Source organism: Patescibacteria group bacterium, assembly GCA_041650995.1.
Lineage (GTDB): Bacteria > Patescibacteriota > Patescibacteriia > XYB2-FULL-38-15 > XYB2-FULL-38-15 > JAHIRI01.
On record JBAZJZ010000004.1, the window covers coordinates 1 to 54,453 of the forward strand.

46 protein-coding genes, 4 tRNA genes and 1 rRNA gene are annotated in these 54,453 nt (G+C 42.2%); 34 read left to right on the top strand and 17 right to left on the bottom strand.

Going from position 1 to position 54,453, the window contains the following annotated elements:
• The 5 genes from WC445_04440 to WC445_04460 form a co-directional block, all read right to left on the bottom strand.
• Nucleotides 1–1,534: ribosomal RNA gene (locus tag WC445_04440) — 23S ribosomal RNA — on the bottom strand; the annotation flags it as partial.
• 400 nt (nucleotides 1,535–1,934) lie between these two features.
• Complete coding sequence (locus WC445_04445) at nucleotides 1,935–3,962, bottom strand: adenylate/guanylate cyclase domain-containing protein (protein MFA5129172.1); 2,028 nt, start codon at nucleotides 3,960–3,962, stop codon at nucleotides 1,935–1,937.
• A 45-nt stretch (nucleotides 3,963–4,007) separates the two neighbouring features.
• The gene (locus tag WC445_04450) at nucleotides 4,008–5,618 is read right to left on the bottom strand and encodes a FecR domain-containing protein (GenBank protein ID MFA5129173.1); all 1,611 of its coding nucleotides are present in this window, start codon (nucleotides 5,616–5,618) and stop codon (nucleotides 4,008–4,010) included.
• 107 nt (nucleotides 5,619–5,725) lie between these two features.
• Nucleotides 5,726–6,115, bottom strand: coding sequence for a hypothetical protein (locus WC445_04455; GenBank protein MFA5129174.1), 390 nt, complete (start codon nucleotides 6,113–6,115; stop codon nucleotides 5,726–5,728).
• A 119-nt stretch (nucleotides 6,116–6,234) separates the two neighbouring features.
• A tRNA-Leu gene (locus WC445_04460) sits at nucleotides 6,235–6,318 on the bottom strand.
• A gap of 90 nt (nucleotides 6,319–6,408) precedes the next feature.
• Here WC445_04460 and WC445_04465 point away from each other — a divergent pair.
• The 4 genes from WC445_04465 (at nucleotide 6,409) to WC445_04480 (ending at nucleotide 10,720) form a co-directional block, all read left to right on the top strand.
• Complete coding sequence (locus tag WC445_04465) at nucleotides 6,409–7,884, top strand: lamin tail domain-containing protein (GenBank protein ID MFA5129175.1); 1,476 nt, start codon at nucleotides 6,409–6,411, stop codon at nucleotides 7,882–7,884.
• 40 nt (nucleotides 7,885–7,924) lie between these two features.
• On the top strand, nucleotides 7,925–9,988 hold the full coding sequence (locus WC445_04470) for a lamin tail domain-containing protein (GenBank protein ID MFA5129176.1): 2,064 nt from the start codon (nucleotides 7,925–7,927) through the stop codon (nucleotides 9,986–9,988).
• A gap of 59 nt (nucleotides 9,989–10,047) precedes the next feature.
• Nucleotides 10,048–10,119, top strand: a tRNA-Gly gene (locus WC445_04475).
• Nucleotides 10,120–10,159: 40 nt separating this feature from the next.
• Nucleotides 10,160–10,720, top strand: a complete 561-nt coding sequence (locus WC445_04480) for a hypothetical protein (GenBank protein ID MFA5129177.1) — start codon at nucleotides 10,160–10,162, stop codon at nucleotides 10,718–10,720.
• Nucleotides 10,721–10,823: 103 nt separating this feature from the next.
• Here WC445_04480 and WC445_04485 read toward each other — a convergent pair whose 3' ends face one another.
• From WC445_04485 to WC445_04495, 3 genes are all read right to left on the bottom strand, one after another.
• Nucleotides 10,824–11,456 (bottom strand): class F sortase, encoded by a 633-nt coding sequence (locus WC445_04485; GenBank protein MFA5129178.1) that lies wholly within the window; start codon nucleotides 11,454–11,456, stop codon nucleotides 10,824–10,826.
• 70 nt (nucleotides 11,457–11,526) lie between these two features.
• Nucleotides 11,527–13,389, bottom strand: coding sequence for an ice-binding family protein (locus tag WC445_04490; GenBank protein ID MFA5129179.1), 1,863 nt, complete (start codon nucleotides 13,387–13,389; stop codon nucleotides 11,527–11,529).
• A gap of 74 nt (nucleotides 13,390–13,463) precedes the next feature.
• Nucleotides 13,464–13,604: a lmo0937 family membrane protein gene (locus tag WC445_04495; GenBank protein ID MFA5129180.1), complete on the bottom strand. Its 141-nt coding sequence runs from the start codon at nucleotides 13,602–13,604 to the stop codon at nucleotides 13,464–13,466.
• 276 nt (nucleotides 13,605–13,880) lie between these two features.
• Between WC445_04495 and polX the strand changes: the two genes are divergently transcribed.
• The 4 genes from polX (at nucleotide 13,881) to WC445_04515 (ending at nucleotide 17,721) form a co-directional block, all read left to right on the top strand.
• Nucleotides 13,881–15,629, top strand: coding sequence for a DNA polymerase/3'-5' exonuclease PolX (gene polX / locus WC445_04500; GenBank protein MFA5129181.1), 1,749 nt, complete (start codon nucleotides 13,881–13,883; stop codon nucleotides 15,627–15,629).
• 22 nt (nucleotides 15,630–15,651) lie between these two features.
• Nucleotides 15,652–15,737, top strand: a tRNA-Leu gene (locus WC445_04505).
• Between the two features lie 160 nt (nucleotides 15,738–15,897).
• The gene (ruvB, locus tag WC445_04510) at nucleotides 15,898–16,920 is read left to right on the top strand and encodes a Holliday junction branch migration DNA helicase RuvB (protein ID MFA5129182.1); all 1,023 of its coding nucleotides are present in this window, start codon (nucleotides 15,898–15,900) and stop codon (nucleotides 16,918–16,920) included.
• A gap of 234 nt (nucleotides 16,921–17,154) precedes the next feature.
• Nucleotides 17,155–17,721, top strand: coding sequence for a PH domain-containing protein (locus tag WC445_04515; protein MFA5129183.1), 567 nt, complete (start codon nucleotides 17,155–17,157; stop codon nucleotides 17,719–17,721).
• Between the two features lie 61 nt (nucleotides 17,722–17,782).
• Here the strand turns inward: WC445_04515 and WC445_04520 are convergent, their stop codons facing one another.
• Nucleotides 17,783–19,612: a SpoIID/LytB domain-containing protein gene (locus WC445_04520; protein MFA5129184.1), complete on the bottom strand. Its 1,830-nt coding sequence runs from the start codon at nucleotides 19,610–19,612 to the stop codon at nucleotides 17,783–17,785.
• A 185-nt stretch (nucleotides 19,613–19,797) separates the two neighbouring features.
• Between WC445_04520 and WC445_04525 the strand changes: the two genes are divergently transcribed.
• From WC445_04525 to typA, 11 genes are all read left to right on the top strand, one after another.
• A complete protein-coding gene (locus WC445_04525) occupies nucleotides 19,798–21,216 on the top strand; it encodes a flippase (GenBank protein ID MFA5129185.1) in 1,419 nt (472 codons plus the stop codon).
• Nucleotides 21,216–22,523 (top strand): O-antigen ligase family protein, encoded by a 1,308-nt coding sequence (locus tag WC445_04530; protein ID MFA5129186.1) that lies wholly within the window; start codon nucleotides 21,216–21,218, stop codon nucleotides 22,521–22,523. Before WC445_04525 ends, WC445_04530 begins: the two co-directional genes overlap by 1 nt.
• 123 nt (nucleotides 22,524–22,646) lie before the next feature.
• A complete protein-coding gene (locus WC445_04535) occupies nucleotides 22,647–23,351 on the top strand; it encodes a hypothetical protein (GenBank protein ID MFA5129187.1) in 705 nt (234 codons plus the stop codon).
• Between the two features lie 296 nt (nucleotides 23,352–23,647).
• Nucleotides 23,648–23,734: transfer RNA gene (locus WC445_04540), tRNA-Ser, on the top strand.
• Nucleotides 23,735–23,760: 26 nt separating this feature from the next.
• Nucleotides 23,761–24,381: an MFS transporter gene (locus tag WC445_04545; protein ID MFA5129188.1), complete on the top strand. Its 621-nt coding sequence runs from the start codon at nucleotides 23,761–23,763 to the stop codon at nucleotides 24,379–24,381.
• Between the two features lie 131 nt (nucleotides 24,382–24,512).
• The gene (locus WC445_04550; GenBank protein ID MFA5129189.1) at nucleotides 24,513–25,529 is read left to right on the top strand and encodes an aminoglycoside phosphotransferase family protein; all 1,017 of its coding nucleotides are present in this window, start codon (nucleotides 24,513–24,515) and stop codon (nucleotides 25,527–25,529) included.
• A gap of 10 nt (nucleotides 25,530–25,539) precedes the next feature.
• Nucleotides 25,540–26,418, top strand: coding sequence for a PHP domain-containing protein (locus WC445_04555; protein ID MFA5129190.1), 879 nt, complete (start codon nucleotides 25,540–25,542; stop codon nucleotides 26,416–26,418).
• A 9-nt stretch (nucleotides 26,419–26,427) separates the two neighbouring features.
• Nucleotides 26,428–27,111, top strand: a complete 684-nt coding sequence (locus WC445_04560) for a nucleotidyltransferase domain-containing protein (GenBank protein ID MFA5129191.1) — start codon at nucleotides 26,428–26,430, stop codon at nucleotides 27,109–27,111.
• Between the two features lie 8 nt (nucleotides 27,112–27,119).
• Nucleotides 27,120–28,271, top strand: coding sequence for a glycosyltransferase family 4 protein (locus tag WC445_04565; GenBank protein MFA5129192.1), 1,152 nt, complete (start codon nucleotides 27,120–27,122; stop codon nucleotides 28,269–28,271).
• A gap of 54 nt (nucleotides 28,272–28,325) precedes the next feature.
• The gene (locus WC445_04570; GenBank protein MFA5129193.1) at nucleotides 28,326–29,264 is read left to right on the top strand and encodes a UDP-glucuronic acid decarboxylase family protein; all 939 of its coding nucleotides are present in this window, start codon (nucleotides 28,326–28,328) and stop codon (nucleotides 29,262–29,264) included.
• Between the two features lie 127 nt (nucleotides 29,265–29,391).
• Entirely contained in the window at nucleotides 29,392–31,206 is a 1,815-nt protein-coding gene (typA, locus tag WC445_04575) for a translational GTPase TypA (GenBank protein ID MFA5129194.1), read from the top strand.
• A 58-nt stretch (nucleotides 31,207–31,264) separates the two neighbouring features.
• On the opposite strand, the gene WC445_04580 is transcribed toward typA, so the two are convergent.
• Nucleotides 31,265–31,627, bottom strand: coding sequence for a hypothetical protein (locus WC445_04580; protein MFA5129195.1), 363 nt, complete (start codon nucleotides 31,625–31,627; stop codon nucleotides 31,265–31,267).
• Nucleotides 31,628–31,656: 29 nt separating this feature from the next.
• On the bottom strand, nucleotides 31,657–32,271 hold the full coding sequence (locus WC445_04585) for a hypothetical protein (GenBank protein ID MFA5129196.1): 615 nt from the start codon (nucleotides 32,269–32,271) through the stop codon (nucleotides 31,657–31,659).
• 174 nt (nucleotides 32,272–32,445) lie between these two features.
• On the opposite strand from WC445_04585, the gene WC445_04590 reads away from it, so the two are divergent.
• The 12 genes from WC445_04590 (at nucleotide 32,446) to WC445_04645 (ending at nucleotide 40,036) form a co-directional block, all read left to right on the top strand.
• Entirely contained in the window at nucleotides 32,446–33,318 is an 873-nt protein-coding gene (locus WC445_04590) for a UTP--glucose-1-phosphate uridylyltransferase (protein ID MFA5129197.1), read from the top strand.
• A gap of 94 nt (nucleotides 33,319–33,412) precedes the next feature.
• Nucleotides 33,413–34,804: an extracellular solute-binding protein gene (locus WC445_04595; protein MFA5129198.1), complete on the top strand. Its 1,392-nt coding sequence runs from the start codon at nucleotides 33,413–33,415 to the stop codon at nucleotides 34,802–34,804.
• 26 nt (nucleotides 34,805–34,830) lie between these two features.
• On the top strand, nucleotides 34,831–35,199 hold the full coding sequence (locus tag WC445_04600; GenBank protein ID MFA5129199.1) for a four helix bundle protein: 369 nt from the start codon (nucleotides 34,831–34,833) through the stop codon (nucleotides 35,197–35,199).
• A 30-nt stretch (nucleotides 35,200–35,229) separates the two neighbouring features.
• The gene (locus WC445_04605; protein MFA5129200.1) at nucleotides 35,230–35,658 is read left to right on the top strand and encodes a pilin; all 429 of its coding nucleotides are present in this window, start codon (nucleotides 35,230–35,232) and stop codon (nucleotides 35,656–35,658) included.
• A 48-nt stretch (nucleotides 35,659–35,706) separates the two neighbouring features.
• Complete coding sequence (locus tag WC445_04610; protein MFA5129201.1) at nucleotides 35,707–36,408, top strand: pilin; 702 nt, start codon at nucleotides 35,707–35,709, stop codon at nucleotides 36,406–36,408.
• Nucleotide 36,409: 1 nt separating this feature from the next.
• Nucleotides 36,410–37,054, top strand: coding sequence for a pilin (locus WC445_04615; GenBank protein ID MFA5129202.1), 645 nt, complete (start codon nucleotides 36,410–36,412; stop codon nucleotides 37,052–37,054).
• Nucleotides 37,055–37,056: 2 nt separating this feature from the next.
• A complete protein-coding gene (locus tag WC445_04620; protein ID MFA5129203.1) occupies nucleotides 37,057–37,728 on the top strand; it encodes a pilin in 672 nt (223 codons plus the stop codon).
• 45 nt (nucleotides 37,729–37,773) lie between these two features.
• Nucleotides 37,774–38,142, top strand: coding sequence for a hypothetical protein (locus tag WC445_04625; GenBank protein ID MFA5129204.1), 369 nt, complete (start codon nucleotides 37,774–37,776; stop codon nucleotides 38,140–38,142).
• Between the two features lie 54 nt (nucleotides 38,143–38,196).
• A complete protein-coding gene (locus WC445_04630; GenBank protein ID MFA5129205.1) occupies nucleotides 38,197–38,619 on the top strand; it encodes a hypothetical protein in 423 nt (140 codons plus the stop codon).
• Between the two features lie 78 nt (nucleotides 38,620–38,697).
• Nucleotides 38,698–39,189, top strand: a complete 492-nt coding sequence (locus WC445_04635; protein ID MFA5129206.1) for a pilin — start codon at nucleotides 38,698–38,700, stop codon at nucleotides 39,187–39,189.
• Between the two features lie 17 nt (nucleotides 39,190–39,206).
• Nucleotides 39,207–39,620, top strand: a complete 414-nt coding sequence (locus WC445_04640; GenBank protein MFA5129207.1) for a pilin — start codon at nucleotides 39,207–39,209, stop codon at nucleotides 39,618–39,620.
• A gap of 11 nt (nucleotides 39,621–39,631) precedes the next feature.
• Complete coding sequence (locus tag WC445_04645) at nucleotides 39,632–40,036, top strand: hypothetical protein (protein MFA5129208.1); 405 nt, start codon at nucleotides 39,632–39,634, stop codon at nucleotides 40,034–40,036.
• A 108-nt stretch (nucleotides 40,037–40,144) separates the two neighbouring features.
• Here the strand turns inward: WC445_04645 and WC445_04650 are convergent, their stop codons facing one another.
• Complete coding sequence (locus tag WC445_04650) at nucleotides 40,145–40,678, bottom strand: hypothetical protein (protein ID MFA5129209.1); 534 nt, start codon at nucleotides 40,676–40,678, stop codon at nucleotides 40,145–40,147.
• Between the two features lie 914 nt (nucleotides 40,679–41,592).
• Here WC445_04650 and WC445_04655 point away from each other — a divergent pair.
• Genes WC445_04655 through WC445_04665 form a run of 3 tightly spaced genes read left to right on the top strand, consistent with a single transcriptional unit; the run spans nucleotide 41,593 to nucleotide 49,624 of the window.
• Entirely contained in the window at nucleotides 41,593–44,949 is a 3,357-nt protein-coding gene (locus WC445_04655; protein MFA5129210.1) for a DNA-directed RNA polymerase subunit beta, read from the top strand.
• A 23-nt stretch (nucleotides 44,950–44,972) separates the two neighbouring features.
• Nucleotides 44,973–48,875 (top strand): DNA-directed RNA polymerase subunit beta', encoded by a 3,903-nt coding sequence (rpoC, locus tag WC445_04660; protein ID MFA5129211.1) that lies wholly within the window; start codon nucleotides 44,973–44,975, stop codon nucleotides 48,873–48,875.
• A 17-nt stretch (nucleotides 48,876–48,892) separates the two neighbouring features.
• Nucleotides 48,893–49,624: a YebC/PmpR family DNA-binding transcriptional regulator gene (locus WC445_04665; GenBank protein MFA5129212.1), complete on the top strand. Its 732-nt coding sequence runs from the start codon at nucleotides 48,893–48,895 to the stop codon at nucleotides 49,622–49,624.
• Between the two features lie 103 nt (nucleotides 49,625–49,727).
• On the opposite strand, the gene WC445_04670 is transcribed toward WC445_04665, so the two are convergent.
• From WC445_04670 to WC445_04690, 5 genes are all read right to left on the bottom strand, one after another.
• Nucleotides 49,728–49,922, bottom strand: coding sequence for a YwbE family protein (locus WC445_04670; protein ID MFA5129213.1), 195 nt, complete (start codon nucleotides 49,920–49,922; stop codon nucleotides 49,728–49,730).
• 8 nt (nucleotides 49,923–49,930) lie between these two features.
• Nucleotides 49,931–50,137: a hypothetical protein gene (locus WC445_04675; protein ID MFA5129214.1), complete on the bottom strand. Its 207-nt coding sequence runs from the start codon at nucleotides 50,135–50,137 to the stop codon at nucleotides 49,931–49,933.
• Nucleotides 50,138–50,161: 24 nt separating this feature from the next.
• Nucleotides 50,162–50,581: a hypothetical protein gene (locus WC445_04680; GenBank protein ID MFA5129215.1), complete on the bottom strand. Its 420-nt coding sequence runs from the start codon at nucleotides 50,579–50,581 to the stop codon at nucleotides 50,162–50,164.
• Nucleotides 50,582–50,786: 205 nt separating this feature from the next.
• The gene (locus WC445_04685; GenBank protein MFA5129216.1) at nucleotides 50,787–51,947 is read right to left on the bottom strand and encodes an MFS transporter; all 1,161 of its coding nucleotides are present in this window, start codon (nucleotides 51,945–51,947) and stop codon (nucleotides 50,787–50,789) included.
• A gap of 148 nt (nucleotides 51,948–52,095) precedes the next feature.
• Nucleotides 52,096–54,453: penicillin-binding transpeptidase domain-containing protein (locus tag WC445_04690; protein MFA5129217.1), on the bottom strand; the 2,358-nt coding region annotated here is incomplete at its 5' end.

The window sequence follows — 54,453 nt, forward strand, 5'->3', positions numbered from 1 at the left end:
AACCCTGGGTCGATTTGCGTTGCCCAGGAAACCTTAGACTATCGGTGCTCTGAGTTTTCATCAGAGTTTTTGTTACTTATGCCAACATTCTCACTTCTCGAGCCTCCACCGCTCCTTACGGATGCGACTTCAGCGACTCGAGAAAGCTCCCCTACCGATCCCGCATTGCTGCGGGATCCCGTGCCTTCGGTACCGAATTTAGTCCCGATTATTTTCGACGCAGAAAAACTCGACTAGTGAGCTGTTACGCTTTCTTTAAAGGATGGCTGCTTCTAAGCCAACCTCCTAGTTGTTTGAGTCTTTCCACCACCTTTAACACTTAATTCGGATTTAGGGACCTTAGGCGACGATCTGGGCTGTTTCCCTTTTGACTAGTGAAGCTTAGCCCTCACAGTCTGACTCCCGGACTAAAAATATAGTATTCGGAGTTTGATTGGTGCAATCGACTTTCGCCGAATTGAACCATTCAGTGCTCTACCCCTATATTGTATATCCGAGGCTAGCCCTACAGCTATTTCGGGGAGAACCAGCTATTACCGAGTTCGATTGGAATTTCACCTCTAGCCACAACTCATCCCCATGTGTTGCACAGCATGTGGGTTCGGGCCTCCAGTCAGATTTCTCTGACCTTCACCCTGGTCATGGCTAGCTCACCCGGTTTCGGGTCTCGTGTGCGCGACAAACGCCCTATTAAGGCTCGCTTTCACTTCGGCTTCCTCTCCATGGGAGATTAACCAAGCCACGCACAGCAAACTCGTTGGCTCATTCTTCAATAGGAACGCTGCAACCCTTGCGGGCCGCAACTCCTTGTAAGCGTATGGTTTCAGGTACTTTTCATCGGCCTAACCGGCCTACTTTTCACCTTTCCCTCACGGTACTAGTTCACTATCGATCACTAAAAAATATTTAGTCTTGGCACATAGTCGTGCCGGATTCCCACGGGATTTCACGAGGCCCGTGGTACTTAAGTCAATCACCGCAAGATTACAGCTCCTTTTGAGTACAGGACTTTCACCTTCTCTGGTCCCTGTTTCCACAGGAGTTCTTCTAGGAAAGCTGTCCCGATTGCTCGGGCTTTTCCCTTGCCTGTCTTATATTGGGAAGACAACGCGACTGACTCGCGTATCCCTGTTAGCAACGGCCCACACCTTTAATTAGCAGCGGCCGGATCGTCTTGCGACTCACCGACCATCCGCTAAAACACTAACAAGGTTTTTGACTCTTCCCCGTTCGCTCGCCACTACTTGGGGAATGGAAACACACAAATATCTCTGCGAAAACTCGCAAAGATATTTGTATGTAACTTTTTTTCTTTTCCTCCGGTTACTGAGATGTTTCACTTCACCGGGTTGCCTTCGCTATCCTATGAATTTAGATAGCGATGATCCGATCTTCAATCGGACCGGGTTGCCCCATTCGGAGATCTCCGGATCAAAGGTTGCTTGCCACCTCCCCGAAGCTTATCGCAGGCTACTACGTCCTTCATCGTTTTTTAGTGTCTAGGCATCCACCATACGCCCTTATATCTAACCACAAGAATTGTTAAAACATACATTTCACAATTCTCGTTTATTTTTTTGGTTCTCTTTTTTATGTTGGGTTTTTAAGATGCTCTTTTATTCAATTGTTAATGAACAATTTTTTTCTGTTTCTCGCCTCTCGTGTTTTTGACACCAGAAGCGGGAGCAAAAAATAATTTTTAATTTTTGGGAAAAGGACTAAAAAACCGCTCTTTCGAGCGGCGCGCAAAAGACCAAAAAAATAGGTTAGCCGCTCGGGAACTTAAAAGTTAAAACTCTCTGTAACATATTTTGTTTATTTTGAGAGAAAATTCTTAGATCGGTCTCGGGATAAAATGTGGATAACTAACCTCTATTTTCTTTTCCATAACCATATTTTAAACTACTCAGAAAAAGCTGTCAAGGGCTTTTTACTTATTTAAATTTCAAGTGATAAACTCCGTCAAAATCGGCCGGCGGCGAGGTGATAAATTCATCTAGTCTTTCCTTTAAAACTTTGCTTGGCCCGTCGTCCGGATTGTCCGCCAGAATTTCCTCAAAAACTTTCTTGGCCGCAAGCCAGTCCTTTTTCAAATATAGTTCGAATCCTTGTTCAAATTTTTCTATCAACTTCGCATAACCCTCTTTCTCTTCGGCAAAACCTAGAACTTCATAAATTTTTACGCCCTGCATTTTTCCCTTGACGGCCACGCAGTCAATCTGCCGCAAAACAAATTCGCCGCCTACTACCGCGGCAGTCGTTTCGGAAACGATAATCCCTGCTCCGTAAAATTTTGTCAGGCCTTCTAAGCGCGAGGCGAGATTAACATTGTCGCCGATTACCGTATAATCAAATCTTTCGTGCGACCCGATATTGCCGACCACTGCTTCTCCCGTGTTTAACCCGATGCCAATTTTAATTTCCGGATAATTTAATTTTTTCCATTCATTGTTGCGCTTTTTAAGTTCGCGCGACATCAAAAGCGCTGTTCGCACCGCGGCTTCGGCATGGTTTTCCATAGGCAACGGTGCGCCCCAAAACGCCATGATTGCGTCGCCAATAAATTTATCCACCACGCCGCGATTATCCAAAACAATTTCTGCCATGGCAGTCAAATATTTATTTAAAAGACCAACCAAACTTTGCGCGCCCATTTTTTCCGAGACCGAAGTGAAGCCACGGATATCGGAAAAAAGAATTGTTAAATTTTTTGTCTCGCCGCCGAGTTTAACTTTTTCCGGGTGGGCTAAAATTTCATTCACAACATCTTTGGCAACATAAAGAGAAAAATATTTTTTTAACTTTCTTTTTTCTTCTCTGATTAGAAGATAACGCAAAATTACGCCAAAACCATAAACAAAAATTAAAACGAGAAGCGGATAAAAAATCGGCAAAATTGTCCCTTCGGAAAAAAATACGGCGGCGGCGACAAGATAGGCTGTAAAATAGACAAAAAATAAAGGCAGGGCAAAACGCAATTTAAAATATGAAACAGAAAATGCCGCGACCGCTGCAAGCGCCAAAATAATTAAAAAAATATTTTTAGGATCGCTCTCTTCTCGCAGTGTTTTATTTTGTAAAATCGATTCCACCACATTAGCATGAATCTCCACTCCGGAAACCGGCCGACCGCCCGAAGAGGATGTGAAATATTCGTCGTGTAGATCAGCCGCCTCGGAACCGACTAAAACAATTTTATCTCTAAATTGTTCCAAGCTCCCGTCACCCCGAAGGACATCAACAAAAGAATATTTTCTGAAAGTATTAGCTGGGCCGAAGAAGAAAATTCTCGCGAGACCAAAATTGTCCAACGGATAAATGCTGCCATCCAAAATAATCTCTTGATTAAACTTTTCCGGAATTTCAATTTTTATTTTTTCAGCAGTCTCTAAAATTTTTAGCGCGAACGATGGCGATAAATTTTCTCCGAGCTGAATCAAAAACGGCGCGCGGCGAACCGTGCCGTCCATATCAGCAATAAAAAGTGAGTGGCCAACCTCATGATTCTCTCTAATTTCCGGTAGAGGCAAAAGTGTTTCACGAAAGGCTGGAAACTGGCCAGACCCTAGAGAGATCGACCCCTCAAAAGGAAAAACTAAATTTTCATGCGACGCTATATTTCTAAAAAATTCTTCATCACCAATCCCTTTTTCGGCGAAAGTCACATCATACCCAATTACCGCCGCTCCGGCCGCTTCCAATTTTTTTATAAGATTGCCGTGAAATTCGCGCGGCCACGGCCAGACGCCTAATTCTTGAATGGAGCGGTTATCTATGCTCACGACGACGACTTCGTCGGAAATCGGCTCGCGTAAAAATAGCCTGTCAGTCATTTCCAAATCTATCCAATTTAAAATCTGCCAGTGAAAAAGAGCAAAAACAATCGTGGTCGAAGCAAAAATTAGCCCCACGGCCAAAATTAATTTACCCCAAACCGGATTTTCTAAAAAAAATTTTCTCATTATAAATGGCGAAGCTCCGAAAGATCGGAGCTTTATTTTTATTTTTTATTGCATGGCCCCCAAACTCGTGACCTGAATATTAATCGTCGCCTCAAAAGTCTCTTCCTCGGATGAATAAACTCCTCTGATAATTGCCGTACCGACTGAACCACTAGAATAAAACATCCCGGCGCTCACATAACCCATCAAACCTCCGGTCACTGATTGATTAACCGACCAAGAAACATCGCCGGTAACATCTCTCCTGCTTCCATCGCTCCAGACTGTTTCAGCCACGAGTTTACTTGAACTTTGGGCTGGAATAGAAGTTGGTATGGCAGAAATTTGTAAACTTGTAATTGTCGGAGCTGGCGGAGGCGGCGGACAATCGGCATCGCAAACCCCCGAACCCTCGCCCAATTCGCAAACGCCGTCGCCACAAACTGGACCCTGAGGTTGGTTGGTATTTGAGTTTGTGTTAACGTTTGTATTTGTATTAATATTTTGCGATTCACTGTTCGTATTTACCGAACCCAATGGTTCAATAATAATTTCTTCCAGCTTTGGTAAAAGGACTGGCGAAAGTTCTAATTTTTGTTTAATAAACTCTAGTTGTCTGGGCAAAAGTGTTTGGTCCAAATATTCCTTGACTGCCTCTCTGTCGATTCCATTTTTTAAAACCTGAACTTGTGTTTTCAAAAAATCTCGATCGTAATAGTCGGCCCGACGGATTGTGGGCGCAATATCTCTGATATTAGAAATACTTTTAAAAGTTTGAAGCGCCCGGACTTTTTCACCCTCCGCTAAAAGCAATCTCGCTGCCAAAAATCTTCTAGCTTCAAAATTTTTTATTTTTTCGGCCCGTGCCGACTTATCAAAAGTTAAAAACGCCGCTGTTCGTTCGCCCAGTCTTTTGGCCGGATAAAATCTTGACCCAGGCAGCGGCCCAATCTGCCGCAAAATATTTTCTTTTTTCTCTTTTATAAATTCTCGAAACTTTTCATCGCGGGAAAAATTATTTTTAAACCATTCGCTTGCCCGACGCGCTTCAGTGATTTCAAAAATTTTCGCTTGCCCTAAATTTTTTATCTGACGTAAATCAACTGATAATTCTTCACCCGCTTTCAAAATTTGTCCCGCCTCATTTTCACCTGCCACAGTAAGAGTCACTGAATTTTCCGTCACGGCCATATTAACATCTCCTTCTGTGCTGGACATATTAAAAATTGTTCCGCGAACCGTTGCCACCACTCCGCCGGATTCAACTTCAAAATACGCGTCAGGGTGCAACAATTCCAAAAGCCGGTTCCAAATTTGCCCCTTTTTTAAATTCAATTTTATTTTTGTGAAAAATGGCGTTTCGGAATCTATAAAACTTTCTTCAATCACGACTTCGGAATTCTTGTCGAGCGACACTTCGTTCGTATCAAACAAAATTATCCGGGCCAAACCAGTTTCGTCGGTCCGCACCGTATCACCAGCTTTTAATTCCGTCTCCGCAATTGCTTCCTTGAAATCCTCGTCAGCAGATTTTATAAAAACTCCCGACTCTTCTGGCACGACCACAATTTTTAATGCGCCAAATTCCAAGGGCTTCGCGTAAACCTGGGCCGCCCAATAAGACAACGCCCCAAAAACCAAAATTAAAATGACCAAAACGAGAAGAATTTTTTTCATATATTTGTTTATTTAACAACGAAAAAGAACAGTCCAATTTTACCAAAATTAAAGGGTTTTGGCAATAAAAAAGCGGGCTGCCATTTCTGGTTCCCGCTCTAAGCCTCCTAGACCTCGGACCCAGGAAAAGCCCTGAGTCCGATGAGTATGATGAAGAACGCGGCGATCATCCCCCCGACTGAACCGTGAACCATCCACCATACGCCGCCGAAATATGCGCCAATGAAAAAGAGCAAAATACTCCCGACGAGAGTCAGGAGACCGACATCCCATGCAACCCTGTACCAGTCGTCGTATCTTCGTCGACTGACCTTCCAGATGATCGTTACCGCAACGCCACCGAGCGTGACGACTCCAGTAGCGACGCAATAAGGCAGACTCATCCCCATGAAGAGCGTGACGACTGCAGCCAAAAAGCCGCCGCCCAAACATGTGAACACCCAGCGGGAGACGATCCAGACGAGCTTCGTGTCGATTTCCTTTTCCCAAGCCCTCATCTCTTACCCTCCTCTTCCCCCATTAATCAAAAATATTAATATCATTTTTATTAAAAGTCAAGATAAAATAAAAACAGAAATTTTTAGTTTCTATTTTTTAAAATTTTATATTTTTTAAATGCCCGGGGTGGGAGTTGAACCCACAATCTCTTGCGAGAACCAGCTCCTAAGGCTGGCGCGTATGCCAATTCCGCCACCCGGGCAAAGATAATTTTGTGTTAGTAAAATAATTTGCTAAAATTAAACCGTAGTATCATTTTAATTTATTTTTAACAAAAAATCAAGGAGGGGCTATGAAGACGAAATTATTTCGTTCTTTCGTAATTTTAATTATCGCGCTGGGGGGATTTTTTATTTTCGGAAAAAATTCTTTGGCGACCACGGCGGATCATTTGGTAATTAGTGAAGTACAAATATCTGGCGCAACTGTTGATGATGAATTCGTAGAAATTTATAATCCTACAAACCTCTCGGTGAATATTACTGGTTGGAGATTGTCTAGAAAAACTGCGAGCGGGACACAATCTAATCTCGTAATGTCTTTTTCTTCTATTTCAATCTCTGCACATAGCTATCTCCTTGTAATCTCTCCAGAATATAACGCAACCTCACACAACGGAATAACCGGCGACGTAATTTATTCAACAACCCAACATCTTGCCACCGACAACTCTATTCTTTTGTATAGCGACGCAGGAATTACGATCGTCGACAAGGTTGGTTTAGGCACAGCTACCGACAAAGAAACATCCTCCATCGCAAACCCCCCAACGAATGGGAGCGTCGAACGAAAGGCTTCAGAATATTCTACTCTCGCCACTTTGTCGGTCGATGGCATAGAGGAACATTCGGGCAATAGTTATGACAGCGAGGATAATTCTAATGATTTTGTCACCCAATCGATATCAAATCCACAAAACAGTTATTCCCCAACAGAGGATAGCCCGCCACTGACCGCACCACTTCCTTCGGGTCCTGTTTGCGGAAACGCCATTTGCGAAGACGGCGAAGATTATTTGAGTTGTCCCGCTGACTGTGCCGCATCGCCTCCGCTCACAGAAATAAATCCCGGCGACGTGGTCATTAACGAATTTGTTTCCGACCCGGCCGAGGGCGGAGAATGGATTGAAATTTTTAACAAAAAAAATTTTGAAATTAATTTAACCGGCTGGAAATTAGAGGATGGCGCGGGCACGATTGCCACGCTCGACACCACAATCACGGCCAACGGTTTTCAAACTATTGAACTATCATCAAGCAAATTAAACAACTCTGGCGATATTATTAAATTAAAAACATCAGACGGAACAATTATTGATCAGGTTGCTTATGGAAATTGGGACGACGGAAATATTTCTGATAACGCACCAAAAGCCAGCGACCCAAATTCCGTGGCGAGAAAAATTGATGGAGACGATACTGACAATGACCTTGCTGATTTTTCCGAGACAACCACTTTAACTAAAAATTCGGCGAACACAATCACTGCTCCGCCTTCGGAAGAAACTGGCGGAGTAAGCACGCCCGAAGAAACCACACCGTCAGCTCCGCCCTCGTGGCCGGTCGGTTCTCTTTTGATAAATGAATTTGTGGCCGACCCGGCTGATAACGAAGTTGAATGGATTGAAATTTTTAATCCCGGAAACGCTCTTATAAATTTAACCGGCTGGACATTGGAAGACGGCGGGGAAACCGTGACTACGCTTTCCGGTTCGGTCGGACCGCTCGGATTTTTTTGTTTTAGAGAAACCAAAAGGAATTTTAAATAACTCCGGCGATGAAATTATTATAAAAGATCCTGCTGGTCTTGTGATTGACCAAGTTTCTTACGGCAATTGGGATGATGGAGAAAAATCTGATAACGCCCCTGCCGCCTCTGACCCAAATTCCGTGGCCCGCAAAACCGACGGACAAAATTCCACAAACGACTTTAACGACTTCGTCGTAGCCACACCAACCAAGAGCACGTCAAACTCTGGCGGTGTGCAACAAAACCTGAACGACGCGTATTCCAAAGATATTATTGTGAATGAAATTTTTCCAAATCCGAAAGGCGACGACAGCCAAGGAGAATTTATTGAATTAAAAAATATCGGCACCGCAGATATTGATTTGACCGGCTGGAAAATCGGCGACGCGAGCTCTAAAAGATATGTCATAAAGGCGGCTGACCTCCCTTTCATAATTTTAAAACCAAAAGAATTTTTTGTTCTTTATCGCAAAACAACTGGCATCGCTCTAAATAATTCCGGAACTGAATCAGTAAAATTATTTTCGCCTGACGGCGCGCTTGTCCACTCGATTGAATGCTCCGGCACAGCACCCGAGGAACAATCTTACTCCCGCGAAACGGAAAATTATTTTTGGACTTCCACTCCCACGCCGGGAAAAGAAAATATTATCACCCGCGAAAATCAAACGCCTTCTGCATCTATCTCTGCGCCTGACGAAGGCGAAATCGGCCAAGTAATCTCTTTTGACGGTTCTGATTCAATTGATCCCGACGGCGGCGAATTAATTTTTTCCTGGAATTTTGGGGACGGAACCGAAGCCGCCGGAGCAAACGCAAACCACATCTATTCCGCGGCGGGAAAATTTAAAATTATTTTAACCGTAAAAGATGCGACTGGCGCCGGAAATACCGCCGAACAATTTATTAAAATATCAAATCCCGACAGCGCGGCTGATAATTTTCCAATTGACGAACAACTAATTTTTATAAACGAAATTTTGCCCAACCCCGAGGGTTCGGATGAGGGCGAGTGGATTGAACTTAAAAGCATTGATATTAAGCCAATTGACCTTTCTGGCTGGAAATTGGACGACGACGAAGGCGGTAGCCGGCCATATAAAATTCCCGACGGCACAGTTATCAATCCTGGCCAGTTTCTACTTTTTAAAAAAGAAGTGACAAAATTAGCGTTCAATAATACTTGCGACGCGACGCGGCTTTTAGACACCGACGGGGAAATATTTTTTGAAACAAGTTATGATGAAGTTCCGGAGGGCGCGTCTTGGGCACGAGGCGAGGATGGAAATTTCAAGTGGACGACGAAATTAACTCCAGGGGCGGAAAATATTTTTCAATTTCAAGAAAAAATTGTGGCGAAAAAATCCAATTCAACCTCTGCAAAAAAATCAGCGACCTTTTCCGCAACCACACTTGAAGAAATTAGAAATCTTGATTTGGGCGACGGCGTAAAAGTTACGGGCCAAGTAATTGTTGATCCAGGCGTTTTGGGCAGCCAAATTTTTTATATTGCAAACGCCGAAGCTTGTCCGGGAATACAAATATATATGTATAGTAAAAATTTTCCTGAATTAAAACTCGGCGACCTCGTGGAAGTGACCGGCATCTTAGCCGAATCCGGCGGCGAAAAAAGAATTAAAGTTTCAGCAAAAGAAGATATCAAAATTTTAGAGAGCCAAGAGGCTCCGTCGCCGGCTCCCATTAAACTTTCGGAAATTGAGGAAGGTCTTGAAGGATGTTTGGTCTCGGCTTCTGGCGAACTCACGGAAAAAAGTGGCAGTAATTTATATTTTGCCGACGATGACGGCGAATTGAAAATTTATTTAAAATCCACTTTGCCTTTTCCAAAACCAAAAATGAATATCGGCGACCAAATTGAAACTGTTGGAATTGTGAGCCAAACCAAAACCGGCTTCCGACTTTTGCCGCGCTACATTGATGACATAAAAATAAAAACGCCGGCAGCCGAACCAACTACGCTGGAAATCCCGCCAGAAAATAGTAGTGGAAATATAAATCTTTATTTAGGGGCGGCCACAGGAATTTTAGGACTGACACTCGTTGGCCTCGGAATTAAATCCGGAGCTTTTGCTAATTGGTGGAAAAAAATAGAGGGAGTTTAAAATTATTGACAGCAAAAAAATTGACTGCTATATTTTAAGAATAAATTTCCGACCAGCAAGCGGGCGTCGTATAGTGGCTATTATGTGTCCTTGCCAAGGACAAGACGGCAGTTCGATTCTGCTCGCCCGCTTATTGTCCGGAAGTTATGAATTACTTTTGATTCTAATCATATGTCTGTTGAAACCTCCTGGTGGGAAGAAGAAAAACAAAGGGAAGAGTCTTTAAAAGTGGAAGCTCCAAAAATCGCCGACGAAATTGAAAAGCGCGCTAAGAGCGCTAGCTTAAAAGTTAAAAAAGCCATGGAATTTCAGGCTAAACGACTGCGCAGTTCAGAGAGTGCCATGTGGCTTGATACTCTTCAAAGATACATAAAGCCGGATATTCTTAAGTTGATAAATAATATAGACTGGGATGGCCGTTGGATTGTGGAAAGTTCTTACCCCGGATGGACTACGGAGGATTTTAAAGAATTATATCGGGGCTATTTTGGGGAAGAGCCAGAAATTTATGAAGAAGCTGAGGGGGCTCCGCTTGTTGAGGGCGCCGAAGATGATTGGGTAAAAGAAAAACTTGAAGAAATAACATTGGAACGAACAACTCTCTTGGAATTTCTTGAAAATACTACTGATGAAGGAGAACGCGCAGACCTCATAAGCCAAATGGATGAAGTAGATAAAAGATGGAAGGAAGCTTGGGATTTATACAAAAAAACCATCAGGGAAGTACACTAAAAATAAACCTCATTTTTATAATTAAAAAAGACCGCGCGGTCTTTTTTAATTATAAACTTTGTTAATAAAATTAGCGGAAGCAAAGCAACAGATGCCTTCCCGCCTATTCTTTATCAGTAAATACCACCAACCTCCTAGGATAACTTTTGGAAATTTTATTCCAAGTTCCTTCACAAGTGATGAGATTGAGGTGGACTTTCCCATCAGTTGAAACAAACACGCCTGAAGCCTTTGCCTTCGGATCATACGTCCGAAATTCACGCACCACAAAAGTAGCAGTCACTCCTTTTTCATCTTCAACGTACAGCTTGTCTCCCTTACGTAATTTATACAAATTATTAAAGACTCCTACTTTACCATTTTTCCAATAACCATAGTGGCCGGTAATAATTGCGCTACCCTTATCTCCGGGACGCGGTCCGAAATTAAACCAGGCAGCGCTGGTGGGATCTTTCGGCACGCCCACTGCTCCCTTGGTTGTAAGACCAACGTGCTCGAGAGTAGTGTCAATATTAATCTTAGGAATTTTAAGACGCACAGGTAACCCATAAACTGCTTGTTCTTTTTTCTGAAGAACGACTGCATTTTGAATAAGCGGCGCCGAACCGCTCTGGGTTGAATTTATGGGAACAATATAAAAAAGAAGTGCCAAAGAGAGAATAAACCCCAAGAGAACAAACTTGAACAACGTTCCCTTTGGTAATATTTTTAATTGTGAACTTTTCAAGGAGGTCATAGCGTAAATGGCCCCGCCAAAGACGGGGCCATTATTTTGGCAAATTTTTTAATCTTCTCGAGCGCCTAAACTAAATTGTGCCTTTTTTTAGAACTGCAGTAAATGAGATTACGGCCAAGATAAAAATACCAGAGAGTATAATGATGTCCCACGGAATGTTTTTCCCTTCAGAAGAAAGCCCCGTGCTGGGCAGTGCCGGAACAGCGGTAGCCACAGTAACCGTGGCGATCGCTAAATCTCTCACGGTCATACCGTTAGCAACACCCTCTGCGATGGCCGTGTTCAGTGTGGTTTCCGTGAGATTCGTCCGACAAGTGTAGGTCCAGGTTTCCGTAATATCAAGTTTTGAATCGCCATTCGTGTCGCCGGAAATATAATTCATAGGACTGCACTTGTCATCAGAGAGAATAACATTGCTTAACGCAACCGTTCCAGGATTCGTAATTTTTTCGGTGTAGGTAACCATCCCACCTCCCGCGGAGAGAGTGAGCGGATTCGGAACTTTTGTCACGTGGATCAAAGGCGGCACTGTCGGCAAACCAACAACAACCGTAGCACTCGCAATGTCAGTTGCGCTTATGCCATTGGCCCATCCTGTCGCAACAACGGTGTTCGTATGAGTTTCCGAGAGCGTCGTCGAGCAGGTGTATGTCCATGTCTCACTTACTTGGAGGATGGCGTCTGCGTTAGTGTCCCCGGAAACCAAGGTTATGGGACTGCAAGTATCGCCGATCATCGTCACGTCGGTCACCGGGACTGTTCCGATATTACGAAGTGTATAGGTATACGCCACGGAGCCAGAACCAGCCGGCAGGGCCAGCGGGCTTGGGACTTTTACCACATCGATCAGGGGCGGCACGGGCGGGACAACCACGGCCGGGCCGATGTCGTTATTCGTAACAATGCAAAATTTGTGTTCACCCGGACCAAGATTTATGTGACCGGTCGCGTCGCAATCGCCTGAGAATGTTTGGGTGTAATTTGGATCGGTAGTTTCAGTCACGGCGTGCGTAGGACTCGCCGTGAAAGAATTATTTTCCCCGGAGGAAACTTGCCTACCGCTAACAAACAGCGGAAAGTCAGCAACTGTTTTGGTCCCGCCATTATCGTTAATGACTGTTTTAACAACGTTAATTGTTCCGATTTGTGTCGACCCTCCCGAAGTGGGCGGAGGCGTGACTGCGCATATCGGTACGGTAATGGTGTCTGTATCAGCCGTAACCGTTCCGCCGTATGCCAAAGCTTGTCCTAGCCATGATACAGTGCTGCCGATGGTAATGCCTGCGGCATCAATGACCGTTCCTACAAACGTAGAATTGGCGCCAATTGTTGTGGCCGCAGCTGGAGCCCAAAATACATCACACTCTGATGCGCCACCAGTTAATGCAATAGTTGAATTGGCTGCTGGATTAAGCTCAGCGGGCGTCCTGAAAATGTAGGTTCCAGTGCCTTGGAGAGTCACTGTCGTGCCTGTGGTTATATTCATTGCGCCAGTACTAGAATAACAGCCAGGAGTAAAAGTTCCGGGAGGAAGAGGTCCGGCACCATCAATATCAATTGCATTAAGAGCAACAATAGCACCGATAGATGTACAGGTTTGAATATTGAGACCGTCAACGGCATTATTTAGAGCAGCGTTCTGATCTAACCCTGCTTGGGCATATGCGGCATTGTTCACTTGTGTTGTGCCAGTAACTGCGAGTGTTGCACCACCGCCTGGGAATGCTCCAACATATCCGAGAGCTGCTGTTCCAGCAACTCCGGTAATTGTTGTTAGCCCGGTGTTATAGTTAAAGGTGTCGGCAAGAACACCGTAGGTTGACGCCGTCCCAAGAGATGGTGACGTTGCCGCTAGCGCAGGAATCGGCCCGACCAGACCGAGCACAAAGGCAAAACCCAACACAACTACTAAAATCTTACTAGATGTTTTCATACGTTTTACTAAGCATTTATTAATTATTATATTTTAAGCGAATTATTTATCAATTATCACCGAGCTGAAATTGATTATTTTCCCCTGATAATCCTCAACAGAATCATAATAATGGCAATGACAAGAAGAACATGGATAAACCATCCTATTACTGGAAAAGCGATGAGCCCGACAAGCCACAGAATTAGGAGCACAATTCCAATAGTTACAAGCATAGGATTAGTGTTAAACGTTAGAGTCTCTTTATTTATATATCTTACCACACCCTTAACTTTTTGTGATGTCAACCCTGTGGATAAAATATCGCCACTTTAAAAAATACTGAGGTCTTTTTTGTTATAGTTTGATATAATAATACAATATGCCCCGTTAGAAGTCCTTGGCAGAAAAAATAATTTTTTTCTGATTCAGAGAGCAGGGTAAATTACATAAAATACACTCTTTTATTTATGCTTATAATTTATAACAATTACATAGACTTCTAACGGGGTATGACAAATTTAGAAATTGCCAAAATTTTCCGGGAAATGGCGGCGCTTTATGAAATGAAGGAAATCCAATTTAAACCACGCGCTTACGAAAGAGTGGCGCGAAGTTTAGAATCGCTTGGAAAAAGCGCGACAGATATTTACCGTGAAGGCGGACTTTCGGCTTTGGAAAAAATTCCCGGCGTTGGCCGCGGAATCGCTTTACACATTGAAGAACTTTTAAAAACCGGTAAATTAAAAATTTATAAAAAATTAAAAAAATCTATTCCTGTTGATTTAGACGAGCTGCTTTCCATTGAAGGCATCGGTCCAAAAACTATTCAGATTTTGTATAAAAAATTAAAAATTAAAAACATTGCCGATTTGGAATCTGCGGCACTTTCCGGAAAAATCGCAAAGCTCCCCCACTTCGGCGCCCAAAGCCAGGAAAAAATTTTAAAGGGATTGGAATTTCATAAAAAAAGCCATGGCCGATTTTTGCTTGGCCACGTTCTGCCCATCGCCCGGGAAATCGAAGCCCGTCTTCGAAAAATTCCCGGAGTGGATAAAGTCCAAACCGCGGGCTCAATCCGCCGCCGACAGGAAACCATCGGCGACATTGATACTTTGATTACAGCCAAACATCCAAAAAAAGTTATGGAAATTTTCACGCGCATGCCTGAAGTTGACGAAGTGCTATTGCGCGGCCCAACTAAAACTGCTGTTCGCCTAAAATTTGGCATTCAAGCTGATGTTAGAATTCTTCCGCCCGAAGATTATGGCGCGGCTCTACAATATTTTACCGGCGACAAAAACCATAATATTGAAACCAGAAAAATCGCCATCAAAAAAGGTCTGAAACTTAGTGAGTATGGAATTTTTCGCGGCAAGAAAAAAATCGGAGGAAAAACCGAAGAAGAAATTTATAAAATCTTAGGAATGGAATGGATGGAGCCTGAGCTTCGGACCGCGAGCGGCGAAATTGAGGCGGCCTTTCGACAAGCTCAGGGTAAACCTAACGGATTGCCAAAAATTGTCGGCTACAAAGATATTCGCGGCGATTTACATGCCCATACAAAATGGAGCGACGGATCAAACACAGTCGAGGAAATGGCGCTCGCCGGAAAAAAATTGGGCTATGAGTATATTTCTGTTTCTGACCATGTTGGCACTTTGCACATTGCCCACGCCATGGATGAAAAAAAATTTTTACAACAAATTAAAAAAATTGATAAATTGAACGCCGATTTTGCCAAGAAAAAAATTGGGATAAAAATTTTAAAAAGCGCTGAAACAAATATTTCCGTGGACGGGGATATTGACTTGCCCCACAACATTTTAGAAAAATTAGATATTGTTTTGGCTGGCGTCCATGATCATTTTAATTTACCCAAAGAAAAAATGACCGCGAGAATTATCCGCGCCATAAAAAATCCAAATGTCAATATTATTGTCCATCCGACCGGACGAGTAATTTTTCAAAGACCGGCATACGAAATGGATTTGGATAAAATTTTAAAAGCGGCAAAAGAATTTGGCGTAGCTATGGAAATTAATGCGTTTTTTGATCGTCTGGATTTGCGCGATGAAGATATTAGAAAAGCTGTTAGGCTCGGAGTAAAAATGGTAATCTCAACTGATGCGCACAATAAAAACCAACTTAATTTAATGGAATATGGCATTGCTCAGGCGAGACGCGGTTGGGCGACGAAGAAAGATATACTAAATACTTGGCCGCTAGAGAAACTCCTTGATTGGTTTAAAGGAAAGTGATAGGATTTTAAAAACAAAACACGCCCGGGTGGTGAAATGGTATACACGCAAGACTTAAAATCTTGTGACCGAAAGGTCGTGAGGGTTCGAGTCCCTCCCCGGGCACCAGAATTAAACTCAGGCTTTGACCTGTTTTTTTTGTTTCATAATTTTATTGCCAAAAAAAGGAAAATAAGATAAAATGAATTAACTAATTATATTCTTCGAGCGAGCACAGCGAGTCGAGAAGCCGACCAAATTTTAACTTCTCGACGGGCAAATTTGGCCTATGTCTGATGACCGAATAATTGAACCCAAAGAACAAAATGAAGACCAAGTGTTTGATATGACACTTCGGCCCAAAGTTTTGTCTGAATATATCGGCCAAGAACAGATTAAAAAAAATCTGGAAATTTTTATTTCCGCGGCAAAAAAAAGAAAAGAACCGATTGAACATGTTCTTCTTTACGGCTGCCCTGGCCTTGGGAAAACCACGCTTGCCCACGTCATCTCAAACGAAATGGGCGCCCAAATCCGCATTACTTCCGGTCCGGCGATTGAACGAGCCGGCGACCTCGCGGCAATTCTCACAAACCTCGGCGAAGGCGATATTTTATTTATTGATGAAATCCATCGCCTAAATAAAGTGATCGAAGAAGTTTTGTATCCGGCGATGGAAGAATACGCGCTGGATCTTGTAATCGGGAAAGGTCCGGGCGCGCGAACGGTTCGTCTGGATTTACCTCGTTTCACGATCATTGGCGCCACGACAAAAGTCAGTATGATTTCTTCGCCGCTCCGCGACCGCTTTGGCGCGACATATCATTTAAATTTTTATGAAGACGAAGACATCGGAAAAATTATTAACCGTAGCGCGAAAATTCTAAACATTAAAATTGACGACAACGCCGTAGAGCTTTTAGCCAGCCGTGCCCGAAAAACTCCGCGCGTCGCGAACCGCATTTTAAAACGCGTCCGCGATTACGCTGAAGTCAAAGCAAATGGTATAATAACAACGGAGCTGGCGGAGGAAGCGTTAAAAAATTTAGGCGTTGACCAGTTTGGTTTGGATCAAATTGACCGACGCATTCTTGAATCAATCATTAAAAAATTTCAAGGTGGCCCAGTCGGTTTAAATACTCTTTCCGCCGCAACCGGCGAGGAGCAGGCCACGATCGATGAAGTTTATGAACCGTATCTTCTTCAGCTTGGTTTTATAAATCGCACCCCACGCGGCCGAATTGCCACCGAAGCGGCATATAAACATTTAGGTATTGATATTCCAAAAAATTTGCAAGAAAAATTAGTTTAAATTTCTTATGACCCTTTCCGTTTTTCTTATCGTCTATTACGTTTTCCTTGGGCTTTTTAGTTTGTTTGCACTTTTCGCAATTTATCACTTGGTGCGTTTTATCCCGCCGACTTCCGCGGCCTTTTTTACTTTATATATTTTTTTGGCGGGTGCGGCCATAATTATTTTTGCTAGCTGGCAGGAAATCCGGCTGATCGACTGGACACAACCATTTTTTACTTTGGATTTTTCTTTATGAGTATTTATGTAAAAAAATTCATCGCGCAAAAATCTTACGAAAAAATAATTTATTTTTTGCGGCGGGATACAATTGTTTATATAAAACAATTAATCCTTTTTGTTTTTCTCTTGGCAATCCCCATTGGCCTTTATTTCTTTTTCCAAAATACTTTTCCTTCGCTTTTTCTAAATACCATAATCTATCCGCTGCTCATGCTCCTCGCGAGCATTTACTATTTAACTGTCTGGCTCGTGGCCTTTACCGCTTTTATTGATTATTATTTAGATTTTTGGGTTGTCACAAACGACAGAATAATCAATGTTGAGCAGCGCCTTTTTTCCCGAACTATTTCCGAACTGGATCTATATAAAATTCAAGACGTCACTGGCCAAAGCAAAGGATTTTTACAAACGATGTTTGATTATGGAAATGTTTATGTCCAGACGGCCGGGGCAACGGGACGTTTTAATTTTGAGGAAGTTCCCGGTCCGCGAGAAATAGCGAGTAAGATTATTATCTTAGCTGAAGAAGATAGAAAATATCATATTAAAGAATCTCATCCGACGGGCGGAACAATTTAAAAACATATTTAAAACACTCCGAACAAAATCGGAGTGTTTTTATATCTTTATAATTTGTTGACTAATAAATTGTCTTCAGTTCCACGCCAGTATAATAATGTTTTAGTATCTGCTCAAAGGTACTGCCGGCAAGAGCCATGCCGCGCGCGCCGCGCGCTGAAAGCCCGACACCATGACCGAAAAGATTCATCCCGGCGCAATTTGGATCCGGCCGCGAAACAAGCCAAGCTTTTCCTGTTCCCCACCAAACTTCTTCCCAGGCTCTCGTTCGTCCATCACTTTGGGAAAAATACGGCGTAACAACAATTTCATTATTATAGGTAACCACTATACCGCGCGTGTCTTCTACTGCTTTCACAAAATTCGGCAAACGAATTTCCGAGTTGTAGCCGCGGTATACTTGATCGTAAGAACTGGCGTTCAAGTGAAAATTTCCTGCCGGATGTTTTCCGCCAATATTAATGTTATATTGGGCGAAAGTGCGAGCGGCAATGGCAAGCGCCCGGTGATATTCAGCCGGATTATTATTTGATGATTCAGCCAAACCTTTCAAATATGTTTCAAGAGGTAATTCATTAATCATGTAAAGTTTTTCCCGATCTTCACTCCAGCGCAATTCTAGGTTACCACGAAATTTATTGTCGTTTAACGATGTATTCCACGCCGGACGATCTTCAAAACTCGTAATTTCAAAAATTGTATTTAAATCCGGCGCGACAAATTTAAGATAAGAAAGATTATCTCTAATTACGCCGCCAAGCGCCACCGAATAAGTTTTTGCCGTAAAATTGAAAGCGGCGGTAACCGTAGCCCCGGCCGGAACGGAAAAAATTAAATTGTTTTCAGCGTCACGAACTTCAAAGGCGGTATTGGCGCGAAGAGTTTCCGCGGTCGTTGTGTTATAAAGCCCTACTCTCATTACCGACTCTGGAATGGCGACAACCGTCGGGGCAATAACCGGCGTTTCCACCGTTCCAGAAATTTTTATCGGTAAAATTACCTCTCCACCCGTAATTATTTTTTCACTATTCATTAAAACAAAGCTTGGGTTGTAATCGCCACCTAAATTCCCGACTAAAGAAAAACTAAAATATCCGATCTGTCCCGGCAGCGTTGTCCCGGAAACAGTTGCCGGACAACTTGCTGAAAGCCAATTTGTATCGCGGAAAGGTTCGGTCGCGGTCGTTCCTCCGACGCAAATTTTTACCAAATTAGCACCGCTTGTTTCCCAAGCATTTTGCCCAATATTTTTAAATCCCACTATAAAATTATTTTTCCCTCCGCCGGCCAGGGCGACCGCCTGGCTGCTTTGAATCAATTTTACGGCCGCGAAATTTTCTGCCGTAGTCGTGGCTGCGGAAGTTGGACTGCTTACGACTGGAGTTTGCACGGAAGCTGTTCCGTTTGTCACATTAACTGGCAAATCGATTACGCCGCCGGGAATCCACGTCAAATTTTCCGCCGCCAATTTTAATCTGATGGTGTAAAATCCCAAAAGCTCCGGAGCTTTGAGCGCGAAACGAAAATGAGCTGTTTCACCAGGTAAAATTTTTGTTTCTAACATTTTTCCCGGCTGTTCAATCGTATACCAATAAGGATGATACAATTGCCGGCCGGCGCTATCCACATAAAGAGAAATATAATTGCTGCTGGAATTTGACCAAGCCACCGTACCAATATTTTTAAAAGCCGCTTCAAAAGTTATTGCTTTGCCTGGAGCCAAAGTCAACGAACCAAAACTCTGAGAAATTTTTTGTGCGGTATATCCGGCTACTGCCGCCTCCGCGCCGCCGGGCATTAAATTAAAAATAAAAGCCAGGACCGCCGCCAGCAGAAATCCTGACAAAAACTTTTGCCCTCGATTTATTTTTTTATTTTTTCTTTTTTCCATCGCGGGCTTCTTTTAAAAATTAACTATATACTATATTATACTAAAAAAATCTCGCGCGGTCAATTTCTGGCCATTGACGGCCTCCTACTATTATAGACGAATATTACGCTAAAAAATTACACGCTATTATCCGCCTGGTGAAAATGATATAATAGAGTAATCGTAATTTTTAATTTTGATCTTTCATGTCTCTTACGCGCCAGGTCGCGCACAACATGTTTTATCAAGTCGGTGGAAAAATTCTTTCCACAATTTTAGGTTTGGTCGCGCTCGCCATGATGACGCGTTATCTTGGCCAAGACGGCTACGGTGGATATACGACGATCATCTCTTTTTTACAATTTTTTGGAATTTTAGTTGACTTTGGTCTAACCTTAACCACGGTGCAGATGATTTCCGAACCAAATGCCAACATAAATAAAATTACGAGCAATATTTTTACTTTAAGATTTTTTTCTGCGGTAATTTTTCTGGGTCTCGCGCCGCTCGTTGTTCTTTTTTTTCCATACAGCTCTACTTTAAAAATTGGCGTAGCCGTCACCTCCATTTCTTTTCTTTTCATCGCCTTAAACCAGGTTCTAATCGGCCTCTTTCAAAAAAATCTCCGCATGGAAAAAGTCGCCATCGCAGAAAATCTCGGCCGAGTAGTCCTCGTTGCCGGAGTTACCGTAGCGATTTATATGAAAGCCGGCCTGCTAGCCATAATGCTCGCGGTAATTTTAGGAAGCTTTGCCAATTTTCTGGTTAATTTTCTTTTTTCCCTAAAATACGTTCGTATCAGATTTGTTTTTGATTGGCCAATCTGGAAAGAAATTTACCGCCGTTCCTGGCCCATCGGCCTTTCCATTGTTTTTAACCTTATATATTTGAAAGCTGATGTAATTGTTTTATCCCTTTTTCAAAATCAAGCCACAGTCGGCCTTTACGGCGCTTCCTATCGTGTCCTTGACGTCTTAACCACCCTCCCGATGATGTTTGCCGGGCTTGTTCTGCCTGTTTTAACTTCTTCCTGGGCAGAAAAAAATCTAGAGAGATTTTCGCGGGTTATTAAAAAATCTTTTGATTTTTTAATGATCATTATTATGCCAATAATTTTTGGTACGATGCTTTTGGGTGAACGAATTATGAGTGCGGTAGCTGGCGAGGATTTTGGGGGCTCCGGAACGATTTTAAAAATTTTGATTCTGGCGGCCGGAGCGATTTTTGTTGGCACGCTTTTCGGCCACGTTATTGTCGCTATTAAAAAACAAAAACAAATGATCTGGGGATACGCCTCGGTTGCCCTCCTTTCTCTCGCTGGATATGTTATTTTTATTCCACTCTATACTTACTGGGCGGCGGCTTGGATCACTTTTCTTTCCGAAGGTGCGATTGCTCTTCTGACATTTTTTGTCGTTTGGAAAAATACCCGCCTGCTTCCATCGGGAAAAGTTCTTTGGAAGTCGATTTTCGCAAGTCTGTTTATGTGCCTCGCTCTTTATTTCTTAATTGATATGAATCTTCTGTTTCTGATTTTTTGTGGCGCAGTTATTTATTTTGCTGTACTATATCTATTCCGCGGATATAATAAAGAAACTATCATGGAAATTACTAAATTAAAATAATGCTTTGGCCAATTTTATTAATTTTATTTTTTTCTGCTTACGCCTACCTCGCTTGGCGAAATTTGCTTTGGGCGACTGCCGTCCTCCTCGCTCTCTTGCCAACATACTTAATCAGATTTTCTCTGGGACCAATGCCCATGACCGCTCTTGAGGCAATGATTTTTATTCTTTTTGTGGTTTGGGTTATAAAATTAAAAATCAAAAAAGAAAAATTCAACCATCCTTTAAAAATTTTAGAAAATAAAAAATGGGCGTGGCTTATATTTGCCTGGCTAACCTTCGCCATTATTTCACTTTTAATTTCTCCCGACCTACGCGCCGCCGCGGGAATTTTTAAAGCCTATTTTTTTGAACCGATTATTTTTTTATTTGTTCTCCTGAGTATTGTCAAAACAAAAAAAGATTTGGAAATAATTTTTTACGCTCTGGGGATTTCCGCGCTTTATGTTTCCGCTTTTGCCATTTACCAAAAATTTACCGGCTTCGCTATTCCAAACCCCATTTGGCAAGCGGCTGAAACACGCCGCGTTACAAGTTTTTATGGTTTCCCTAACGCTATTGGGCTTTATCTCGCGCCGATCATCGTGCTTTATGTCGGCTGGCTAATCTCAAAGTTTCAAGTTTCAAGTTTCAAGTTTAAAAAAATTATAATCACAAATCTTAAGCCGTTGATTTTCCAATTGTTTGTTATTATCTCTTCTCCCGCAGCTGTCGTCTTCGCCCGCTCCGAAGGTGCTTACGTTGGAATATTAGCTGGCTTATTTTTCCTTGGCATTCTTACAAAAAAATTGCGCAGGTCAACCATAGTGCTCGCGATTATTTTTGTTATGGTTGTTGCGCTCGTGCCGCAATTTAGAAATTATGCCGTGGAACAAATAACTTTTAAAAATGACTCTGGAAAAGTTCGGTTAATTATGTGGCAAGAAACGTGGCAGATGATCCGCGGCCGGCTTTTTTCCGGAGCGGGTTTAGCCGGCTACCAGGAAACTTTCGCGCCATACCACAAGGCAAAATATATTGAAATTTATCTTTATCCGCATAATTTATTTTTAAATTTTTGGAGCGAACTTGGCCTCGGCGGTTTGCTTGTTTTTTTACTGATCATCATAAAATTTTTTAAAGATAATATTAAAAAATTCTTTGCGCCTAATCCTGCGCTCTTTGTCACCCTCTCTGCTGCCATGATTACAATTTTTGTTCATGGCCTTGTTGATGTTCCTTATTTCAAAAATGATTTAGCAATTTTATTTTGGTTAATTATTGGCCTCTCACTTTTAGAACTTAAAAAAATGCCGAAAAAAACGTAAAATAAAAAATAAGCCCACCCCTGCTAAACAGGGGCTTTTTTGTTAAAAGGGGTTGACATTTTCTTCAATTCATGTAAGAATATAATGTTTGGAACGTTCCAAACTAGAGGAGAGGAGGGGTAGATGGAAACCAAGCTGGCAACGATCGCGGTTGCTCTCGTGACGTTCGTGGCGATGGGCTGCGGCCTGAGCACTGAAGGCATGGGCATGGACGACGGGTCCGCTCCCGATGTCGAGCCCGACGAGATCGAGCCCGACATTTCCGAGGCCGACGCGGCCGAGGACGATGCCGAGCCAGACGAGACAACGCCGGACGAGACGGCCGAGGATGCTGAGGAAGACCTGCCCGAAGTCACGGACGACGTGGCCGAGGACGGCGAACCCGAGGATGTCGGCGGAGACGAGGCAGACGGCGACGAAGCCGAAGATGGCGGAGTTGTCGATCCTTGCGAACGTCCCGACATCCCGGCGCTCGGGATCTACCTATTCTACTGCTTCACTGACGATCTCCACTCCGACATGACGCTCTGGCTCCAGATTGAACGAGGCGGACTGCCGATTGTCGGCTGGAGTGAAGTGACCGGTTGCACGGCAACGGGAGTGCGCTCGATGTTCTGCGAGCTGCCGCTCTACTACAACGCGGTCTATTTCTTCAACATTGAGACCCCCGGCGTCGGCATCGGCTGGTCCTGCGGACCAGGAACCGACGTGCTCTGGGGTACCCCAAGAATCTGGGTCAACCACGCCGAGCAGACAGTTAGGGTGGTCCCAAACATGGATGGGGGGTGCAATCATCAATTCACCACCCCGCCCTCCGGACCGCTCTAGGCGGTCATCCCCCGACGAGAGTTCACTCTTTCGTCGGGGCTTTTTTTAAATCTAAACCTTTACAAAATCATCAAAATGTGATATACTATAATAATGTAAAAGAAAATCGGCTTTTTTATTTTTGTTAGCTGAAATTATAAAGCATACAAAATAGAAAAGAGGGGGACCTTTTGCGAAATTCGTTCTTTTTTCAAATTAACCCGCCGTCCAGGCGGGGTAAAAATTAAAACAAAAACAAAAATAAGGAGCCGCTGAGCTCTTTATTTTATTTTATGAAAATGTTAAGTTAAAAAAATGGAAGGGTGGCTGAGTGGCCGAAAGCGCCGCACTCGAAATGCGGTATACCGGAAACGGTATCGTGAGTTCGAATCTCACCCCTTCCGTTTTGACAAATCTTAAATATAAATTTATGAAACTCCGCGGAACAAAACTGAGATATTATTTTTTGCAGGATATCAATCCTGTCATCCGTTTTCTTATTATTTCAGACACAGTCATTATGGGAGCGGCCGGTTTGCTTGGCCCGATTTTTGCGCTTTTTATCACCGATTTCATCCGCGGCGGCAACGAAGCAGTCGCCGGTCTTGCTGCGGGCATCTATCTTTTAACAAAAAGCATTTTTCAAATTCCTATCGCTCACTTGATTGATAGAATCCGCGGAGAAAAAGATGATTTTTGGCTCATGTTTATTTTTTCAATTTTTATTGCCATTATTCCCCTTCTGTATCTTATAATTGATACGCCGATTGAACTTTACGCCGTGCAATTTGTTTTAGGCCTTTTCACTGCTTTCACCTTTCCAACTTATATGGCAATATTTACCCGTCATATTGATAAAGAAAAAGAAGGAACAGAATGGGGCGTTTATTTTACCTTGACTGATTTGACTGGCGCGGCGCTCGCGGCTCTCGGCGGATATATTGCCGCCATAAGCGGTTTTCCTATTCTTATTTTTACGGTTGTGATTGTTTCTACCCTGGGGGCGCTCTTGCTTTTGCCGATTAAATCTTACATTAAAACCTCAACTTAAAGCCCCCCCCGCACCGAACTGAGTTGACAAAATCATTTTTTGGTATTATAATTCTGGATTGAAGAACTTAATTTTTCTGCTCTTACCGGCGGAATTTTTGTCTAAATCAATTTAAATTATGTCTGCTCAATATGAGTGAACATTATAAATTCTCGGCTGAGACTGAATCATTTGAAAAAATAACATTAACCAAAGAAGAGGAAAGGGTCATTACAGGGCTAGGTATCGCGCCAGAAGACCTGCGTAAGCTTCTTGCTACCGACCCTTTTGCAGAAGGTAGCTATGCTTTGATTTTCGAATTACATGATAGGGCATCAAATCTCGTTGTAAAGGCATGGAAAAATCGCAGACGTGATTCCGGGAGAGGGGCAAATGAAAACATAGCTCTACGTTTATTAAGGGCTCGTAATTTTAAACACGCGCCAAAATTAAAGGGCTATTTACAACCGTCGACTATTCTTTTCGAAGAAAAAATTGAATGTGAGACTGTGGAACAGTTTGACAAAGATCATATTGAACGGTTAGCGTTGGCGCTAGCTGACCTTCATTCTATAAAGCTTAATGCCTACGGCAAGCCCTTTACAAAAAGGAAGGAGGGTACTCACATGGACTATCTACTTGATGGAATTGAAACTCTCCAAAAAATTTCAGAACCCTTTGTGGATCAAACTGAAGCAATGTACCTTATCCATCGGTCGTTTGACAAGATGAAAGACATGGCAAATGATTCCAGCGATGCTTTTTCGTCTACAACTTTTACTCTGATCCACTTTGACTTAAACAAAAATAATATTCTATATTCTAAAAAAGACGGTGCTCCTGTTATTGTTGATTGGGAACAAGCTTCTGCCGGTGATAATGCAATGGATATAGCTAAGTTGTTTTTGAAATTGAATTTTAATATAAATCAAAAACAGGATTTTTTGAAAATATATGAAAGTTGCCAAGTAAACCAGGATCCGCACTTTCGAGAGAGACTAAAAATTTATGAACCTTTTGTTCTTATTAATTCAATTATTTGGAGATTAGAAGTTTTACGTGATATGCCACAACAAATGTCATCAGACAACGAGAGTCAATTCTATGGTCGCGTTAAATCTAATCTTGATAAAGAAATCAAAATACTTACAAAGTTTATATCAGAATAAGTATCTATCTATGGCGAAATTTGATTTACATTTTCATTCAACCTATTCTGACGGAAAATTATCTGTTCCGGCGCTTGCCGCAATTATCAAGCTAGAAAAACTAAAATTTTGCGCCCTCGCTGATCATGATAGTATTGACGGTGTTCGAGAACTAGAAATGTCCCTTGATGGCTCTGGCGTCAAAGTGATTACCGGAGTTGAGCTCACTGCAAAATATAACGATAATGAGGTGCATATTTTGGCTTATGATTTTGATGTCGACGCAGTAACGGAAATATTAAAGGAGCGTAATGAAATCGTACGACATAAAAAGATAGAGGAAATGGAGACCGCAATTAAGCTTTCCCGAAAAGAAGGACTTGAAGTTACTCGTGGTTTAATGCCGTTTGAAAAACAGCCAGTCAGTCTAACAGTTGCACTTGATATTTGCGCAAATAGTTTAAATCAAAACCTTTTTCTAAAAAAATATGGAAAGTATTTTATGCCAGAGGATGTATATTACGAGTATCAAGCACCGGGTAAATCTTGCGCCGTAGAAAGAAGTGGCGTTACCGTTACGTGGCTGGTGGATAAATTTAAGGAAGTAGCGCGAGATTTGATTATCGCGCATCCATTCGTGTCAGAAAGCGTTGTTATGAAGCCGCTTGATGAGACGCGTATCAATGATTTACTGATGATGGGAATCACCGGAATTGAAGTGTATCACAATAAAACTTCTGACGAACAAATTTCATTGTTAAAAAAAATAACTAACGAGCGGGGAATTCACTATACTGGCGGATCTGATTTTCATGGAAAAAAAACAGATACACCTATCGGCCAGTATGGTCACGATCGAGATATCCCTGATTTTTATCTTTCAAACTATCGCTCAACCAGAGGGGGGTAAATAAAAAATATGCCGAATACTCTATTGATTCAAGAAGTTACAAAAGTATTGAGGAATAAATACAAAAAATTTAAGGCTATCCGATCAGCTTATATTTTTGGAAGTCTATTAACAGACAATTTTCATAAAAAAAGTGATGTAGATATATTGTTTATTGTTGAGGATGTTAAAGATCGCTGTGAATTTTTGAAAAAAATTAAAGCTGTGCGCACCACAGTGAAGGATTTAAAATTAGATATTAATATTGTATTTGAAAGAGAGTTTCGCCATCTTTGGCATATTTTTAGACCACCAACATTCTTTATCTGGATTAAACAGCAAAATATATTATTATGGGGCAAAGACTCTCTGCGTGATCTTAGAAAAGAAAAAATTACCGTAAAGACTATATACAAACGCGCCGTCGATTTATCCCAAGGCTGTAGGTCTGTATATTTGAATGATAAAGATGTGGCATTTTGGGAAACTAGATATATCAGATGGCTACGCGAGTTGCAATACGGAATATTATATCTTTATGGGGAGATTGAGTTAGATTCAAAATTATGCAGTAAAAAACTAGGCACAGCTCTCCCTGAAATCAAAAAACAAACACAACTTTTGTCAAAAAAAACATTGCCCATTAAATCCCTCTCTGAAATAGCTGAAAAATTTGTACTCTGTGTTTACAAAAATTTTGTCAAAAAAACATGAAGATACTAATGCTAACATCCCGGTTTGGCTTTGGCTATGGTATGGGTTATTCGGCCTATAAAGAGGCGACTGCCCTCATCTCACTTGGTCATTCAGTGACCGTAGTGCATTGCTATAGTAGTCCTGAAATTACTAGTTTTTACGATCCGCTGATTACCTTCATCTACTTACCGATTAAAAGAATACCCCTTATTGGTTTTTTAATGTATTTTTTTCAACTTAAAAAATTTATTAACAAGAGAATAAACATAAAAAATTTTGATTCCGTCTACATTCAATCTCTAGAATTCGGCTTATTAGATTTAGCGAAAATAAAGATACCGATATTTTATTTTGCTCGGAGTACAATGCTAGGCATGCACCAAGCACTTCAAAATGGAAAGATAAAAATTTCACTCCTTCCAAGAATAATCAATTTGGTTCTGGCGGCTCTTGAACGGAGGTGTATGCATTATAGCAAAATGATTTTTGTAAAATCCTGTAAAATGGCTAGCGAAGTTTCTAGTCTTTATGGTATAAATTCCAACAAAATCGCGGTTATCATAGGGGGCATAGATGATAAAGATTTCCAGATACAACCGGAATTATCTTGTATGGAATTTCGGCACAAATTTAAAATACCCCCAAATGTTCCGGTCGTGCTCTATGCCGGACGCATTGTGCCGCAAAAGGGATTAATCTATTTGATTGAAGCATCGTTAAATCTACTTCGAGAAATAAATTTTGTTGTCGTTATTGCAGGTGCTATCATAAACGAGGCATATTACGCAAAAATAAAACGCCTATTAGATAATACCACGTACCAAAAATCTTTTTATTTTCTCGGGCATATTAATCAACTAGACATGTCTTTAGTTCTCAATGTAGCAGACTGTCTCGTAACGCCCTCGTTTTATGAACCCTTTGGCATGGTTAATTTGCAAGCAGCTTTTCTAAATAAAAAAATTATTACAACCGAGATAACTGGTTCTGTTGATGTATTAGCTAACTATGAAAAAATGAAAGTTGTTAAAGCCAGATCTTCAACGGCCATTAAGCTAGCTCTACGGGAAGTATTGTTTTGGAAAAACAAAAAAAATCAATCATCTATTGATTTTCAAATGTATTCATGGCGTAATGTGGCAGAATATCTTCTGCATTATTTTTCGGAAACTGCTTAATAAATTTGGTAATAGTTATAAAAAATTTATTAAAGATAACTAGAATATAAATAAATGAGAAAAAAAATACTAGTGACGGGCGGAGCGGGTTTTATTGGATCACATCTTTGCAAAAAGCTACTTCGTGAAAAAAATGATGTGTTTTGTTTGGATAATTTTTATACGGGAACAAAAGATAACATATTGGATTTGATAGAAAATAAAAGATTTAAACTCTTGCGTCATGACGTGACACTTCCTCTCTATATTGAAGTTGACCAAATTTATAATTTAGCCTGCCCGGCATCCCCCATTCACTATCAACGCGACCCAGTACAAACAACAAAAACATCCGTGTACGGTGCAATCAATATGCTTGAACTCGCAAAACGTACAAAGGCTAAAATTTTACAAGCTTCGACATCTGAGGTCTATGGGGATCCGGAGGTCCATCCACAGCCGGAATCATATTGGGGAAAAGTAAATCCAATCGGACTTCGTTCTTGTTATGATGAAGGAAAACGTTGTGCGGAGACTCTTTTTTTTGACTATTATCGACAAAACAAAGTTGATATAAGGGTGATTAGAATTTTTAATACTTATGGTCCGAATATGTATCCGAATGATGGCAGGGTTGTTTCAAATTTTCTCGTTCAGGCGTTGAAAAATGAAGACATGACAATTTATGGTGATGGATCGCAAACACGAAGTTTTCAATATGTTGACGATCTCGTAGATGGCATGATAAAAATGATGAATAATGAAGATAATTTTGTTGGGCCAGTTAACATTGGAAGTCCTGAAGAGTTTACCATAAAACAACTTGCAGAAATGATTCTTAAGCTAATTCCCGAAAGTAAGAGTAGAATTATTTATAAAAAATTACCCCAAGATGATCCGAAACAAAGAAAACCGGATATTACCCTAGCTCGTAAAAATTTAAATTGGCAACCTAAAATAAAACTAAAAGACGGCCTCAAAAAAACAATAAAATATTTTGAGAGAATATTATAAATTTATATAAGTCGCTTGTATAAAGATTGATCAGTTGACAAAATCATTTTTCTATATTATAATTCAAGATTGAAGAAATTAATTTTCTGCTTTCCGGCGGATTTTTTATTTAAACCGGTTATAAATTATGAATAACATAAGAAACGTTGCCATTATTGCGCACGTTGATCATGGCAAAACAACCCTGGTTGACGCGCTGCTCCACCAGTCGTCCACCAATGTCGGTAAAGATAATATCGGCAGGATTTGTATTATGGATTCAAACGAATTGGAGCGTGAACGCGGCATTACTATTTTTTCCAAAAATGCGTCGGTGCAATGGGGCGAGACAAAAATAAATATTATTGATACTCCCGGCCACGCCGACTTTGGCGGCGAAGTGGAACGAGTTTTGAATATGGCCGACGGCTGTCTTTTACTCGTTGACGCTAAAGAAGGGCCAATGCCTCAAACCAGATTTGTTTTGAAAAAAGCCTTGGAGCTTGGTCATAAAATAATTGTCGTCGTGAATAAAATTGACAAACCGCACGCCCGGCCGGATTTTGCTCTGGATAAAACTTTTGATTTGTTTGTTGAGCTCGGCGCCTCGGATGACGCTCTAAATTTTCCCGTAATTTACGCTTCAGCAAAACTTGGGCTTGCAGGAACCGAACCAGACATTTCTAAAATGAAAAATATTTCACCGATTTTTGAAAATATTTTAAAACACATCCCTGCACCAACCGGCAATCCAAACGCACCGCTTCAAATGCTTGTGGCCAATATTTCCGGCGACACTTTCAAAGGAAGAATTGGCATCGGCCGAGTTTATAACGGCACGCTAAAAGTCGGCCAAGAAGTCGCGCACATCAATCGCCAGGGACAAATGGCAAAATACCGCCTGGTATCTTTGATGACTTTTTGCGGACTGGAGCGGGTGGAGACAAAAGAGGTAACGGCCGGCGACATCGCGGCCATTTCTGGCGTGCCGAATTTAACCATTGGCGAAACAATCGCCGACGCAGAAAATCCAAAAGCTCTACCGGTTTTGAGTATTGAGGAGCCGACCGTCAAAATGACTTTTATGATTAATGATTCTCCTTTCGCCGGGCAGGAAGGGCAATTCACCACTTCGCGACAAATTCAAGAACGTTTGCAAAAAGAACTAGAAAACGACATGGCGCTAAAAGTTGAAGATTCTCCAGATGGCGGATGGATTGTTTCCGGACGAGGCGAATTACATTTATCAATTCTAATTGAAAGGATGCGCCGCGAAGGTTTTGAACTTCAAGTTTCCCGGCCAAAAGTTATTGAAAAAGAAATTGACGGAAAAAAAATGACGCCATACGAACGCGTCTTTGTTGAAGTACCCGAAGCACACTCCGGAATTGTTATTCAAAAATTGGGCAGCCGAAAAGGCGAATTAAAAGATATGAAAACTATTGATGGAATTACTTATTTAGAATTTTTAATTCCGACGCGCGGACTTTTTGGTTATCGCAGTGAATTTTTAACTGACACGCGAGGTTTGGGAATTATAAATACAAATTTTGCCGAGTATCTTCCTGATCCGGGCAACTGGCGCGAACGCGACCAAGGATCTCTCGTGGCTCACGAAACCGGAACGACCAATCTTTACGGCATGATCAATATTCAGGATCGCGGCGTACTCTTTATCGGTCCTGCCGTTAAAGTATACGAAGGCCAAGTTGTCGGACAAAATGCGCGAAGCGGCGACATCCGCGTTAACGTTTGCAAGGCCAAAGAGCTTTCTAACATGCGCTCCAAAGGTGACGGTTCAGCTGAACACTTTAACGCGCCAAAGACCATGTATCTTGAAGACGCTCTGGAATATATCGGCGATGATGAGCTGGTTGAGGTAACTCCCAAAAACACTCGCATCAGAAAAATTCATTTGGATGAAATTACGGCAAAAAGAATGGCGAGAGCGAATCGGGAGTAACAAAATTAAAATAAAAAAACCGCGGAGATTTTTCCGCGGTTTTTAAATATATTCAATTTCAGAACTTGAACATGTCAGCAAATTTTCCAACCAAAGGAACTGGCTCTTGTTTGCCTCCTGCGGCGTTCACAATTCCCAAAATTACAAGAACTAACAAACCCAACTGCAACAACCTAATGACCCAATAAAAACTAAACCACCAATACCAGGGAATCAACATTCCAATAAGCCAAATAATTATGCCTATGCAAAAAAGGACCAAACCTTGTTTCACGTGATATTTCACAAACGAATCCTTGTGTGCTCCAACTAAAAGCGGGATGAAAAACAGGATGTAGGCTACGATTGCCATACCCGTATTTTTCTCTCCGCCCGCCGGTTTTGGATTTTCTGCCGGCGCTTGCGGTTTTTGTTCATCCATAATTTTTTAAATTAATTCAAAAAATAATTTTATTCGACGCTTACTTCACTAAATATGACAACTCCAACCTCCTGTCCACCAACCGTATAGGTCACGGTGTATTGAGAGTTATCCTTACTCATCATTAAAGATGCTTCCCCACTACTAACGCCACTCGTGATAACTGAAAAACCCCGAGAAGAAAAAGCCGAGGTTAATTTATTTAAATCGCCGGCTGTTGTAGTCTTCTTGGTTATAAATTCAACCATGCCCGTTCCCTCGCCCATTCCAAGATAATTATTCAAATAACTTGATACTTTTACGCCTCCAAAAACATCGCCAATAACTTCTCCAATATCATTTTTCACCTCACTGACAAAAGGAGTATCCACTCCAATCTCTTCAGTCGCGCTAAATTTTTCTTCTGGTGTTAGCTCTCTCTCTTCCTCGCCGGTTTCTTCATAATTTTCCATTCCACCAAGTGCCTCCATACTTTCTGCCCACTTTTGTAAATCACTGGCGTTACCGCCGCCTAAACCTGCGAAACCCGATAAAAATTGCCTGGCCAGACGTTGCTGCTCATATCTTTGCCACGCCCAATAGCCGCCGGCCAAAACCGCCACGGCCAAAACGACGATGACCGGGACAAGAACCTTTTTGTTCATAATTTTAAACTTTAATTCCCCAAAATATTTAGGGCTGTTTATTAATATTCCTCCTAATCCTATTATACCAAAAAACAAAAGAAAAAACCATAAACCCAATTCTCTTGACCGATAATCTATGCTATAATGAATTAATTAAATAAAGAACCAAAGTTAATCTTGTTTCTTTTTAATATGACTCAAAAAATTCGTAAAGTTATTATCCCCGTAGCCGGTTATGGCACCAGATTTCTTCCGGCGACCAAAGCCCAGCCAAAAGAAATGTTGCCTATCGTTGATAAGCCTGTTATCCAATATATTGTTGAAGAAGCCGTGGCTTCGGGAATTACTGATGTAATTCTTGTGACCGGCGCTTCCAAACGCGCCGTGGAAGACCATTTTGATTATAATTTTGAATTACAAAATTGGCTAAAAAAACAAGGCAAAGAAGAAATCCGACAGGAGCTAAAAAACATCGCTGATATGGCAAATTTTATTTATATCAGGCAAAAAGGCCCTTACGGTAATGCCACGCCGGTTATGAATTGCCGGCAAGTTGTGGGAAATGAACCATTCGCTGTTCTCTCGGGCGACGATTTAATTTTAAATGGCGCAAAACCCCGATTAAAACAATTGATTGAAGCTTATGAAAAATATACTGATCCAGTAATGACAGCTATCAAAGTTACCAGAGAAGAAACAAAAAAATACGGCATGCTTGACGCGCAAAAAATTGAAAAAAATATTTATCAAGTTAAAAAAATCGTGGAAAAACCAGGTCCGGAAAAAACTCCGTCGCTTTTAGCCACGCTTTACGGCTATGTTTTAACTCCGGATATTTTTGACGAATTGGAAAAATTAAAACCCGGCGCCGGCGGAGAATTTTGGCTCCCAGAAGCCATCGCCGGACTTCTTAAAAAACGCCCTGTTTACGCGTGTGAAATAGACGGAACTTATTACGACGCCGGTTCAAAAATTGGCTGGCTTAAAGCTAATGTTGATTTGGCCTTATCGCGAAAAGACTTAAAACCGAACTTCTCTAAATATTTGAAAAAATTAAAGTTTTAGTAATTAGTAATTTGTAACTAGTAATTGCGGCTCTTCTTCTCAATTTCTATAAATTACTCAATTACCTAATTACTTAATTACCAACGATAATATTATGAAATCAAAATTCCTGCCACTTTTTTTACTTTTTACTTTCATCATCACCGCCGGCCCGATTTGCAAAGGAACGTCGCAAGAAGCTCAGGAAGCAATGAAGCCAATAAACCTTGTCTACTGGCGGGTTTTTGACGACCAAGACGCTTTTGATGAAATCATCACAGCTTACAAGGCAATCCATCCGAATGTTTCTGTCTCTTATCGTAAATTGCGCATGGAAGAATATGAAAAAACTCTTCTAAACGCCCTGGCCGAAGATCGCGGGCCAGACTTATTTTCCATTCCAAACACTTGGGTGCGCGAATACCAAACCAAAATTCTGCCAATGCCCAAAACTATCACTCTGCCTTACCAGATAACTACAGGCACCGTTAAAAAAGAAACTACTATCCAATTGCAAACTACATCGACTCTTTCTCTCCGGGCGCTCAGAACCGATTTTATGGATCAGGTGGCAAAAGATGTCGTTTTAAAATATCAGGCAGGAGATCAACCGGCCGAAGACAGAATCTATGGCTTGCCCCTTTATCTTGATACTCTGGCACTTTTTTACAATCGCGATATTTTAAATGCCTCCGCTATTCCCGAACCGCCCCGAACTTGGGCGGAATTTTCAGAGGATGTTAAAAAAATCGCTAAAATTGATAAACAAGGAAATATTTTACAATCTGGCGCGGCGATTGGCACGGCAAACAATGTCGAACGAGCGCCGGATATTCTTTCGCTTTTGATGATGCAAAATGGAACAATTATGGCTGATGAAAATGGTAACGCCACTTTTGCCGCGATGCCCGCGGGAGCAACTCTCATAAACCCTCCCGGCGAAGATGCCTTGGGTTTTTATACTGATTTTGCCTCACCTTATAAAGAGGTTTACACCTGGAATAACAATATGCCCAACTCGCTTGAAGCGTTTAGTACCGGCCGCGCGGCTTTCTTCTTTGGCTACTCATATCATATTCCGCAAATCAAAAACCTCGCGCCAAAATTAAATTTTGCCATCGCAAAAATGCCTCAAATTGAAGGCAGCCAAGAAATAAATTTTGCCAACTATTGGGTGGAAACAGTTTCCACAAAAACTAAAAATCAAAATGAGGCCTGGGACTTTTTACAATTTGCCGCTAAAGCCGAGAATGCCCAAAAATATTTGGCTAAAACAAAAAAACCGACCGCACTTCGCTCCCTTGTGGCGAGCCAGATTGAAGATCTTGATTTAGCAGTCTTTGCTTCCGAACTTTTAACGGCCAAATCTTGGTACCAGGGAATGGACGCTCTAGCCATGGAAAAAATTCTGAATGAAATGATTGAAAATGTAGTTGCCGGCACGCAAACTCTAAAGGAAGCAATCGGCTTGGCCCAGGGAAGAGTTAATCAAACAATACGGCAGTAATTAGGTAATTTGGTAATTAAGTAATTATGGAGCTGGAAGATTTGGAAATTTATAAATTAGCAAGGGAGATTGGCAAAGACGCTTGGAAAATTTATAACATATTAAATTGGCAAGACAAAAAGATAATGGGCGATCAATTTATTGCCGCCATAGACTCAATCGGCGCCAATATCTCGGAGGGCTTTGGCCGTTATCATTTTCTTGATAAAAATAAATTTAACTACAACTCAAGGGGCTCTTTATTGGAAAGTGTATACTGGCTAAACTTGCTATCTGAAAGAGAAAAAATAACCAAAGAAACGGCAAATATTTTGCAAAATAAACTTTCAAAATTACACCTGAAATTAAATAATTATATAAATTCAACTAAGCAGCAAGTCAATCGACCCAAATAATTACCTAATTACTTAATTACTCAATTACCCATGACATTCAAAAATAAAATTGCTTTAATTTTACTATTTACTGTTTGTTTGTCATTACTCGTTACGCTGCCGGTTTACGCTTCCTGGCCGGCGACGCCGCTTCTACCACCGTGCACTTCAAGCGGTAACTGCGGATTTAACGATTTTATTTTACTCGGCATTAATTTAACTAAATTAATTTTAGGAATGGTTGGCTCACTTGCCCTGCTTTTCTTTATTTATGGAGGCGTTGTATTTCTAATAGCCGGAGGAAAATCAGAAATGATTGACAAAGGAAAAAAGATTATCACGAACGCCGTAATTGGCGTGGCGATAGTGCTTGGCGCCTGGATAATTGTTAACTTTGCTATTGCTGCTATGACTGGCACGCCGGTTAGTAACGTTAAAATATTTGGCACACAAGATTGGTGGAAAACCCCAGGAGAATAAACGACTACTTCGCCTTCCGGAGAAAGTACAACTCCATAATTTAAAAATATGAACCCAAAAAAATATTTTAAATTTGTGATTTATATCTGGTCGATTTTATTAATGACCCTGATGTCTACCCAAATGACTTTTGCCGTGACTCTAGAAGAATTGCGTGCTTTGTCCGGAAGAATGGAAGCTGATTGCGCGGGGATTGAACCAGCAACTCGAATACTAACCGATTTAAATAATCGCATAACCGCCCTGGAAGAAACAAAAAATAGAAATCAAGAAGTATATGATCGTATGCGACCAGATTGTGGAACTACCATAACTATAGAAGATTGCGAAGCTCAACTTGACTTAATTTCAAGCCAGATAACCCAACTTCTTGATTTAATTTCACAACGAAACACTGAAGTAGAAAAAGCTCAGATAGAAATTGACAAATGCCGAGCCGCAACTGAAGCCTCTCAAGCGACAACGGGAGCAATAACTGGGACTACTGGCCCAATAGAATGGACTTCGCCAATCGGCGCTGTTTCTCCGACTCAACTTATCGGTAAGGCTATCAAAACTGTTTTAGGAATTCTCGGCGCGATTGCCCTTTTAATTTTTGTCTACGGCGGTTTTGTCTGGATGACTTCCGGCGGCAGTCCGGAAAAAATAAAAACGGCGCGCATGACTTTGGTTTGGGCGGTTCTTGGCATGGCCGTAATTTTCTTAAGTTATGCCGCGGTTGATTTTGTCCTTAAAGCTTTTGGCGTTTAAAATGAAAAAATCTATCAAAAATTTATTTTTCTTTTCTCTGGCGGTATCTTTCTTTTTGACAAGTTTTTTTCCTTTGTCAGTGCTTGCCTTCACGACTTGCAGCACAGACGCGGACTGTGGCGGAGAAGCTGGCTCTTGCGCCACTTATGGCATAATTGTCTCCTGTTTTGATTCAAGCGGAAACGAAGCACCCAGCTTCATCGGAAATTGCCGTTTAGTTGCCTGCCCTTCTGGGTACACCTGCCAAACTCGCCCGGCAGGTAATTATTGTTCTTCGCCCACCCCCACCATGGCCGCCACAACGTGTCCAGAAGGTCAAGAATTTAGAGATGGCCGATGCCAAATTATTACTGGAACCGATGGCGCGCCGGAAAAAGTTGAATTGGAAAATCCTCTTGGCGGCGGAACGGGAATAACTTCTGTCCCGCGCCTTATCGGCAACATTATCAAAACTATTTTGATGGTTGTCGGCGCTTTGGCGCTTGCGATGTTTGTTTATGGCGGCTTTACTTGGATGACCTCTGGCGGCAGTTCGGAAAAAATACAAAAAGGAAAAAATATTTTAATATGGGCAGTGATTGGGCTTGTAGTAATTTTTTCTAGCTATACTTTAGTAGATTTTTTATTAACAGCCTTTGGATTATAAAAATGTTTTTACCGCAAAAAATTTTTATCTTCAAAACCTGGACTATTTTTTCTATTTTTTTCCTTTTTCTCCTACTACCACTTTCCTTAGTCGAAGCGGCCGAAGAATGCCGTTGCTACCTCACCTCGCCATACTTCCATGATGATCGTGACAGATGTTTAACCGACTGCGCTATAACTTGCCGCGATCTCGGCCCGGAATGGGCCAGAGAAGCAGGCGTTGAAGGGGCATCGGCCATCCAATTTTTGCCTACATGCGAATCTTTTGATAGGCAGTGGCAATGCCAATGTTTTATCCGCCAACCAGGTATAGAAATATCTGCTTGCGAAGATTATTGTGAATCAATGGGATTGACATACCTTACTAAGGAAGAAGAAACCGAGATACCGCCCACCGAAGAAGAGCTTTTCCCGACTTATAAAATAAAGTCTCCCATTGGCGAGGTAACCGGACCAGAGCTTATTGGCAGAATCATTAAAACAATTCTTGGTGTTGTTGGCGCCCTGGCGCTCGCGATGTTTGTTTTTGGCGGATTTACTTGGTTGACCTCGGGCGGAAGCCCTGATAAAATAAAGAAAGGCAAAGATATTTTAATGTGGGCAGTAATTGGTCTTATTATAATTTTTACAAGTTACACATTGGTTGATTTTATCCTTACAGCATTTGGATTATAATCTTCTACAAAATATTTGTAGAAAACCTGAAAGGGGGTGAAGAAAATGTTAAAAAAAGTATTTTTCTGCTTAACCATCCTGAGTCTTTTGACTCCAGTTTTGGTCTCCGCGCAAACCAATGATATCTTGGGCCTGAATATCATTAACAACGCGAATATCGGCTTGCAAGCTTCAGATCCGAGAGCTGTTGCCGCGAGAATCATTAACGTGGCATTGGGCTTCTTGGGCATCATTGCCGTGGTCATTGTTCTTTACGGCGGCTTTATGTGGATGACGGCGGCTGGCAACGAGGAAAGAATTTCCAAAGCGAAACAAATCCTCACTGCCGGTATTATCGGCTTGGTCATTATTGTAATGGCCTGGGCAATCGCTTCGTATGTTGTCAGAACTTTGATGAACGTTACAAATACCTAATTTAGAAAGTGGGGTGGGGTTTTCCCCACCCCATTCTCGATTATCCCGAAGTTTATGTTTTTAAAAATAGGAAAAGTAAAAATTTTTAAATTTATCTGTGTCGCGGCAGTTCTTTTTACGATTTTTAGCGCGAATCTTGCTCTCGCCCAGCCGGCTGACGGAGAAGACGCTGGAGACACAAGCGGCGTTCGTTCCGGACTTGGCGAGGCGGCCGAAGTTGCTGGCATTCCCCAAGAAGGAGAGAGTTCAATTCCCGCGCGCATTGGCAGCATTATTTCTTACGCCTTGGGTTTTGTCGGAGTTGTCTTTTTAATTTTAATGATCGCCGGCGGCTTGATGTGGATGACAGCGGCGGGCAACGATGAACGAGTTAACAAGGCAAAAAGCTTAATAACGAACGCCGTGATTGGCATGGTAATTGTTTTTTCCGCTTACGCCATTACTTATTTTGTCACGGAAACTTTACTCGGCGACTAATAAAGGGTATTCACCCTGTACTTGCTTGCTCGTTCGAAAATTAAAATTTAATTTTCATTTAACTCCCCCACTGCGCGAATGAAAAAATATCAAAAAATTTTAATTGTCTCTGTTCTGCTGCTCGTCGGATTTTTTATTTTTTATCAAGCAACTTCAGCGGCAGTTTTCGGCGGCCTTGAAAGCGCGCGGAAGTCAGCCGGGTTTTCCGAAGAAACAAGTCTGGAAGCGAGAATCGGATCAATTATTTCCATTGTTTTAGGCTTTGTCGGGGTAATTTTTTTAGGGCTTACTCTTTATGGCGGATTTATTTGGATGGTGGCGCGTGGCAATGAGCAGGAAATTGAAAAAGCAAAAAAACTTATTGAAGCGGCTGTTATTGGTTTAGCGATTGTCTTTGCCGCTTACGCCATTACTTATTTTGTAACTTCCCGTTTGTTGCCGACCGAGGGCGGCGGCGAAGTAACCTGCGCGGAAACGGAAACCCCCTGCTCTTGTCCGGGAGGAACATTTTGTATGGATCCCACTGTTTGGAGCGGCTGTGACGCTTTTTGTGCCGGCGAAGAACCGTAAATTATTAAATTATAAATATGTTTAAATTCCAAAAAATCTTTTTAATCTGTTGCGTTATTTTTGCGTTGGCCTCTCTTTTAACTCCTCTTTTTTCCCAAGCCGCGCCTTCTGATGCTCTAGAAAAATTAAAATCAGTCGGCGGTGAAGCTTACGGAGTCGGCGCCGAAGAACCACGGAGCCTCCCCGAAATTATCGGAGGAATTATTCAAACCGCCCTTAGTATTTTGGGGATAGTCGCCGCGCTTCTAATTATCTACGCGGGCTATATTTGGATGACGGCCCGCGGCAAAGAAGAGCGTGTTACAAAAGCAAAAGAAACTTTGGAAGCGGCAATTATCGGTTTAATTATTATTATGGCTGCTTATGCCATTACTTATTTTGTCGTGGACCGCTTGATGCAAGCTTCAAGCACTCCAACCGTAGCGCCTTAATTTAAAAAAATATGAAAATTATTTCTAAAAAATTATTTGTCTCAACTGTCCTTGCTTCAATTCTCATTCTTTCTGCTCTGCCTGTTTTTGCTCAAGTGGAAGAACTACAAAATTTTGGCAAGGCAGCTTATGGCGAAGCTCAGGCTCAGTATGCCGAAGAACAGGGGCCACTCATCATTGCCGGTAAAATCATAAATATCGCTCTTGGAGCAATAGGCACAATCGTGGTAATTCTCTTTATTTTTAGTGGATTTCTCTGGATGACGGCGGCGGGCAACGAAGAAAAAATTACTAAAGCCAAAAGAATTCTTACCAATGCGATCATTGGAACCGTGATTGTCGTGATGGCCTATGCCATTTCCTACTTTGTTATTAATCAATTACTCCGAGCCTCTGGCGCGCCAGTTACTCCGTAAATTGCAAATTATAAAATCCCCCGCGAGATAGTCGGGGGATTTTTTTATTAAAAAAGAGGCGCCCCAGTTTGCACTGAAGCGCCTTACCCCCTGAATCGGCCGACCCGTTTAGAACGGGCTGCCGATATTCACCTCCTGGCTCTCCCATCCGACACAGAACTGGCGTTCCCGGTCGGAACGAATCACCGGCCGTTCGAAGTTCGGGGCGAGGTACGCCTCGAACTCGAAGTGGTGTGTCTCGCAGCCAGACCGGAGGTTGGTCTCGGCGAGCGGAGCGTAGAACTGCCCCTCAACGCGCGGCGGGAGGAGTGGCAGTCCCGCGTAGAGGTCGGAAAAGGACAAATCCACTCCGTCCATCCTGACGCGAACGTACCAGTCCGTGTTGTTGACGACACGGACGAGGTGGGCGTCACGCCACTGGTTCGGGTACCCGTGGCCCTCAACGAAGGCCAGACCCTCCGGCGGAGGCGGGGGAATGAAGTATCCGCCGCCGTAGCCGCCACCGTAGCCCATGGCTCCTCCCATCGAAGTGCCGTAGGCTGCCGGCGGAACGTAGCCCGAGAACCCCGGGGCGTAGCCGCCCCAGATGCCGCAGCCGACCGGCAGGATCGCGAAGAGAACCGCGAACACGTACTTCGTCATGGCTGCCTCCCCTCGAGGGCGTCCAAACGCCTCTCGAAATCAGTTGCCTGGTCTTCGAGTCCACGCGCTCGCTCTTCGAGAGCTGGCGTTGATACCGGGCGACCATAGGCCGGGTAGTAGTAGGACGGATCCACCCGTCCGTAACTCCCGTACCCGTAATAGCCGCTGTAGCCGCGCCAGCCCATGAAAAACTCGGGGTGAGCTTCGAGCGCACGACCTTCGGCCCGAACGCGATCAGCTTGAGCTGACATGAGATCGGCCGAAGCCGCCTCCATGGGACCCGGCCCCATGAAACCGCTGGCGGAGTACTCGAGCCCGCCACTTCGAAGTCCCGTATGGGACGTGAAGCAGCCAGACATCAGGAACGCCACGAACGTCACGAGAGCAACCCTCATCACGCACCTCCCTGGGGCCCAAAGCCCCTTGTTTTAGCGAAAAAATGAACTTCCGTACCCCCATTCAGAGGCAGGACATTTTACTTTAGCATAAAAAACTATTTTCGTCAAGAGCTTGAAAAACTTTATAATTAGCCAAAATTTTAACTTTCGCTAAGTTATTTTTTCACTTTTCCACAACTTTTTGTGGATAAGCTGTTTATAACCACCTTAAAAATACTTGACAAGCCTAAAATACCCTGCTAAATTAAAGGTAATAACAAAAGTCCCCTACTTTACTTGTTGTAAAATTACGCAAGGAACACCCAGGCGAATCGTCCTGGAAGTTCAAAAAAAGTGAGGGATAATCCTGCCAAATCCGCCTTAAGAATGCGGAGCAAAATATTAAATGCATACAAGGCAGTGGAAAAAATTTGATTTATCCTCTTAAAGCTCACCCAAAAAGAGGAGGGAGCTCTTTTTGTGTTTTTTTGTCAAATATTAAAAATTATTAAAAATATTTAAAATAATTTTATAAATATGCCAACCGAAGTTGCCCCGCGAAAATTTTTTACCAAACTAAGAGAGGTTATTCCTCTGCCCGATTTGATTGAATTGCAAAAAAAATCTTACGAATGGTTTTTTAAAAAAGGTCTGGCCGAACTTTTTGAAGAAATTTCTCCCATCCGGGACATCATGGGCCGGGATCTTGAACTTTATTTTACCGATTACTATCTTGATGAACCAAAATTCGACGAGATTACGAGCAAAGCAAAAAATGTAAATTTTGAAGCGCCTCTTCGCGTAAAAGTGAGATTGACCAACAAAAAAACAGGAGAACTCAAAGAACAAGAAATATACCTCGGCGACATGCCTCTGATGACCGACCGGGGAACTTTTATCGTGAACGGCATTGAACGCGCGGTTGTTTCTCAACTCGTCCGTTCGGCCGGTGTTTTTTTTACTTCGGAGGTACATCACGGCAAAAAATTCTATGGCGCGAAAATTATTCCGAACCGCGGCGCATGGCTTGAAATTGAAACAGACCAATCCGGAGTTATTTGGGTAAAAATTGACCGTAAAAGAAAAGTTGCCGTCACCTCCCTCCTCCGCGCCTTTGGTTATGGAATTGACGAGGAAATTATTTCTCTTTTCAAGGACGTTGATACCGATAAAGAAATGAGTTTTATCAAAAATACCTTGGAAAAAGACATTGCCCATTCGGAAGACGAAGGCTTAAAAGAAGTTTATAAAAGAATTCGCCCGGGAGACCTTGCTACCGTAGATAATGCTCGCTCTTTAATTTACGCCATGTTTTTCCGTTTTGACCGCTATGATTTTAGCATGGTCGGCCGTTATAAATTTAATCAACGTTTCGGCGTCCAGGGTGAAGTGGAAGACACAAAAGAAAATCGAATTTTCCACCGCGAAGACTTGGTAACTATTATTAAAGAAATCATTAGATTAAATATCACCCAAGAACCGGCCGATGATATTGACCACTTGGGCAATCGCCGCATCAGGGCGGTCGGCGAATTAGTGCAAAACAGATTCCGTATTGGTTTAGCCAGAATGGAACGTATTGTAAAAGACAGAATGAGCACGATTGACATTACCGCGCTTACTCCAAACAAACTGACAAACGCCAAACCGGTTATCGGCGCAGTCAAGGAATTTTTTATGTCCTCCCAGTTGTCCCAGTTTATGGATCAAACAAATCCCTTGGCCGAACTGGAGCACAAACGCCGCCTTTCATCCATGGGTCCGGGCGGTCTTTCCCGCGAGCGAGCTGGGTTTGAAGTGCGCGATGTCCATCCAACCCACTACAGCCGCATCTGTCCAATCGCTACTCCGGAAGGTCCGAATATTGGTTTGGTCGGTCACCTTTCTTCTTACGCGCGCGTAAACGAATATGGATTTATTGAAGCGCCTTACCGCAAAGTGATTCGCGAAGTGCCAAACGACGGAAAATCCGCAATTGGAGAAATTTTACGGGAAGAAGTTGCGGGAGAAAAAGCTGAAACAAAAATTACCAAAGAAATTGCCGCGAAACTAGCCAAGGATAAAAATTTAAAAACTATCCAAGTTAAGCCTCGCGCGACAGACGAAGTAGTTTATTTAAACGCTTTCACTGAAGAAAAAGCTGTCACTACTCCGGCGACGACTCCGATTGACGAGAATGGTTATTTTTTAACTGAAAAAGCAGGCGTCAGAAAATACGGTAAACCTAGCATTGAATATGCCTGGAATATTGATTACATGGATGTTTCACCAAAACAAATTGTAAGTGTTGGCACTGCCTTAATTCCATTTTTGGAACATGATGACGCTATCCGCGCCTTGATGGGAACAAACATGCAACGGCAGGCAGTGCCAGTCATCAATCCCCAGGCGCCAATTGTTGGCACTGGTATTGAAGCTCGCGCCGCGAGAGATTCTGGCCACGTAAAAATTGCCGAGGAAGACGGAAGAGTCGTGGAAGTGGAAGGAGATAAAATTCATGTTTTAGAAAAAAATGATAAATTTAAAATTTATCGCTTAAACAAATTTGCTCGCTCCAACGCGTCCACTTGCATTAATCAACGACCGATCGTGGACAAGGATCAAAAAATAAAAAGGGGTGACGCCCTAGCCGACGGTCCGGCGACAGACGGCGGCGAACTTGCTCTCGGACAAAATATGCTTGTGGCTTTCATGGCCTGGGAAGGATACAACTACGAAGATGCCGTAATTATTTCAGAAAAAGTCGTCCGCGATGACCGCTTCACTTCAATCCATATTGAAAATTATCAAATTGACGTTCGCGATACAAAACTCGGACCAGAACTTGTAACCAACGACATCCCAAACGTCAGCGAAGAAAAACTTAAAAATCTTGATGAAAATGGCATCATTAGAATCGGCGCCAAAGTTTCTTCTGGCGATATTTTAGTTGGTAAAATTACTCCTAAAGGAGAAACCGAACTTTCCGCGGAAGAAAAACTACTCCGCGCCATTTTTGGAGAAAAAGCCCGCGACGTTCGCGACACTTCTCTCTATCTTGAACACGGTGAACACGGAAAAGTAGTTGACATTAAAATTTTCTCCCAGGAAACCGGCGACAAATTGCCGCCTGGCGTTATCAAATCAATCCAGGTTTCCGTGGCCGACATGAGAAAACTTCAGGTCGGCGATAAATTGGCCGGCCGCCACGGCAACAAAGGTGTCGTTTCAAAAATCGTTCCTATTGAAGATATGCCTTTCCTGCCAAACGGCGTACCGATTGATGTCATTCTCTCCCCGCTCGGCGTTGTCTCTCGTATGAATATCGGGCAAATTTTGGAAACTCACCTTGGAATTGCCGCGAAAACTTTGGGATACAAAACCGTGACGCCGATTTTAGACGGCATCCCGGAAACAATCATTAAGGAAGAATTGGTAAAAGCCGGCTTCCCGGAAAATGGAAAAATTACGCTTTACAATGGCAAGACTGGTGATCCATTTGATAAAAAAACAACTGTTGGTCAAATTTATATGTTGAAACTGAACCACATGGTGGAAGATAAAATTCATCAACGCTCCATTGGTCCATACTCGCTTATAACCCAGCAGCCGCTCGGCGGTAAGGCGCAATTCGGCGGCCAACGTTTTGGTGAAATGGAAGTCTGGGCGCTAGAAGGTTATGGCGCGGCTCACACATTGCAAGAAATTCTGACCATCAAATCCGATGATGTTCCAGGTCGCTCCAAAGCGTACGAATCAATTGTTAAAGGTGAAGCGATTAAAAATCTTAACATTCCTGAATCGTTCAATGTTTTGGTTCGCGAATTAAAGGGCCTCTGTCTTGATGTAGAACTACTGAAGAAAAAAAATGGTGGTGAAGAGATGTCTCCCGTTACCAATGAAGAAAAAAAATAATTTTATAACTTTTCTCATTTGATATGTACACTCCTCAAAAACCAATTGAATTTGACGCGATAAAATTAAAACTCGCGTCTCCGGAAGAAATCCGCTCCTGGTCATACGGCGAAGTGACAAAACCCGAAACTATTAATTATCGCACTCAAAAACCGGAAAAAGATGGCTTATTTTCCGAAAAAATTTTTGGTCCGACGCGGGACTGGGAATGTTATTGCGGAAAATACAAAAAGATCCGCTACAAAGGAATTATTTGCGACAAGTGCGGAGTGGAAGTAACACACTCTCTTGTTCGCCGGGAAAGAATGGGACACATTGACTTGGCCGTCCCGATTTCTCATATTTGGTTTTTGAGAGGTGTGCCCTCTAAGATTGGGTTGATTTTAGATTTGTCAGTCCAAAATTTAGAAAAGGTTATTTATTTTGCTAACTTCATCGTAACCTCGGTCAGGGAAGATTTGAAAGAACAGACAATCCTCGGTCTAAAACAGGAGTTCAAAAACAAGAAAAAAATGATTATGAACGAGGTGGAACGCCAGGTTGCTGTTCTTCGAAACCAAAAATCGGAAGAAGAAGATGCTTCCAAAATTGAATCTAGAATTGTCCAGGCTACTTTGGACCGAGACGAACGAATTCAGGAACTGGAAGAAGAATTTAACGGCGCGGAAAAAGAGTTGAAAGAATTAAAAGCGATGAAGATTATTTCAGAAATGACTTACCACGATTTATCTTTGAAATATGGCCATCTTTTTGAAGCTGGCATCGGCGCCGAGGCTATCCGCCAATTATTGGAAAAAGTTGATCTTGAAAAAGAAATTAAACCCCTGGAAGAAGAATTAAAAACCGCTCAAGGTATTAAGAAGGATAAACTTATCCGCCGAGTAAAACTTTTCAAGAGTTTGAGGATTAACAAAATCAAGCCAGACTGGATGATTTTAAAAAATGTTCCGATTATTCCGCCAGACCTCCGCCCAATGGTGCCATTGGATGGCGGCCGCTTTGCAACATCCGATTTGAATGACCTTTATCGCCGTGTCATCAACCGAAATAATCGTTTAAAACGATTAGTGGAACTAAATGCTCCCGAAGTTATTTGTCGCAACGAAAAAAGAATGCTCCAGGAAGCGGTTGATGCTTTAATTGATAACTCCGCTCGCCACAGCAAAACCGTGGTTGCCTCAACCGGACAGAAAAGAATGTTAAAATCTATTGCTGATGTCTTAAAGGGAAAACAAGGCCGCTTCCGCCAAAATCTTTTGGGCAAAAGAATTGATTATTCTGGCCGTTCAGTCATCGTTGTCGGCCCAAGTTTAAAATTACACCAATGCGGTTTGCCAAAAAGAATGGCTCTCGAACTTTTTAAACCATTTGTCATTCATCATCTAATCGGGCGCGAACTTGTCCACAATGTCCGTTCCGCTTCCCGCTTTATCGAGTCCGGCCGCCCGGAAGTTTGGGATATTTTAGAAAATATTGTTAAAGATGCTTTTGTTCTCCTAAACCGCGCTCCGACCTTACACCGCTTGGGTATCCAAGCTTTTCAACCAATTTTAATAGAAGGTAAGGCTATTCAAATTCATCCGCTCGTTTGTACCGCTTTCAATGCCGACTTTGACGGCGATCAAATGGCCGTGCACGTACCGCTCACCGAAGGCGCCAAAGAGGAAGCAAAAAACCTAATGCTTTCAACCCACAATCTTTTGAAGCCGGCGACCGGCAATCCTATCGCCACGCCGAATAAAGATATTGCCTGGGGATGTTATTATATGACTGATGCCGGCGAGCCGACGGAAAAAATAAAATTTTTCTCTTCCGCGAAAGACGCCCTGATGGCGCACAATTTTGGACAAATTACCCTGCAACAAACAATAAAAGTTAAATGCGACGAAGCGCTTTTGGATAAAGCCAAAAAAGAAAAAATTGAAAATGGGTTTTTGGAAACGACTCTCGGCAGATTAATTTTGAATCAACACCTGCCGCCTCTTATTCCCTACATTAACGAAGTTACTAACGTAAAAAAGTTAAGTGAGGCCATCAAACTTTGCCTAGAATTTTACGGCGAAGAAAAAACCGCTGAAGTTTTGGACGTGCTCAAAGAAACCGGATTTAAATATTTAACTCTTTCCGGCTATTCCTGGGGCATGGATGATCTCCCAGTCATGGCCGACCGCGAAAAACTTATCAACCGCGGCGACGAAGAAGTTGACACGGTTCAAAAACAATTTGAATCCGGCCTTCTCACTCAAAATGAATATCATAATAAAATTATCAGTATCTGGACCACGGTCAAAGATGACATCATTAAATTAACTAAAGAAAGTTTGGATAAACGCGGTCCGGTTTTCTCCATGATTGATTCCGGCGCCCGCGGTTCTTGGGGCCAGGTTACTCAGATGATGGGCATGAAGGGTTTGGTGTCTAACCCGGCTGGCGAAATTATTGAATTGCCGGTGAAAGGAAATTTCAAAGCCGGTTTTGACGTGTTGGAATATTTTATTTCCACGCACGGTACAAGAAAGGGTTTATCCGATACAGCACTCCGTACCGCGAACGCCGGTTATTTAACTCGACGCTTAGTGGACGTTGCCCAAGATGTAATCGTTATTCAAGAGGATTGCAAAGATAGTGAGGGTGTCTTGATGACAAAAAAAGAAAGTGAGGAAATGGGTGAAACTCTGCTTGCGAGAATTTTGGGACGCTTTGCCGCGGAAGACGTTATGGATGAAAAAGGCAAAAAAATCATAGTAAAAAAGAATGAACTCATCACTGAAGAAATCGGAAGAAAATTAGAAAAACTTGATTTGGAACAAATTCATGTGCGTTCAATTTTGTCCTGCCGCCTCAAAAAGGGCGTCTGTCAAAAATGTTATGGCTACGATTTAGGCTACAACAAACTTGCGAAACTCGGCTCGCCTGTCGGCGTAGTTGCGGCTCAATCCATCGGCGAACCAGGCACCCAGCTTACGATGAGAACCTTCCATACTGGCGGCGTGGCCGGCTTGGATATTACCCAGGGTTTGCCGCGTGTTGAAGAACTTTTTGAAGCGCGCGCACCAAAACGCAAAGCTTTTATCTCCGATGTTACCGGCGTAGCACAAGTTGAAGAAGACGCAAAAACAATTATCGGCCCAACCGGAGAAATTATTACCAAAGGAATTCCGGGGCAAAGAAATATAAAAATTAAATACCTTGAAAAAGAAGAAACAAAATATTCAGTCAGTAAAAATAAAAAAACGACCTTCAAAAAAGGAGACAAGATTGTAGGGGGCGAGCTTCTGGGCTTAGATAAAAACGGAAAAGAAGTTAACGCAGAGCGCGACGGCATGGTTGTGTCTGCCGAAGAAAATTTAGTGGTCGTAGAAGCTGAAGCGGAAAAAGTTAAAGAATATATTATCCCGCCAGGCTATGTCCTCTGGATAAAAGATGGCGCTGCCGTGGAACGCGGCGATCAATTAACTGAGGGCGATTTGGACTTACACCAACTCTTCAGCTTAAAAGGCAAGGAGGCTGTCCAAAAATATTTAACTAAAGAAATTCAACATATTTACACGTCACAGGGCCAGAAATTAAATGATAAACATATTGAAGTAATGGTCCGACAAATGTTCTCTCGCGTTTATATCAAAGAATCTGGCGATACAGATCTCTTGCCCGGAGAAATTGTGGAGAAATCACAACTTGAAGAGGCCAATAAACTCGCCAAAGAAAATAAACTTGAACCGGCTGAAGGCGAAGAATTACTTTTAGGCATTAGCAAAGTATCTCTCTCCACAGAAAGTTTCTTGTCTGCCGCTTCTTTCCAAGAAACCGCCCGCGTTTTGATTAACGCGGCTATCACCGGAAAAATAGACCGCCTTGAAGGCTTAAAAGAAAATGTTATTATCGGCCGCCTCATTCCGGCGGGGACAGGGTTCAAAAAAGAATAGAATTTATCGGACTTAATATGTCCAGACATTCTAAGTGGTCAAAAATAAAACACCAAAAGGGCGCCGCAGATGTAAAAAGGAGCGCCCTTTTTACGCGCCTTTCTAAAAACATTACGCTTGCGGCGCGTGAGGGAGGAAATGGCGATCCGAAAATGAATTTTAAACTACGCCTCGCGATTGATCAGGCCAAAGCAGTTAATCTTCCGAAAGACACTGTTGATCGGGCGATTCAAAAAGGAATTGGCGGCGGAGCGGAAGGACAGATTGAACGCGTCCAATATGAAGGATTTCTCCCCGGCGGGGCGGCGATTATTATCGAATCTTTAACCGACAACCGCAATCGAACAAGCGGCATCGTAAAAAACATTCTCGGAAAAAATGGCGGCAACATGGGTCTGCCAAATTCCGTGGCCTGGATGTTTTCACGGAAGGGTGTGATAAAAATTTCAAACTACAAAAATTTTATCCCAAATCTTGATGAGTTTCAGTTGAAGATGATTGACCTCGGTGCCGATGATTTTGAAACCGAGGAAGAAGATTTAATAATTTATACCGCGCCGGAAAATATGGAAAATTTGCGCGAAGGATTGGAAAAAGAACAAATCACGCCTGAGGAAATAGAAACTGAGTTCGTAGCGAAAGAAAAAATTAACGTCGCCGATCCGACGCAAAAAGAAAAAATTGAAAATTTATTGAACGAACTGGATGAAAGTGAAGATGTTGATAATTACTACACCAATCTCGAATAAAATTAAATTCGCAAAAATAAAAATTCCATCCGACGTGGTGGAATTTTTTGTTGCTATCAAGTTGTCATCCCCGACCTGATTGGGGATCCGGAAGTTTTTCAACCTACTCCAAAATTTCTTGTACTCGCCCGACCTGACCGTCTTCTAATCTAACTTTTATTCCGCGCGGATGATGCGACGAAGGCGTCAAAACCTCTCCCACAACACCTTCAGTCAACTCTCCGGTCGGCTGATCTTTTTTTAAAACAACTTTTACGCGCAGTCCTGGTTTTATATCGTCTCGATTAGTTGGATCCATATAAACTTTTATTTTGAATATTTTTTTATAGTGTTCTCAAGAGTTTTTTTGGCTCCTGGGTCTTGTATTGTGTCCAAAGCTTTTTTTGCTTCTTCTATATAAAACTCCCTTATATTATTTTTACTCAAATCTTCGCAGGGATTTTCAATGTGGTTAATCAGAAATAAAACTAATTCTAGGTCTGTCGCCTCTTCTTTTCTTTCAAAATTTTCCATATTAATTTTTTTCTCTAATTGGGTTTATTTATGTTTTAATTTTTTCGTGATCCAACTTGCGCAAACCGCGACGATCGCGCCAAGCATGATATTTTCTAAAATTATAATTGCTATTGTCAAAAAATATGAAACCCCAAAAGGAACTGAAATTCCAAGAATGGATTTTTTAAAGTATGTGCTACTGATAAAAGCTGCTAAAGAAAAAATTGATGACGATGTAAGTCCCAAAATGCCCCCATAAAGCGCTGATTTTCCCAGTCCTTTTTCATAAAAAGCTACTCCCATCCAAATAATCACCGCTAATTTTACCAAAGTAAAAAAAATACCGCCAAGCGAATATGATGATAGCGGCGGCAATATCTCAAAAAAGATTAGAGCAGATTCGATTAAAGACAAAACCGCGACGAGCAAAACAAAATGTACGATGGTTAGTTTTCTTTTCATAACTGTTTACTTTCTTTATATATTGATAGTTTTAAATTATGTAACTATTTCAGCTAACGTTTCGGCATATACGATGTTTGCTTGCGAGTCTGCCTGTATAATATTTCTTACAGGCAAAGCGAGCAAGCAAATATGGGCGAAGCGACGAGGTACGAGGAGCGTAGCCGTATATGCCGTGTTATGTGATGTTGACTTTTCATTTCTATCAATTTTCAGGGCTATTTTTCCTTGTGAATAATAGATAGAACAATCCTACAAACATCATAATTATCCCAAATACAATAAAGCTGTTGCGGTAATCGCTGGTCTGAGCAATAAAACCTACAGCGAAATAAATTACCAAAGCTTTTGTTTCAAGAAAAAAACCTTTTACAGAGGAAATGGTGGCGCGCGTTTCTGAAGGAATTGCATGTTGCAATTTACCCTCAAAGATTGTTTGGACAATGCCGTTTGGTAATGCAAACAGAATTATGAGAAGGAGTGCTGGCACAGTGAATAAATAACCGGCGAGCAAGAGCAATAGTCCACTAAGTATAAATAGAAAATAGAACCATTCAGTTTTTAGGCTTTCGAAACGATAGGCGACAAAACTTGCGAGCCCCTCTATTCCAGTAATAAGTGCGATAAATATTCCAATGCCATATGTGGGCAAACCAGCACGATCTGCAAAAATAGAATAAAATTCCTCTAGCGCGCCACCAAAAGCGAAGGCCAGCGATGTAAAAAATAAAAGTTTGAAGACAACAGCATTTTTAAAGACATCACTTAAACCTTTTTTAAGAATAGAAAAATATTCTTTTTCGTGAGTTGATTCGGTTTTGTGCGCTTTGGGAAGAAAAACAATTATTAGTCCAGCGAGCAAAACAGCAATACTGCTTAGAATGAGAATGAAGTGATAGCCAAGTAATATAGCAGGTGATGCAAGTACAGATGCTGAAAGAATTGCGATAAATGACAATGTGCGAGTTCTGCCGTAGATTTTGGTAAACTGTTTTTCTTCCCCAAACTTTTTCAATTCGTCGTATAATAACGCTTCATATGTTCCGGAACTTAATGCGCTTTCTATGCCCCAAAGCACAAAACCGATAAGGAAGCCGATAAAATTGGGGAATAAAATCCATGTGATAAAAGCAAATGTGCGTATGAATTGCCCCACGAAAAGAATATTTTTTCGTGAATATTTATCAGCCAAAACTCCTGAAGGAACTTCTAATAAAAATGCTGTTGTCGACCAGACCGCAAGCAGTGTTGCAATTTGCCACGGTTCCATTCCGAAGTCAGAAAACATTACCGCATACAGCGGATAAATCAGCACAAAGTCAGCGAAGAAAGTGTAAGCGTAGATTTTAGCAAGAAATTTTTTCATGTTGTTAGAAAAATAGCCCTGAAAATTGGTTTTTACAAAAAGAAATGAAAAGTCAATGTCACATAACAGGTGTTATCTAAACTAGACAGTTTTTATTTTAAACTTAGCCAAAAATTATTAAAGATTATACAATCAGAAACATTCTTGATTACAACACCGTCACGGAAATGGGACGGCTGCGGGAGGTGGAGCCGGATTTATCTGTCACTTCGGAATAAAGTTGATACGAGCCTGGCGTGGGAGTGGCGCTCCAGCGGAAAGTGAAAATGCCTTCGGCTGGGGTGGAATATGTTTTTAATAATTCCGGTTCGCCAGAGCTTTTGGCGTAAAAAGAAATTTCCGTGATATCGGCAATGTCCGGAGTTTCGGCAGTGACTGAGAGCGGGAACATTGAAGCGTAGAAGCTCGCGCCGTTTCGTGGAGCGGTAAAAGTAATTTGCGGCGGTAATTCTTCTGCCAAAAGATTAAAATTAATTTCCGCGGAATTGAAATCGTCAATATCGTCGTAAGCCGTGGCGCGCAGAGTATGAAATCCATTTGAAATGGAATTCGGGATTATGAGATTCGCGGTGAACGGCGCGGTGTTGGACATCCCCACCTTTTGTTCGTCAACAAAATATTCCACGCGGGAAATTATTCCTCGCGGGGCGGAGACAGTTACAGAGGCGGTGGCTTCGCGCGAATTAATCGTGCCGTTCGGAGCGGGATAGGTAATGGAAATAGTTGGTTTGTTTTGCGGCAAATGGATATCGTCGTAGCCGGTTGGAAGTTCCTGAGTATTAATTGTATATCCTTGCTCCTCGGCCCATTTGGCAATTGGCGCTTCCCAATTGGCAAATTGCGGATCGGACGCGGGGTTTTCCGGCGGCGGGCCCTTTGGGTTTTCTTTATTTACATAGAATAAAATTGTATGGACTTCACGGAACTTTTTTTCTTCAATCGTGGTCGGCGGGGTATTTTCCGTCGCCAGTTTTCCCGAAATTCGGTCAATTTTTACTACTGTTTCCGCGCCAAGTTCGCCTTTTAAAATCGGTTTATCGGTTTCGGTCGGTTCTGGCGCAGTAAAATATTCCACGGGCGTATCTTTTAGCGCTTTTTTCATAAAGGAATTCCAAATCGGAGCGGCGACAAAGACTCCGTCAGCGCCGCGTTTCATTTCCTTGTTATCGTTATTGCCTGCCCAGACTCCGGCGACGAGCGATGGAGTATAACCCATTGTCCAGCCGTCGCGCCAGTCGTTTGTCGTACCAGTTTTTGCCCCAACCGGCCGGCCAGGCAAAGTGAGCGGACCGCCCGCACCGAAAATATAAGAGCGCGCCGCGTCATCAGACATTACGCTTTGAATTTGCCGCGCGGTTTGCCGAGACACTACCTCTTTTCCTTTGTCTTCTTTCCATTCTTCAAGCACTTGGCCTTTGGCATCTTCAATTTTTAAAATCAGAGTAGTATCATGCAGCACTCCGTCGGCTGCAAAAACGCCGAAAGCGGCGGTATGTTCCAGGAGTCGCACTTCGCCACCGCCCAAAACGAGAGACAAGCCAAAACGAGAACGATCATTTAAAGTTGTATAGCCCATGGCTTGCGCCAAATTTAAGACATTGTCAATTCCCGCGAGATATAAAGTTTTGACCGCAGGAATATTTAAGGATCCCGCCATCGCGCTTCGCATGGAAACCGGCCCGTGTTCTTTATCATCATAATTGTGTGGGACATAATCTTTAGTGTCAGTTTTAAAAGTCGTAACCAAATCAAAAAGCGTGGTTTCCGGAGTGAAACCTTTCTGAAAAGCCGTGGCATAAGCGATCGGTTTGAAAGAGGAGCCGGGCTGGCGGAGCCGAAGCGAGACATTTACATTTGGTTCGAATTTACAATTTTTTCCGGGGTCGCATCCTTCAGGTTCGGGATCGGCAAAATAATCTTTTGAACCAACCATAGCCAGAACTTGTCCGGTTTTTGGATCAATGGCCACAAGCGCGGCGTTCCAAGCGTTATATTTAGTGGAATTTTTTTCCGCGTTTTCATCAATTGCCTCTTCAGCAAATTTTTGTTTGTCAAAATCAAGCGAGGTGTAAACTTTTAAGCCGCCCTGTTCCACAATTTTTTCGCCGTATTTTTCCGTAAGTAATTCTTTAACATACATTACAAAATGCGGAGCAGTGATTGATTCTTTTTTAGCAACGACTCTACTTAAGATGTCAATTTTTTTTGCTTCTTCGGCTTCTTCTTCTGTGATGTATCCTTCCTCCGCCATGCTATCTAAGATATATTTTTGGCGGTCGAGAAGATCGTCTGTGTGACTACCGTGGGGAGAATAATAAGTTGAGGCTTTGGGCACGGCCGCCAAAGTTGCTGCTTCAGCGAGATCTAAATCCTCGGCGTTCTTGCCAAAATAAGTTTGAGCCGCGGATTGGATGCCATAAGCGGTTGAGCCGTAAGGAATTTCATTAAAGTACATTTTTAAAATTTGGTCTTTGGAAAATTTTCTTTCGATTTGGATAGAGAGGGC

Bases quoted from the DNA above. Each gene is read 5' to 3' on its own strand.
- rpoC (MFA5129211.1), top strand. From the start codon at position 44,973: ATGTACACTCCTCAAAAACCAATTGAATTTGACGCGATAAAATTAAAA.
- ruvB (MFA5129182.1), top strand. From the start codon at position 15,898: ATGTCTGATGACCGAATAATTGAACCCAAAGAACAAAATGAAGACCAA.
- WC445_04635 (MFA5129206.1), top strand. From the start codon at position 38,698: ATGAAAAAATATCAAAAAATTTTAATTGTCTCTGTTCTGCTGCTCGTC.
- WC445_04620 (MFA5129203.1), top strand. From the start codon at position 37,057: ATGTTTTTACCGCAAAAAATTTTTATCTTCAAAACCTGGACTATTTTT.
- WC445_04655 (MFA5129210.1), top strand. From the start codon at position 41,593: ATGCCAACCGAAGTTGCCCCGCGAAAATTTTTTACCAAACTAAGAGAG.
- WC445_04545 (MFA5129188.1), top strand. From the start codon at position 23,761: ATGAAACTCCGCGGAACAAAACTGAGATATTATTTTTTGCAGGATATC.
- WC445_04685 (MFA5129216.1), bottom strand. From the start codon at position 51,947: ATGAAAAAATTTCTTGCTAAAATCTACGCTTACACTTTCTTCGCTGAC.
- WC445_04535 (MFA5129187.1), top strand. From the start codon at position 22,647: ATGGAAACCAAGCTGGCAACGATCGCGGTTGCTCTCGTGACGTTCGTG.
- WC445_04515 (MFA5129183.1), top strand. From the start codon at position 17,155: ATGAGTATTTATGTAAAAAAATTCATCGCGCAAAAATCTTACGAAAAA.
- WC445_04670 (MFA5129213.1), bottom strand. From the start codon at position 49,922: ATGGATCCAACTAATCGAGACGATATAAAACCAGGACTGCGCGTAAAA.
- WC445_04585 (MFA5129196.1), bottom strand. From the start codon at position 32,271: ATGAACAAAAAGGTTCTTGTCCCGGTCATCGTCGTTTTGGCCGTGGCG.
- WC445_04680 (MFA5129215.1), bottom strand. From the start codon at position 50,581: ATGAAAAGAAAACTAACCATCGTACATTTTGTTTTGCTCGTCGCGGTT.
- WC445_04530 (MFA5129186.1), top strand. From the start codon at position 21,216: ATGCTTTGGCCAATTTTATTAATTTTATTTTTTTCTGCTTACGCCTAC.
- WC445_04665 (MFA5129212.1), top strand. From the start codon at position 48,893: ATGTCCAGACATTCTAAGTGGTCAAAAATAAAACACCAAAAGGGCGCC.
- WC445_04600 (MFA5129199.1), top strand. From the start codon at position 34,831: ATGGAGCTGGAAGATTTGGAAATTTATAAATTAGCAAGGGAGATTGGC.
- WC445_04520 (MFA5129184.1), bottom strand. From the start codon at position 19,612: ATGGAAAAAAGAAAAAATAAAAAAATAAATCGAGGGCAAAAGTTTTTG.
- WC445_04570 (MFA5129193.1), top strand. From the start codon at position 28,326: ATGAGAAAAAAAATACTAGTGACGGGCGGAGCGGGTTTTATTGGATCA.
- WC445_04560 (MFA5129191.1), top strand. From the start codon at position 26,428: ATGCCGAATACTCTATTGATTCAAGAAGTTACAAAAGTATTGAGGAAT.
- WC445_04615 (MFA5129202.1), top strand. From the start codon at position 36,410: ATGAAAAAATCTATCAAAAATTTATTTTTCTTTTCTCTGGCGGTATCT.
- WC445_04490 (MFA5129179.1), bottom strand. From the start codon at position 13,389: ATGAAAACATCTAGTAAGATTTTAGTAGTTGTGTTGGGTTTTGCCTTT.
- WC445_04485 (MFA5129178.1), bottom strand. From the start codon at position 11,456: ATGACCTCCTTGAAAAGTTCACAATTAAAAATATTACCAAAGGGAACG.
- WC445_04465 (MFA5129175.1), top strand. From the start codon at position 6,409: ATGAAGACGAAATTATTTCGTTCTTTCGTAATTTTAATTATCGCGCTG.
- WC445_04565 (MFA5129192.1), top strand. From the start codon at position 27,120: ATGCTAACATCCCGGTTTGGCTTTGGCTATGGTATGGGTTATTCGGCC.
- polX (MFA5129181.1), top strand. From the start codon at position 13,881: ATGACAAATTTAGAAATTGCCAAAATTTTCCGGGAAATGGCGGCGCTT.
- WC445_04605 (MFA5129200.1), top strand. From the start codon at position 35,230: ATGACATTCAAAAATAAAATTGCTTTAATTTTACTATTTACTGTTTGT.
- WC445_04675 (MFA5129214.1), bottom strand. From the start codon at position 50,137: ATGGAAAATTTTGAAAGAAAAGAAGAGGCGACAGACCTAGAATTAGTT.
- WC445_04445 (MFA5129172.1), bottom strand. From the start codon at position 3,962: ATGAGAAAATTTTTTTTAGAAAATCCGGTTTGGGGTAAATTAATTTTG.
- WC445_04595 (MFA5129198.1), top strand. From the start codon at position 33,413: ATGAAATCAAAATTCCTGCCACTTTTTTTACTTTTTACTTTCATCATC.
- WC445_04625 (MFA5129204.1), top strand. From the start codon at position 37,774: ATGTTAAAAAAAGTATTTTTCTGCTTAACCATCCTGAGTCTTTTGACT.
- WC445_04590 (MFA5129197.1), top strand. From the start codon at position 32,446: ATGACTCAAAAAATTCGTAAAGTTATTATCCCCGTAGCCGGTTATGGC.
- WC445_04525 (MFA5129185.1), top strand. From the start codon at position 19,798: ATGTCTCTTACGCGCCAGGTCGCGCACAACATGTTTTATCAAGTCGGT.
- WC445_04550 (MFA5129189.1), top strand. From the start codon at position 24,513: ATGAGTGAACATTATAAATTCTCGGCTGAGACTGAATCATTTGAAAAA.
- WC445_04610 (MFA5129201.1), top strand. From the start codon at position 35,707: ATGAACCCAAAAAAATATTTTAAATTTGTGATTTATATCTGGTCGATT.
- WC445_04630 (MFA5129205.1), top strand. From the start codon at position 38,197: ATGTTTTTAAAAATAGGAAAAGTAAAAATTTTTAAATTTATCTGTGTC.
- WC445_04555 (MFA5129190.1), top strand. From the start codon at position 25,540: ATGGCGAAATTTGATTTACATTTTCATTCAACCTATTCTGACGGAAAA.
- typA (MFA5129194.1), top strand. From the start codon at position 29,392: ATGAATAACATAAGAAACGTTGCCATTATTGCGCACGTTGATCATGGC.
- WC445_04580 (MFA5129195.1), bottom strand. From the start codon at position 31,627: ATGGATGAACAAAAACCGCAAGCGCCGGCAGAAAATCCAAAACCGGCG.
- WC445_04640 (MFA5129207.1), top strand. From the start codon at position 39,207: ATGTTTAAATTCCAAAAAATCTTTTTAATCTGTTGCGTTATTTTTGCG.
- WC445_04455 (MFA5129174.1), bottom strand. From the start codon at position 6,115: ATGAGGGCTTGGGAAAAGGAAATCGACACGAAGCTCGTCTGGATCGTC.
- WC445_04645 (MFA5129208.1), top strand. From the start codon at position 39,632: ATGAAAATTATTTCTAAAAAATTATTTGTCTCAACTGTCCTTGCTTCA.
- WC445_04495 (MFA5129180.1), bottom strand. From the start codon at position 13,604: ATGCTTGTAACTATTGGAATTGTGCTCCTAATTCTGTGGCTTGTCGGG.
- WC445_04450 (MFA5129173.1), bottom strand. From the start codon at position 5,618: ATGAAAAAAATTCTTCTCGTTTTGGTCATTTTAATTTTGGTTTTTGGG.
- WC445_04650 (MFA5129209.1), bottom strand. From the start codon at position 40,678: ATGACGAAGTACGTGTTCGCGGTTCTCTTCGCGATCCTGCCGGTCGGC.
- WC445_04480 (MFA5129177.1), top strand. From the start codon at position 10,160: ATGTCTGTTGAAACCTCCTGGTGGGAAGAAGAAAAACAAAGGGAAGAG.